General features: G+C 72.4%; 54 protein-coding genes and 5 pseudogenes (2 of these 59 cut by a window edge). 25 read left to right on the top strand and 34 right to left on the bottom strand.

The features are described 5' to 3' along the window. Together P2424_RS01835 and P2424_RS01840 are read left to right on the top strand one after the other, a co-directional pair. A protein-coding gene (locus P2424_RS01835) for an alpha/beta fold hydrolase (protein ID WP_276474054.1) crosses the window boundary here: on the top strand, positions 1-8 show its 3' end. The gene continues 823 nt to the left of window position 1, outside the view; only the last 8 of its 831 coding nucleotides appear in the window; the start codon falls outside the window, past its left edge; the stop codon is at positions 6-8. Positions 9-118: 110 nt separating this feature from the next. Continuing rightward, positions 119-583: a DUF4442 domain-containing protein gene (locus tag P2424_RS01840; protein ID WP_276474055.1), complete on the top strand. Its 465-nt coding sequence runs from the start codon at positions 119-121 to the stop codon at positions 581-583. A gap of 84 nt (positions 584-667) precedes the next feature. Here P2424_RS01840 and P2424_RS01845 read toward each other — a convergent pair whose 3' ends face one another. The 5 genes from P2424_RS01845 to P2424_RS01865 form a co-directional block, all read right to left on the bottom strand. Continuing rightward, positions 668-1,333, bottom strand: coding sequence for a response regulator transcription factor (locus P2424_RS01845; RefSeq protein WP_276474056.1), 666 nt, complete (start codon positions 1,331-1,333; stop codon positions 668-670). Between the two features lie 28 nt (positions 1,334-1,361). Continuing rightward, positions 1,362-2,666 carry a sensor histidine kinase gene (locus tag P2424_RS01850; protein WP_276474057.1) on the bottom strand — a complete coding sequence of 435 codons (1,305 nt, stop codon included), beginning with the start codon at positions 2,664-2,666 and terminating at the stop codon, positions 1,362-1,364. A 115-nt stretch (positions 2,667-2,781) separates the two neighbouring features. Further along, complete coding sequence (locus tag P2424_RS01855; RefSeq protein ID WP_276474058.1) at positions 2,782-3,489, bottom strand: TetR/AcrR family transcriptional regulator; 708 nt, start codon at positions 3,487-3,489, stop codon at positions 2,782-2,784. Between the two features lie 117 nt (positions 3,490-3,606). After that, positions 3,607-4,659 (bottom strand): endonuclease/exonuclease/phosphatase family protein, encoded by a 1,053-nt coding sequence (locus P2424_RS01860; RefSeq protein WP_276474059.1) that lies wholly within the window; start codon positions 4,657-4,659, stop codon positions 3,607-3,609. A gap of 49 nt (positions 4,660-4,708) precedes the next feature. Beyond that, the gene (locus P2424_RS01865) at positions 4,709-5,422 is read right to left on the bottom strand and encodes a M15 family metallopeptidase (RefSeq protein ID WP_276474060.1); all 714 of its coding nucleotides are present in this window, start codon (positions 5,420-5,422) and stop codon (positions 4,709-4,711) included. 86 nt (positions 5,423-5,508) lie between these two features. Here P2424_RS01865 and P2424_RS01870 point away from each other — a divergent pair. The 3 genes and pseudogenes from P2424_RS01870 to P2424_RS01880 all read left to right on the top strand — a co-directional run. Next, positions 5,509-6,165, top strand: a pseudogene (locus P2424_RS01870) (response regulator transcription factor); the annotation flags it as partial. Positions 6,166-6,196: 31 nt separating this feature from the next. Continuing rightward, a pseudogene (locus tag P2424_RS01875) lies at positions 6,197-7,281 on the top strand (HAMP domain-containing sensor histidine kinase). A 336-nt stretch (positions 7,282-7,617) separates the two neighbouring features. Further along, positions 7,618-8,070 (top strand): nitroreductase family deazaflavin-dependent oxidoreductase, encoded by a 453-nt coding sequence (locus tag P2424_RS01880; protein ID WP_276474061.1) that lies wholly within the window; start codon positions 7,618-7,620, stop codon positions 8,068-8,070. Positions 8,071-8,337: 267 nt separating this feature from the next. On the opposite strand, the gene P2424_RS01885 is transcribed toward P2424_RS01880, so the two are convergent. Beyond that, positions 8,338-9,660, bottom strand: a complete 1,323-nt coding sequence (locus tag P2424_RS01885) for a geranylgeranyl reductase family protein (RefSeq protein WP_276478782.1) — start codon at positions 9,658-9,660, stop codon at positions 8,338-8,340. Between the two features lie 282 nt (positions 9,661-9,942). Here P2424_RS01885 and P2424_RS01890 point away from each other — a divergent pair, with 282 nt between their 5' ends. Beyond that, on the top strand, positions 9,943-11,388 hold the full coding sequence (locus P2424_RS01890) for a dipeptidase (protein ID WP_276474062.1): 1,446 nt from the start codon (positions 9,943-9,945) through the stop codon (positions 11,386-11,388). A 172-nt stretch (positions 11,389-11,560) separates the two neighbouring features. Here the strand turns inward: P2424_RS01890 and P2424_RS01895 are convergent, their stop codons facing one another. After that, on the bottom strand, positions 11,561-12,610 hold the full coding sequence (locus P2424_RS01895) for an NUDIX domain-containing protein (protein WP_276474063.1): 1,050 nt from the start codon (positions 12,608-12,610) through the stop codon (positions 11,561-11,563). 227 nt (positions 12,611-12,837) lie between these two features. Continuing rightward, positions 12,838-13,407 carry a TIGR03086 family metal-binding protein gene (locus tag P2424_RS01900; protein ID WP_276474064.1) on the bottom strand — a complete coding sequence of 190 codons (570 nt, stop codon included), beginning with the start codon at positions 13,405-13,407 and terminating at the stop codon, positions 12,838-12,840. Between the two features lie 62 nt (positions 13,408-13,469). Here P2424_RS01900 and P2424_RS01905 point away from each other — a divergent pair, with 62 nt between their 5' ends. Further along, positions 13,470-14,441 (top strand): AraC family transcriptional regulator, encoded by a 972-nt coding sequence (locus P2424_RS01905; RefSeq protein WP_276474065.1) that lies wholly within the window; start codon positions 13,470-13,472, stop codon positions 14,439-14,441. 54 nt (positions 14,442-14,495) lie between these two features. On the opposite strand, the gene P2424_RS01910 is transcribed toward P2424_RS01905, so the two are convergent. Continuing rightward, positions 14,496-15,440: an ROK family protein gene (locus tag P2424_RS01910; RefSeq protein WP_276474066.1), complete on the bottom strand. Its 945-nt coding sequence runs from the start codon at positions 15,438-15,440 to the stop codon at positions 14,496-14,498. A 357-nt stretch (positions 15,441-15,797) separates the two neighbouring features. On the opposite strand from P2424_RS01910, the gene P2424_RS01915 reads away from it, so the two are divergent. Beyond that, positions 15,798-16,802: a LacI family DNA-binding transcriptional regulator gene (locus P2424_RS01915; protein ID WP_276478783.1), complete on the top strand. Its 1,005-nt coding sequence runs from the start codon at positions 15,798-15,800 to the stop codon at positions 16,800-16,802. Between the two features lie 136 nt (positions 16,803-16,938). After that, complete coding sequence (locus P2424_RS01920; RefSeq protein WP_276474067.1) at positions 16,939-17,445, top strand: MarR family winged helix-turn-helix transcriptional regulator; 507 nt, start codon at positions 16,939-16,941, stop codon at positions 17,443-17,445. Between the two features lie 190 nt (positions 17,446-17,635). Here the strand turns inward: P2424_RS01920 and P2424_RS01925 are convergent, their stop codons facing one another. Then, complete coding sequence (locus P2424_RS01925; RefSeq protein ID WP_276474068.1) at positions 17,636-18,913, bottom strand: aldolase/citrate lyase family protein; 1,278 nt, start codon at positions 18,911-18,913, stop codon at positions 17,636-17,638. Positions 18,914-19,295: 382 nt separating this feature from the next. Between P2424_RS01925 and P2424_RS01930 the strand changes: the two genes are divergently transcribed. After that, positions 19,296-19,745 carry a subtilase-type protease inhibitor gene (locus P2424_RS01930; RefSeq protein WP_276474069.1) on the top strand — a complete coding sequence of 150 codons (450 nt, stop codon included), beginning with the start codon at positions 19,296-19,298 and terminating at the stop codon, positions 19,743-19,745. A gap of 126 nt (positions 19,746-19,871) precedes the next feature. On the opposite strand, the gene P2424_RS01935 is transcribed toward P2424_RS01930, so the two are convergent. From P2424_RS01935 to P2424_RS01945, 3 genes are all read right to left on the bottom strand, one after another. Further along, positions 19,872-20,834: an electron transfer flavoprotein subunit alpha/FixB family protein gene (locus P2424_RS01935; RefSeq protein ID WP_276474070.1), complete on the bottom strand. Its 963-nt coding sequence runs from the start codon at positions 20,832-20,834 to the stop codon at positions 19,872-19,874. 90 nt (positions 20,835-20,924) lie between these two features. Beyond that, positions 20,925-21,716, bottom strand: coding sequence for an electron transfer flavoprotein subunit beta/FixA family protein (locus P2424_RS01940; protein WP_074999672.1), 792 nt, complete (start codon positions 21,714-21,716; stop codon positions 20,925-20,927). Between the two features lie 210 nt (positions 21,717-21,926). Further along, positions 21,927-22,295 carry a thioredoxin family protein gene (locus tag P2424_RS01945; protein WP_276478784.1) on the bottom strand — a complete coding sequence of 123 codons (369 nt, stop codon included), beginning with the start codon at positions 22,293-22,295 and terminating at the stop codon, positions 21,927-21,929. Between the two features lie 154 nt (positions 22,296-22,449). Between P2424_RS01945 and P2424_RS01950 the strand changes: the two genes are divergently transcribed. Beyond that, positions 22,450-23,169, top strand: coding sequence for a lysophospholipid acyltransferase family protein (locus P2424_RS01950; RefSeq protein ID WP_276474071.1), 720 nt, complete (start codon positions 22,450-22,452; stop codon positions 23,167-23,169). Between the two features lie 159 nt (positions 23,170-23,328). Here the strand turns inward: P2424_RS01950 and P2424_RS01955 are convergent, their stop codons facing one another. Continuing rightward, entirely contained in the window at positions 23,329-24,645 is a 1,317-nt protein-coding gene (locus P2424_RS01955; RefSeq protein WP_276474072.1) for an MFS transporter, read from the bottom strand. Further along, positions 24,645-25,628, bottom strand: a complete 984-nt coding sequence (locus tag P2424_RS01960) for an NAD(P)/FAD-dependent oxidoreductase (protein WP_276474073.1) — start codon at positions 25,626-25,628, stop codon at positions 24,645-24,647. The genes P2424_RS01955 and P2424_RS01960 overlap by 1 nt, the downstream gene beginning before the upstream one ends. Before the next feature lie 92 nt (positions 25,629-25,720). On the opposite strand from P2424_RS01960, the gene P2424_RS01965 reads away from it, so the two are divergent. Both P2424_RS01965 and P2424_RS01970 read left to right on the top strand, forming a co-directional pair. Beyond that, positions 25,721-26,299: an XRE family transcriptional regulator gene (locus P2424_RS01965; RefSeq protein WP_276474074.1), complete on the top strand. Its 579-nt coding sequence runs from the start codon at positions 25,721-25,723 to the stop codon at positions 26,297-26,299. 280 nt (positions 26,300-26,579) lie between these two features. After that, on the top strand, positions 26,580-27,533 hold the full coding sequence (locus tag P2424_RS01970; protein WP_276474075.1) for an IS481 family transposase: 954 nt from the start codon (positions 26,580-26,582) through the stop codon (positions 27,531-27,533). Here the strand turns inward: P2424_RS01970 and P2424_RS01975 are convergent. The 4 genes from P2424_RS01975 to P2424_RS01990 form a co-directional block, all read right to left on the bottom strand. Continuing rightward, complete coding sequence (locus P2424_RS01975) at positions 27,530-28,111, bottom strand: transglutaminase family protein (RefSeq protein WP_276474076.1); 582 nt, start codon at positions 28,109-28,111, stop codon at positions 27,530-27,532. The two genes, P2424_RS01970 and P2424_RS01975, sit on opposite strands and share 4 nt — an antisense overlap. Positions 28,112-28,200: 89 nt before the next feature. Further along, positions 28,201-29,310: a low specificity L-threonine aldolase gene (locus P2424_RS01980; protein WP_276474077.1), complete on the bottom strand. Its 1,110-nt coding sequence runs from the start codon at positions 29,308-29,310 to the stop codon at positions 28,201-28,203. Then, on the bottom strand, positions 29,289-30,071 hold the full coding sequence (locus P2424_RS01985) for an SDR family NAD(P)-dependent oxidoreductase (RefSeq protein ID WP_276474078.1): 783 nt from the start codon (positions 30,069-30,071) through the stop codon (positions 29,289-29,291). Before P2424_RS01985 ends, P2424_RS01980 begins: the two co-directional genes overlap by 22 nt. Positions 30,072-30,124: 53 nt before the next feature. Further along, positions 30,125-31,537 carry a DUF6421 family protein gene (locus tag P2424_RS01990; RefSeq protein WP_276474079.1) on the bottom strand — a complete coding sequence of 471 codons (1,413 nt, stop codon included), beginning with the start codon at positions 31,535-31,537 and terminating at the stop codon, positions 30,125-30,127. 314 nt (positions 31,538-31,851) lie between these two features. Here P2424_RS01990 and P2424_RS01995 point away from each other — a divergent pair, with 314 nt between their 5' ends. After that, positions 31,852-32,580, top strand: a complete 729-nt coding sequence (locus P2424_RS01995; protein ID WP_276478785.1) for a glycerophosphodiester phosphodiesterase family protein — start codon at positions 31,852-31,854, stop codon at positions 32,578-32,580. Positions 32,581-32,641: 61 nt separating this feature from the next. On the opposite strand, the gene P2424_RS02000 is transcribed toward P2424_RS01995, so the two are convergent. After that, positions 32,642-33,193 carry an N-acetyltransferase gene (locus P2424_RS02000; RefSeq protein WP_276474080.1) on the bottom strand — a complete coding sequence of 184 codons (552 nt, stop codon included), beginning with the start codon at positions 33,191-33,193 and terminating at the stop codon, positions 32,642-32,644. 44 nt (positions 33,194-33,237) lie between these two features. On the opposite strand from P2424_RS02000, the gene P2424_RS02005 reads away from it, so the two are divergent. After that, complete coding sequence (locus P2424_RS02005; protein ID WP_276474081.1) at positions 33,238-33,630, top strand: VOC family protein; 393 nt, start codon at positions 33,238-33,240, stop codon at positions 33,628-33,630. A 4-nt stretch (positions 33,631-33,634) separates the two neighbouring features. On the opposite strand, the gene P2424_RS02010 is transcribed toward P2424_RS02005, so the two are convergent. Next, positions 33,635-35,173 carry a PLP-dependent aminotransferase family protein gene (locus P2424_RS02010; protein WP_276474082.1) on the bottom strand — a complete coding sequence of 513 codons (1,539 nt, stop codon included), beginning with the start codon at positions 35,171-35,173 and terminating at the stop codon, positions 33,635-33,637. A gap of 28 nt (positions 35,174-35,201) precedes the next feature. Between P2424_RS02010 and P2424_RS02015 the strand changes: the two genes are divergently transcribed. Further along, a complete protein-coding gene (locus P2424_RS02015) occupies positions 35,202-35,807 on the top strand; it encodes a LysE family translocator (RefSeq protein ID WP_276474083.1) in 606 nt (201 codons plus the stop codon). Between the two features lie 87 nt (positions 35,808-35,894). Here P2424_RS02015 and P2424_RS02020 read toward each other — a convergent pair whose 3' ends face one another. Then, on the bottom strand, positions 35,895-37,130 hold the full coding sequence (locus tag P2424_RS02020) for an acyl-CoA dehydrogenase family protein (protein ID WP_276474084.1): 1,236 nt from the start codon (positions 37,128-37,130) through the stop codon (positions 35,895-35,897). A gap of 162 nt (positions 37,131-37,292) precedes the next feature. On the opposite strand from P2424_RS02020, the gene P2424_RS02025 reads away from it, so the two are divergent. Continuing rightward, positions 37,293-37,964 (top strand): TetR family transcriptional regulator, encoded by a 672-nt coding sequence (locus P2424_RS02025; RefSeq protein ID WP_276474085.1) that lies wholly within the window; start codon positions 37,293-37,295, stop codon positions 37,962-37,964. 45 nt (positions 37,965-38,009) lie between these two features. Here P2424_RS02025 and def read toward each other — a convergent pair whose 3' ends face one another. Continuing rightward, complete coding sequence (def, locus tag P2424_RS02030; protein ID WP_276474086.1) at positions 38,010-38,588, bottom strand: peptide deformylase; 579 nt, start codon at positions 38,586-38,588, stop codon at positions 38,010-38,012. A gap of 117 nt (positions 38,589-38,705) precedes the next feature. Here def and P2424_RS02035 point away from each other — a divergent pair, with 117 nt between their 5' ends. The 4 genes from P2424_RS02035 (at position 38,706) to P2424_RS02050 (ending at position 42,191) form a co-directional block, all read left to right on the top strand. Next, positions 38,706-39,944 (top strand): MurT ligase domain-containing protein, encoded by a 1,239-nt coding sequence (locus P2424_RS02035; protein WP_276474087.1) that lies wholly within the window; start codon positions 38,706-38,708, stop codon positions 39,942-39,944. A 69-nt stretch (positions 39,945-40,013) separates the two neighbouring features. Next, a complete protein-coding gene (locus tag P2424_RS02040) occupies positions 40,014-40,742 on the top strand; it encodes a glutamine amidotransferase (protein WP_276474088.1) in 729 nt (242 codons plus the stop codon). A gap of 127 nt (positions 40,743-40,869) precedes the next feature. After that, a complete protein-coding gene (locus P2424_RS02045; RefSeq protein ID WP_276474089.1) occupies positions 40,870-41,826 on the top strand; it encodes a cytochrome c oxidase assembly protein in 957 nt (318 codons plus the stop codon). A gap of 191 nt (positions 41,827-42,017) precedes the next feature. Next, positions 42,018-42,191, top strand: a complete 174-nt coding sequence (locus P2424_RS02050) for a hypothetical protein (protein ID WP_158687595.1) — start codon at positions 42,018-42,020, stop codon at positions 42,189-42,191. A gap of 139 nt (positions 42,192-42,330) precedes the next feature. On the opposite strand, the gene P2424_RS02055 is transcribed toward P2424_RS02050, so the two are convergent. Together P2424_RS02055 and P2424_RS02060 are read right to left on the bottom strand one after the other, a co-directional pair. Further along, positions 42,331-42,870: a type 1 glutamine amidotransferase domain-containing protein gene (locus P2424_RS02055; RefSeq protein ID WP_276478786.1), complete on the bottom strand. Its 540-nt coding sequence runs from the start codon at positions 42,868-42,870 to the stop codon at positions 42,331-42,333. A 202-nt stretch (positions 42,871-43,072) separates the two neighbouring features. Then, positions 43,073-43,987, bottom strand: a complete 915-nt coding sequence (locus P2424_RS02060; RefSeq protein WP_276474090.1) for a DMT family transporter — start codon at positions 43,985-43,987, stop codon at positions 43,073-43,075. Between the two features lie 458 nt (positions 43,988-44,445). Here P2424_RS02060 and P2424_RS02065 point away from each other — a divergent pair, with 458 nt between their 5' ends. The 3 genes from P2424_RS02065 to P2424_RS02075 all read left to right on the top strand — a co-directional run bounded on the left by P2424_RS02065 (position 44,446) and on the right by P2424_RS02075 (position 47,201). After that, positions 44,446-45,180, top strand: coding sequence for a 2-oxo acid dehydrogenase subunit E2 (locus tag P2424_RS02065; protein WP_276474091.1), 735 nt, complete (start codon positions 44,446-44,448; stop codon positions 45,178-45,180). Between the two features lie 167 nt (positions 45,181-45,347). Next, positions 45,348-46,169 (top strand): alpha/beta fold hydrolase, encoded by an 822-nt coding sequence (locus P2424_RS02070; RefSeq protein ID WP_276474092.1) that lies wholly within the window; start codon positions 45,348-45,350, stop codon positions 46,167-46,169. Positions 46,170-46,472: 303 nt separating this feature from the next. Then, entirely contained in the window at positions 46,473-47,201 is a 729-nt protein-coding gene (locus P2424_RS02075) for a lysophospholipid acyltransferase family protein (protein ID WP_276474093.1), read from the top strand. Between the two features lie 151 nt (positions 47,202-47,352). On the opposite strand, the gene P2424_RS02080 is transcribed toward P2424_RS02075, so the two are convergent. From P2424_RS02080 to P2424_RS02115, 8 genes and pseudogenes are all read right to left on the bottom strand, one after another. Continuing rightward, the gene (locus P2424_RS02080; protein ID WP_276474094.1) at positions 47,353-49,017 is read right to left on the bottom strand and encodes an alpha/beta hydrolase; all 1,665 of its coding nucleotides are present in this window, start codon (positions 49,015-49,017) and stop codon (positions 47,353-47,355) included. A gap of 136 nt (positions 49,018-49,153) precedes the next feature. Beyond that, a pseudogene (locus tag P2424_RS02085) lies at positions 49,154-49,486 on the bottom strand (urease accessory protein UreD); the annotation flags it as partial. A gap of 38 nt (positions 49,487-49,524) precedes the next feature. Continuing rightward, positions 49,525-50,163 (bottom strand): annotated as a pseudogene (locus P2424_RS02090) (amidohydrolase family protein); the annotation flags it as partial. Positions 50,164-50,213: 50 nt separating this feature from the next. Next, positions 50,214-51,422 carry a transposase gene (locus P2424_RS02095; RefSeq protein WP_276474095.1) on the bottom strand — a complete coding sequence of 403 codons (1,209 nt, stop codon included), beginning with the start codon at positions 51,420-51,422 and terminating at the stop codon, positions 50,214-50,216. Beyond that, positions 51,419-51,850: an IS200/IS605 family transposase gene (gene tnpA, locus P2424_RS02100; RefSeq protein ID WP_276478787.1), complete on the bottom strand. Its 432-nt coding sequence runs from the start codon at positions 51,848-51,850 to the stop codon at positions 51,419-51,421. The genes P2424_RS02095 and tnpA overlap by 4 nt, the downstream gene beginning before the upstream one ends. Positions 51,851-51,989: 139 nt before the next feature. Continuing rightward, a pseudogene (locus tag P2424_RS02105) lies at positions 51,990-53,072 on the bottom strand (urease subunit alpha); the annotation flags it as partial. Then, on the bottom strand, positions 53,065-53,376 hold the full coding sequence (locus P2424_RS02110; RefSeq protein WP_276474096.1) for an urease subunit beta: 312 nt from the start codon (positions 53,374-53,376) through the stop codon (positions 53,065-53,067). The pseudogene P2424_RS02105 and the gene P2424_RS02110, both read right to left, overlap by 8 nt. Before the next feature lie 32 nt (positions 53,377-53,408). After that, complete coding sequence (locus P2424_RS02115) at positions 53,409-53,711, bottom strand: urease subunit gamma (RefSeq protein ID WP_276478788.1); 303 nt, start codon at positions 53,709-53,711, stop codon at positions 53,409-53,411. Positions 53,712-54,220: 509 nt separating this feature from the next. Between P2424_RS02115 and P2424_RS02120 the strand changes: the two genes are divergently transcribed. Further along, on the top strand, positions 54,221-55,195 hold the full coding sequence (locus tag P2424_RS02120) for a M28 family metallopeptidase (protein ID WP_276474097.1): 975 nt from the start codon (positions 54,221-54,223) through the stop codon (positions 55,193-55,195). A gap of 47 nt (positions 55,196-55,242) precedes the next feature. Here P2424_RS02120 and P2424_RS02125 read toward each other — a convergent pair whose 3' ends face one another. After that, a protein-coding gene (locus P2424_RS02125) for a type II toxin-antitoxin system Phd/YefM family antitoxin (RefSeq protein ID WP_276474098.1) crosses the window boundary here: on the bottom strand, positions 55,243-55,318 show its end. Its footprint extends 236 nt past the window's final position; only the last 76 of its 312 coding nucleotides appear in the window; its start codon lies off the right edge, out of view — the gene reads right to left on this strand; it ends in the stop codon at positions 55,243-55,245.

Consider the following 55,318-nt stretch of genomic DNA (forward strand, 5'->3'; position numbering starts at 1 on the left):
AGGAGTGAGCGGGTCGCCGGCCGGACGGCCTGCGGGCCTCCGACCCGGTGGCCGCCCGGCACGTGAGTGAGCACCGCCACCTATTACTCGGCAGTAGGGTCGTGGTAACTTCGCGGCCATGGCTCAAGTGCTGCGCACCCCGAAGGGGCTGCTGCGCGTCCTGAACTGGTACCCGCCGTACCGGTTCGCGGGCATCCGCGTCCTGGTGATCGCCGACGACTGGAGCAGCGCCCGGGTCCGGCTCAAACTCGGGCGGCTGAACCGCAACTACTTCGGCACCCAGTTCGGCGGTTCGCTCTACTCCATGAGCGATCCCTTCTGGGCGCTGCTCGTGGTCAACCGGCTCGGCCCGGACTACGTGGTGTGGGACAAGAGCGCAGAAGTCGAGTTCGTCTCCCCCGGCCGCGGTGACGTCTTCGCCGACTTCAAGCTCACCGAGGACCGGCTGGAGGAGATCCGCGCCGCCACGGCGGACGGATCCAAAGCGCTGCCCTGGTTCGAGTCGACGGTCACCGCGGCCGACGGCACCGTGGTCGCCCGCGTCCGCAAACAGCTCTACGTGCGCCGCAAGCGGGACAGGTGACGGAGGCGGTCCGCTCTCCCGGCTCCGGCGTGCGGGGTCCCGGCTCCCCGGGCCCCCCGAGGAGCTACCGGCCGGCCCCGGCACTCAGCCCAGCCAGCCCGGGCGCACCAGGCCGGACTCGTAGGCCAGGACGACGAGTTGGGCACGGTCGCGGACGCCCAGCTTGACCATCGTCCGGCTCACATGGGTCTTGGCGGTCAGCGGCGAGACGACGAGCCGGCGGGCGATCTCCTCGTTGGAGAGCCCGATCCCCACCAGCGCCATCACCTCCCGCTCGCGCTCGGTGAGTTCGGCCAGCCCCTCCGCAGCGGCCGGCTCCTTGGAGCGGGCCGCGAACTCCTCGATCAGCCGCCGCGTGACACCGGGCGACAGCAGCGCGTCCCCGTCCACCACGGCACGGACGGCCCGCAGCAGTTCGTCCGGCTCGGTGTCCTTGACGAGGAATCCCGAGGCTCCCGAACGCAGCGCCTCGAAAACGTACTCGTCCAGCTCGAAGGTGGTCAGCATGACCACCTTGACCGCGCTCAGCTCCGGATCGGAGGTGATCCGCCGGGTGGCCGCCAGGCCGTCGACCAGGGGCATCCGGATGTCCATCAGGACCAGATCGGGGGCGTGTTCGCGTACCAGCGCGACCGCCTCCGCGCCGTCGGCCGCCTCACCCGCCACCGCGATGTCGGGCTGTGCGTCCAGCAGCGCACGGAATCCGGCCCGCACCAGAACCTGGTCGTCGGCGAGCAGCACACGGATCACGGTCTCTCTCCTCGGTTCGCCGGAGCGCTCACTGTAGCGGCGCCTGCTGCTCGCCGGAGCGCAGCGGAAGCGTCGCACGCACCCGGAAACCCCCGTCCGCGCGCGGTCCCGCCTCGACGGTGCCTCCGAAAGCGGCGATCCGCTCGCGCATCCCCACCAGCCCGTTGCCGCCGCCGGTGGGCCCCGAGCCGTCCGAGCCGGTGGCCGGGCCGTCGTCGTCGACACACAGTTCCAGCGCGTCGCCGCCGTAGCGCACCCGCACGCGGGCGGTGCGAGAGCCCGAGTGGCGCACGACGTTGGTGAGCGCCTCCTGGACGACGCGGAACGCCGCCAGGTCCATCCCCGGCGCCAACGGCACCGGCCTGCCCTCGGTCCCGGTGGTCACCTGCAGCCCGGCGCTCGCCGCCTGCTCGGTCAGTTCACCGAGCCGGTCCAGGCCCGGTGCCGGGGCACGGGGCGCCTCCCCCGGCGTCCGGAGCTTCGCGAGTACCTGACGCACCTCACCGAGCGCCTCCTTGCTGGCGGACTTGATGGTGCCGAGCGCGGTACGCGCCTGCTCCGGATCGGAGTCCAGGAGCGCGAGCCCGACCCCCGCCTGGACGTTGATCACGGAGATGCTGTGCGCCAGCACGTCGTGCAGCTCCCGGGCGATCCGCAGCCGCTCCTCGTCCGCCCGGCGCTGCGCGGCCTCCGCCTCCTCCCGCTCCCGCCGCGCCCGCTCGGCGCGGCGCACCCGGGCCAGTTCGCCCGCCGTGCACAGCGCCACCATCCAGACGGCCATGAACAGGTCGGTGCCCCAGGCTCCCGGCCCGTCCTCCCCCGGCGGCAGCCAGCGGTAGAAGGCGTGGGCCGCCAGCAGCCGGCCCACCAGCAGCATCCCCAGCGCGCCCCAGGTCGCGTACCGGTACCCGGCGACGAGTGCGCCGAACCCGGCCACCACGACGCTGAGCAGCACCGGCCCGTAGGGGTAGCCGACCGCCAGGTATCCCAGCGTCACCGCCGAGGTCCCGAACACCGCGGTACGCGGGAAGCGCCGGCGCAGCAGCAGAAGAAGCGGCCCGAGCGCCAGCAGCAGCCGGGCGGTGGGGTCCAGCTCCACGGCCGTGTCCCGCTGGTTGTGCGCCGCGAATCCCGAACCGACCTGCTGGATCACGAGAACGGCGAGCGAGGACGGCCAGGGCAGGCGCCACCGCCCCGGGCCGGGGCCGAACCGGGGCCACCGCGGGGAAGGCGTTCCCGGTGTCTCCGCGACGGGTGCCGCTCCGGCGCCGGCGGCCCGGGGCGGCCGGGTGACGCCGCCGGCCGGGCTGGAGGAGGACGGTGTGCTGGTCACGCCCCTCACGCTAGCCGCGGTGCGGGCAGCGCGGCGTCAGCCGTGCGCGGTGGTCCCGGCTACTCCCCGCGGAGTAGGCGGGCGGTCCCGGGCGAGGGGCTCGACGGGGCGCGGCTCAGCGGCGGAGGCCCACCTGGTCGGCGAGACGCTCGGCGGCATGGTCGAAGAACGCGTCCCCCGCGTCGATCACGTTGGCGAACTGCCCGAACAGCTCGAAGCCGACCAGCCCGAACAGCTGCGCCCACACCGCCACCGCCTCCGCGGCGACCGCCGGGGGCAGCGGCACCGCCAACTCCGCGACCAGCCGTTCGGTGTCCCGCAGTACCGGCTCGGGCGCGGCAGCGGCACGGGCGGGCGCGCGCAGCGCTCCGACCGCGTAGGCGTCGCTCAGCACCCTCAGCAGCGCCAGGCCGGCGCGGGAGGCCGGCCTGATGGTGGCGGACGGTGCCGCGTACCCGGGCACGGGCGAGCCGTAGAGCAGCGCGTACTCGTGCGGATGCGCCAGGCTCCAGCCGCGGACGGCGCGGCAGACGGCACGCCAGCGGACGAGGTGCGTGTCTCCCGCCGACTCGGCTTCGGCCAGCGCCTCCTCGGCCGCTGCCCCCAGCGCGTCGTAGGCGTCCGTGATCAGCGCGGTCAACAGGTCGTCGCGGCTGGGGAAGTAGCGGTAGAGGGCGGAGGAGGCCACCCCGAGCTCGCGGGCGACGGCGCGGAGGGAGAGCCGGGAGGCGCCCTGCTCCGCGAGCTGGCGGCGCGCCTCTTCCTTGATCGCTTCGGTGATCTCACCCCGCGCCCGCTGCCGGGCGCCCTGCATCCTGCTCATACGGAGCAGTGTGCCAGCTGCGAGAGCAGCGCTCAACAGTGAGAGCACCGCTCCCACGCCGGACGCTCGCGACACCCCGGTGCGCCGACCCCCGGCACCCGCCGGGTCACCCGGGATTCACCAGCTGATCCCCGCCGCCACCGGCCGGTGGTCACTGCCCGTCGCCGGCAGCAGCCACGCGCTCTCCGGTTCGACACCGCGGACCAGGATCCGGTCGATCCGCGCCACCGGGAACCTCGCGGGCCAGCTGAAGCCGAACCCGTCCCCGGCGACCTCCTGGGCGGAGCGCAGCCGGGCGGTGAGGCCGTCGAAAGCGCGGTCGTCCATGGTGCCGTTGAAGTCGCCGAGCACCAGCATCCGCTCGCTGCGCTCGGCGGCGACGGCCGCGGCGAGCTTCGTCGCACCGGCGTCCCGCGAGTCCGTCCAGAAGCCGTCTTTGGGCATCACCCGCACGGATCCCAGGTGCGCCACGTACACCGCCAGCGGCCCCTTCCCGGTGGCCACCGTGGCGCGCAGCGCACGGGGTGGTTCCGCCGGCCCCTCGACCCGCGCGCGCTCGGCCGGCGGCCCGACATCGTCCCGCAGGACATCGACCGGCCGGGTCTCCGACAGCGGCAGCCTGCTCCACAACCCGACCGTGCCCCGCACGGTGTGGTACGGGTACTCCTTCGCCAGCTCCTTCGCGTAGCGGCCCGCGGCCCGGTCGGTCAGCTCCTCGAGCGCCAGCAGATCCGCGCCGGACGCGGCCAGTTCACGGGCGGTGCCGACCGGATCGGGGTTCCCGGCGGCGACGTTGTGACTGACCACGGTGAGGTCACCGTCGCCATGGGACCGGTCGCCGAGCAGCCCGCCGAACAGGTTCAGCCACACCGTGACCGGCAACAGCAACGCGACGGCCGCCGAAGCGGAGCGGCGCCGCAGCGCCCCGGCGAGCAGCACCGGGACGAACAGGCCGAACCACGGCAGGAACGTCTCCACCAGACTGCCCAGCCCGGCCCGGTCGGTGAGCTGCCCGTGCAGCAGCAGAAGCAGACCGAGCAGCAGCCCGCCCGCTGTGAGCAGCGGGCCGCGCCGCCACAGGCCCGGCGGGGAGCCGCCCTCGGGCCGGATTCCTTCGTCGTCGGCCGCCGGGCTGTCCACTCCCGTCGGCGCTGTGTCCACCTGTGTCATCGTCTGCTCTCGCTCACTCGTGCTCCGGCTGTTCCCCGGCGCTCCCTGATCACTGCCGCATGCGCGGGTCGTGGGTGGGGTCGGCATACCTCCGCGGGCAGCCACCGGTGGCCGCCCGGATGCGCAGTTCGTAGTGCCAGGGTTCGTTCTCGTAGATCCGGCACAGCCCGTAGGCGGCTCCGTGCCGGGACAGCCACTCCGTCGCGGCGGAGCCTCCGATGTCGACCGCCTTCCCCGAGACATGCGGAGACGTCGTCGCGGTGGCCACCCATCGGGCGGCCTCCTCCGCGGACCCGTACCGGGCGACCGCCTTGCGAAGGAGATCTCTCTGGTAACCAGGGGAGCGCCGGCCGCTGTTGACGTAGAAGGTGACGCCCCCGTTCGCGGCAACCTTCGCCGCCCGGCGCAGTGCCTTGAGCAGTTGCGGATCGAGTTCGGCCACGGCCGGATACGTGTCGTCGAAGACCGTCACTCCGTCGGGGAGGACGCCATCGGCCACCCCCGCGGCAGCACCGGGCCCGCCGTGCGACGGACCCGAGTCCGGGGGCACCGCGGCCGAGGAGCCGGCGGCCGACCCGGAGGGCGCGGCGGAGCGAGATGAGGAGTCAGGCACAAGCGGTGCGGACTTCGACGTCCGGGGGTTGAGTACGGCGGCGCCTCCCGCCGTGACACCTGCGACGGCCAGGACGGCTGTCAGGCCGACGACGGTCAGCCGACGGACGCCAGGAGGCGGTTTCCCCGCCGGGGGCTGGAATCGGAACATACCGCGAGTGAAGACAACGGGATGTTGCCGGCGCGTATGGGATTCTCGATACACGGACGATATGTGCCGACTCGTATCCTCGAGGCATGCGTGTCTTGATCGTCGAGGATGAGCCCTATCTGGCCGAAGCGATCCGCGACGGCCTGCGCCTGGAAGCGATCGCGGCCGACATCGCAGGCGACGGCGACAGCGCCATGGAACTGCTCGGCATCAACACCTATGACATCGCCGTGCTCGATCGCGACGTTCCCGGCCCTTCCGGCGACGAGATCACCGAACGCATCGTCGCCTCCGGCAGCGGGATGCCCGTCCTCATGCTCACCGCCGCCGACCGCCTCGACGACAAGGCATCAGGGGTCGAACTCGGCGCCGACGACTACCTCACCAAGCCCTTCGAACTCCTGGAACTCGTACTCAGGCTCCGCGCCCTCGACCGCCGGCGCGGCCACAGCCGGCCTCCCGTACGGGAGATCGCCGGCTTGCGCCTCGACCCGTTCCGCCGCGAAGTCTACCGCGACGACCGCTACATCGCCCTCACCCGCAAGCAGTTCGCGGTCCTCGACATCCTCGTCGCCGCCGAGGGCGGGGTCGTCAGCGCCGAGGAGTTGCTGGAGCGCGCGTGGGACGAGAACGCCGACCCGTTCACCAACGCGGTCCGCATCACAGTCTCCGCGCTGCGCAAACGCCTCGGCGAACCGTGGCTGATCGCCACCGTGCCGGGCGTCGGCTACCGCATCGACACCGTACCCGCCACCGGGCAGGACAGTGCCGGCCGTGGCCAGGCAGCCCGGCTTGAGCGTCCGCCTCAAACTCACCCTCAGCTATGCCGGGTTCCTGATGCTCGCGGGTGCCCTGCTGCTCGTCGCCGTGGGAGTGTTCCAGCTGCGGCAGGGGTGGCTGCAGACCAATGAATCGGGAGCCGTACGGCTCACACAGGGCACCCTCTTCGTCCGCGACTTCACCCCGACGGCAGCCGCCGCCATGGTGTCCTCCTGGTGTTCGGCCTCCTGGGAGGATGGGTCCTCGCCGGACGGATGCTCGCCCCGCTGGACCGCATCACCCATGCCACCCGGACGGCAGCGGCCGGGTCACTGTCCCACCGGATCCGGCTGCCGGGCCGCAGGGACGAGTTCCGCGAGCTGGCCGACGCCTTCGACACGATGCTCGCACAGCTCGAGGCACACGTCGCGGAACAGCAGCGGTTATCCGCCAACGCCTCACACGAGCTGCGTACCCCGCTGGCGATCTCGAAGACGCTCATCGACGTCGCCCGCGCCGATCCGCACCACGACCCCGGCGAACTCGTCGACCGCCTCCACACCGTCAACACCCGGGCCATCGACCTCACCGAGGCACTGCTCCTGCTCAGCCGGGCCGGCCGGCGATCCTTCGCCCGAGAACACGTCGACCTGTCCCTCGTCGCGGAGGAAGCGGCCGAAACGCTGGATCCGCTCGCGGAGAAGCACGGCGTCACCCTGGAGACCAGCGGCGACATCGCCCCCACCAGCGGTTCGCCCGCACTCCTGCTGCAGCTCACCACGAACCTCGTGCACAACGCGATCGTCCACAACCTGCCGGAACAAGGCACCGTCCGGGTGCACACCGGTGTTTGGTCCGAGTCCGTGGTACTCACCGTCGAGAACACCGGCGAGCAGCTCACCCCGCAACTCGTCGCGACCCTCACCGAACCCTTCCGGCGCGGCACCGAGCGCCTCCGCACCGACCAGGCGGGCGTCGGGCTGGGTCTGGCCATCGTCAAGACCGTCGCCGAAGCACACCGGGGAACCCTCACCCTCGCCCCGCGTCCGGCAGGCGGGCTCCGGATCACCGTGGAGTTGCCCGCGGCGTCAGGAGGGTGAGCCCCCGGGGCCCGGCGACCCCCGGCCCCAGAGCCCCCACGAGGTGGGGACCGTTCCCCACCGCTCGGATGCGCACCTCGGCGTCGGCCCCCCCCCGGCCCCCCGGGCGCGCCGGCGCCCGCCGGTCCGGGTGCCGGTGCTGAGCCGGTGCTCGGAGCGGGAGGACGACGGCCGGGATCAGGATCCCGGCGAGAGCAGTGCTCTTGTTTTGGAGCACGGGAAGTGTCACACTGCTTCACGACGAGAGCGGTGCTCTCGCTTTGGATCGCCGATTCCACAGCAGAGCATCACCCCGAGCCCGCTTCCCACTCGACCACTCCTCGACGGAGGACACCGATGTCACCCGAGCCGTACGTCAAACGCCCAGGCTGGTTCACCAACAACGTGCTGAACCGCACCGTTTCCTGGCTCTCCAGGAGGGGAGTCAGCCTGGTCGGTTCGCGTGTACTGGCGGTCAAGGGCCGCAAGAGCGGTGAGTGGCGCCGCACCCCGGTCAACCCGCTCCACCACGGGGGAGGGCTCTACCTGGTCGCGGCCCGCGGGCACGTCCAGTGGACGTGCAACATGCGGGCGGCGGGCGGCGGTGAGCTGTTCCACGGGCGACGGGGCCGGCACTTCACCGCCACCGAGGTACCCGACGCGGAGAAGCCCGAGATCCTGCGGGCCTACCTGCGCAAGTGGAAGTGGGAGGTCGGAGCGTTCTTCGAGGTGGGCCCGGACTCCTCCGACGAGGAGATCCGGGCGGTGGCGGACCGCCATCCCGTCTTCCGGCTCACCCTGACCGACTGAGCAGCGCACCGGCCGGGCGCGCCCGGGACCGTACGAGACGGCCCCTCATACGCCACGCTGCGCGCCCCCTTTCACGGACCGGGCAGCCGACCGAGGCCCCGCAGACCGTGGGGCCCATGGCGGACCCCGGAGACGGCGTGGACCCGTGCGTGCCGTGGGGCCGGTGCGATGTGCCCCTCCGGCCCCCGCACAGTGCCGGCGGGCGCCGCACGAGCGGCGCCCGGAGCGCCGGCAGCGGACCGCCCGCCCGGGACGGCGGTCGCGCGGCTACGCCGGGCGGCCTCCCGCGGCCGGCTCGTCGCCCCCGCCGTCGTCAGAACCGTCCCGCCCGTCGCGGCCGCCCGGTGTGTCACCGCCACCGGTTCCGGTCGTGGCGTCCCCGGCCTCGGACGCGGACGCGGCGTCCGCCGCCCTGGCCTCCGCGGCCTCGCGACGGTCGAAGGTGTCCAGCGCCCGCCGGGCGAGCGGATGCACCCGGACGACCTCGGCCAGGGAGGTGGCGCCGCGGGCGAAGCGGGCGAAGACGTTCCACGCGGGGCGGAACCCGGTGAGCGCGGCGTGGAAGACCCCGGGCCGGCGGGAGAAGATCCGCAGCAGCCGCCGCCCCACCGCCATCTCGACGCCGAGACCGGCCTTGATGGCGAAGGCGTAGTTGAGGGCCTGCCGGCGGGCATCCACCGCGTCGTGCGCCTCGGCGATCCGGACGGCCCACTCCCCCGCCAGGCGCCCCGAGCGCAGCGCGAAGGAAATGCCCTCGCGGGTCCAGGGCTCCAGCAGACCGGCCGCATCCCCGCAGACCAGCACCCGGCCGCGGGAGAGCGGGGAGTCCTCGGCCCGGCAACGGGTCAGGTGCCCGGAGGAGACGCGGGGTTCGAAACCGGCCAGCCCGAGGCGGCCGATGAAGTCGTCGAGGTACCGCTTGGTGGCAGCGCCCTCGCCGCGTGCCGAGATGACCCCCACGGTGAGGGTGTCGCCCTTGGGGAAGACCCAGCCGTAACTGCCCGGGAGCGGACCCCAGTCCACCAGCACCCGCCCCGCCCAGTCCTCGGCGACGCTCTCCGGGACCGGGATCTCGGCCTCCAGGCCGAGGTCGACCTGGTCCATCCGGACCCCGACGTGGGCGCCTATCCGGCTGGTGCTGCCGTCGGCGCCGACCACGGCACGGGCGAGGACGGGCTGCTCCTCACCCGCCAGGACGACGGCGACCGTGCGGCGGTCGGGCACGGCCGGGCCGTGCTGTTCGACCCGGGAGACCGAGGCACCGGTGCGGATCTCCGCACCGGCCTTGACCGCGGACTCGACCAGGCCGTTGTCGAACTCGTCCCGGTTGACCAGCCCGAAGAGCATGTGGCGCGAGCGCCGGGTACGGGACAGCTTGCCGTTGAGCGCGAAGGTCACGGCGTGCACGCGCTCCCGCAGCGGCAGGTCGAAGCCGGGGGGCAGCGCGTCGCGGGACGGGCCGATGATGCCGCCGCCGCAGGTCTTGTAGCGGGGCGGTTCGGCCTTCTCCAGCAGCAGCACGCTGCGGCCCGCGACCGCGGCCGCGTAGGCGGCCGAGGCTCCGGCGGGCCCGGCGCCGACCACGACCACGTCCCAGACGGGGCGCTCTTCGCCGCCGCCCGCCGCGCTCCTTTCGACGGGCTGGTCCGCCTGATCCGCCCCGGAGTCCTCCGCAGGCTCGACGTCCTCGTTCCCGGCTGCGTGCTCGCTGCTCACGATGTGTTGTGCTCCCGCTTGACCTCGGCTTACGGATGGCCCACCGCATCCTACGGGCCCGCCCATGTGCGATACACATGTCTCCGTACACGTGTGCCAACGTCGCGCCCACAAGGAGCGTTCCCCATGCAGCACCCCCCGTCCGACCCGACGGCTATGCCTCACTCATCCGCTTCGTCTACTTCCTCCGCGTACTCCGGACCGGCTGCACCGGGCTCCGGCTCCGGCTCCGACTCCGGGCAGGGAGTCGCCGCGACGGTCGCCTCGCTGATGCCGCGGGCGCGGACGGAACTCGCCGAACTGGTGGCCTTCCGCTCGGTGGCGGATCCGGAGCAGTTCCCCAGGAGCGAGTGCGAGGGCGCGGCCGACTGGGTCGCGGAGGCGCTGCGCGCCGAGTGCTTCCAGGACGTGGCCGCCCTGGAGACGCCGGACGGCACCCGGTCCGTGTACGGATTCCTGCCCGGCCCGGCGGGAGCTCCCACGGTGCTGCTGTACGCGCACTACGACGTGCAGCCGCCGCTGGACGAAGCGGCCTGGCACACGCCGCCGTTCGAGCTCACCGACGGTGCCGACGGCCGCTGGTACGGACGGGGCGCGGCGGACTGCAAGGGCGGGTTCATCATGCACCTGCTGGCCCTGCGGGCCGTGCGGGAGAACGGCGGGCTGCCCGTCTCGGTGAAGATGATCGTGGAGGGCTCCGAGGAGCAGGGCACCGGTGGTCTGGAACAGTACGCGCGGCAGCATCCCGAGCTGCTGGCGGCCGACACCATCGTCATCGGGGACGCGGGTAATTTCCGGTGCGGGCTGCCGACCGTGACGGCTTCCCTGCGCGGTATGACCCTGCTGCGGGTCCAGGTGGACACTCTCGAAGGCAATCTGCACTCGGGGCTGTTCGGCGGAGCGGCGCCCGACGCGCTGGCGGCGCTGCTCCGTACGCTCGACTCGCTGCGGGACGCCGAGGGCAACACCGTCGTCGACGGTCTGACGGTGGACGCCCGGTGGGAGGGGATGGCGTATCCGGAGGAGGACTTCCGGCGGGACGCCAAGGTGCTGGACGGGGTCGGTCTGAGCGGCGGCGGGGCCGTCGCCGACCGGCTGTGGGCACGGCCGGCGGTGACGGTCCTGGGCATCGACTGCCCGCCCGTGGTCGGTGCGACCCCGTCGGTGCACGCATCGGCACGCGCGCTGGTCTCACTGCGGATCCCGCCGGGCACGGATGTGGAGAAGGCCATCGAACTGCTGGTGGCGCACGTGGAGTCGCACGTGCCGTGGCAGGCACGGGTGGCGACGGAGGTCGTGGGCAAGGGCCAGCCCTTCACCGCGGACACCTCCAGCCCGGCGTACGCCGCGATGGCCGCGGCACTGAGCACGGCCTACGACGGGCAGGAGATGCAGGTCGCGGGTATGGGCGGCTCGATTCCGCTGTGCAACGCGCTGGACGCGCTCTACCCGGACGCCGAGATCCTGCTCATCGGACTGAGCGAGCCCGAGGCCCAGATCCACGCCGTCAACGAGAGCGTGGACCCGCGCGAACTGGAGCGGATGGCCGTGGCCGAGGCGCTGTTCCTGCGCGGCTACGCGGAGCAGGCAGCGGGGGCCTGAGCCCGGTCCCGAGCCCGGTGGTGTCCGCGGCGGACCCGGACGCCCGGTGGCGCCGGAGGCCGCCGCGGATCCGCCGTCGGCCCCCGGGCCGGCCCCCGCGCGGCACCGGGGCCGGCCCGGACGACCGGGAGGCGTCCGCGGTGGCGCGGGGTGGGCGAGAAGCCGGCCCGGTTCAGCGCAGCAGCTTGCCAGGATCGGCCACGCCGCCGGTCGGAACGCCGCCCTCCAGGTACAGCGGCTGTCCCGCGCGGCGGGCCCGCAGGGCGCAGCGGAGCCGCTCCAGCCGCACCGGAGGCAGCAGTTCCGCGGCCTCGTCCTCGGTGACGAACCGCCAGCCGCGGAGTTCGGCGCTGGGCAGCAGAAGGGCCGCGGCCTCCCCCGGGGCGAGCTGTCCGCCGTCGAAGAGCAGCCGCATCCCGCCGAACCCCGGTGGCTGCGGCGGCTCCCAGTCGGCGACGAGCAGCCCGAGCCCGCCTGTCAGCCGCAGCCCGAGTTCCTCGAACACCTCGCGCACTCCGGCGGCGCTGGGGGCCTCCCCGCGCTCCACGACGCCGCCGGGGAACTCCCAGCCGGGCTTGTAGGTAGGGTCGACGAGCAGCACCCGGTCGCGGTCGTCGAACAGCAGGATGCCGGCGGCCACCGTCTCGGCCGTCGGCTCAGGGGTCTGCACGATGTCCACGGCGCCCTCCCCCGCGCCGATCGCCTCGGCGAGGCGCTCGGCGGTGTGCCGCGGACCCAGGTGGGTGGTGTCGATGGTGTGGGCTTCCGACTCGATCCAGGGCAGCGCCTCCTGGTAGGGACGCAGGTGGCTCAGGCACCAGGCCCTGGTGGTACCGCCGTCAGCGGCGGCGCGGGTGTCGATCCGCTCGCGCAGCACGGCCTCCTCGGCGTGCAGCAGCAGGTGCCGTACGGGGATGCGGCGCGCGGCGAAGGCGCCGAACATCTCGTCCCGGTACTCGCGGCGCAGCAGCGTCATGGGTGTGATCAGCGGCCCGGGGACCTCGCTCAGCAGAGCGGCGGCCGTGTCCGCCACGAGCCGCCGCCACGAGCGCAGGTCCTGGAAGTCGGCTATCTGTGCCAGGTGTTCCTTCGGCAGCATCCAGCGCAGTTCCGCGCCGATGACTTCGGGATCGTAGAGCGTGCTGCCTGGGAGCAGGTCCAGGAGTTCGTACGCCGCAGTGGTCTTGCCCGCGCCGAAAGCGCCGTTCAGCCAGACGATCACGGTGTTTCCCCCTCATCCGTTGTCCCCGTTCAGTTGCCCGCATCACCCGGTGCGGGAAACGCGCCGGGGCGGCTCTCCCGGCGCTGAACGAGGCACGGCGCCCGCGCCCCGGCGCGTACGGCAGGCGCGTGCGACCCCTGGGAGGGAGATCGGTGTCCACGGACGAAGGTATCCGGCCCTGATCCGGGCGGCGGTCCGGCGGACCGCCGGGGACGGCGCGACCGGCGTCAGCGGGGGGACCAGCCGGGGTCGCGGCCGGTGAGCATCAGCAGCCGCTCGAAGGGGCCGGCACCGGGAGGCGGCGGGATCTCCTCGCCGAAGACCCCCGCCTTGCGGGCCATGGGCGCCATCTCCGCGAAGGCGGGCCCGGCCTCGTCGAGCGCGGCCGGATCGGGCTGGTAGTCCTGGTCCGTCGCGCGGGCGAGATCCCAGCCGTGCACCAGCAGATCGCCCATCACCATGTGCGCGACGGTGCGCTGCGGCAGCCCCATGCCCTGGGAGACGCCCTCCAGCGCGCCGGGAGCCGACCACGCCTCTGCCAGCGTGACCGTCTCCTCCCGGAAGCGGGCGCGCCAGTCCTCCGCGAGCCGGTCAGGGGTGCTGCTGAAGTCCGCGGTACCCCGGCCGGCCAGCGCCTGGAAGCCGATGACGACGTGGAAGAGGTGGTTGAGCAGGGCCCGCACATCGTAGTCGGCACACGGCGTGGGCAGGCTCAGCTGTTCGTCCCGTACCCCGCGGACCACGGGGTCGGTGGCGCGGGCCGCGCTGTCGATGAGAGGGGAGATCGTGTTTGCCATACCGCCACGCTAGGCCGGACCCTCGGCGGCGACTTGAAGAAACACGACATAGGATCCACGTCATGGCAGGTCGCAGCACTCCCCGGGGGATCGGCAGCCCCGGCCCCGGCGACGGCGAAGGCGGCGACGCCCCCCGCCGGGACACCCGGGGCATCGTGCAGGCCCCCGGTCTGCTGGCGCGGGTCGACTTCCGGCGCAGGCTCCCGGCCGAACCGCTGCGCCGCTGGATCGAGCACTACTGGCTGATCGACTGGAATCTGGAGCAGCCCCACGTCGCCCGGGTCGTACCGCACCCGTGCGTCAACCTCGTCCTCGAACGGCGCGGCCCGGCGGATGCGGCGCCGGCCACGGGGCTGGTGTCCGGGGCGGACACCGGCGTGTTCAGCACCGAACTGGACTCCGTCGGACGGGTTGTCGGGGTGCAGTTCCGGCCCGGCGGGTTCCGGCCCTTCCTGACCGCGCCATGCTCTCTCGCGCGGTTCACCGGTGGAGGGCTCGCGCTCGACGAGGCATTCGGCCCGGAGGGGGCCGCGCTGCCGGCCCGGGTGTTGGATCCGGACCGGGAGGGAGAGCGGGTGGCCGCGCTCGACGCCTTCCTGCTGTCCCTGCGCCCCGCCGCCGACCCGGCGGCCGAACAGGCCATGGCCTTGGCGCACCGGGTGCGCACGGACCGCTCGGTGCTGCGGGTCGAGCACCTCGCCGCAGCCGGGGGCTGCTCGGTGCGGAGCCTCCAGCGGCTGTTCGCGACGTACATCGGAGTCACTCCGAAGTGGACGATCCTGCGGTACCGGGTCCACGAGGCGATGGAGCGCGCCACCGATCCCGGGACGGACTGGGCCCGGCTCGCCGCCGAGCTCGGCTACAGCGACCAGTCCCATCTCATCCGGGATTTCACCGCGGCGGTGGGCGTCTCTCCCGCGGCGTACGCCCGCGCGGCGGCGGAGCCGCGCCCTCCGGACGCCCCTGCCCCGGAGGACCGGGGCCGAGAGGACGGCGGACGAGAGGACGGCGGCTCGGGGCCCGGGCACGCGTGACCCGGTGCCGGAGGGCGGAACCGGCTTCGCTGACCGGAACTCGGCCGGGGCGGCTCAGACCGCGCCGGTCTCCAGCAGCTTCCAGCCCGCCGCCCCCGCACCGATCAGCCCGGCGTCGGTACCGGTGGCGGCGGGGGCGAGTGCGAGGTCCTGGACGTAGGGCAGGGTCGCGTACCGCTCGAGTTCCTTACGCAGCGGGGTGAAGAGCACCTCGCCCGCGCGGGCGACGCCGCCGCCGACGACCGCGATCTCGACCTCGACGAGGGTGGCGGTGGCGGCGATGGCGGCCGCCAGGGCGCGGGCGGCCCGTTCGAAGGCCGCTCTCGCGGTCGGGTCTCCCGCGCGAGCGGCGGCGGCCACGCCCGCAGCGGTGGCGTCCTGGTCGGGTCCGGGACGCCAGCCCTCCTCCAGGGCGCGGCGCGCGATGTTGGTGCCGCTGGCGACGGTCTCGACACAGCCGTAGGAGCCGCAGGGGCACAGGACGCCGTCCATCTCGACGCTGATGTGCCCGATATGGCCGGCGTTCCCGGTGGGCCCCGGGTGGAGGGCCCCTCCCAGGATCAGGCCCCCGCCGACGCCCGTGGAGACCACCATGCACAGAGCGTCGGAGTGGCCCTTGGCGGCGCCCTGCCAGTGTTCGGCCGCGGCGATCGCCGGGCCGTCGCCGATGAGCGCGACGGGGAGGCCACCCGCCCGGTCGCGGACGCCGGAGACGAGCGGGTGGGCACGCCAGGCGGGGATGTTGACCGGGCTGACGGTACCGGCCTTGGCGTCCACGGGGCCCGCGCTGCCGATGCCGACCGCGCCGACGCGGTACCAGTGCGGGGTTGCGATCAGTTCGCCGAGCACCTCGTCCACGGTCGCGGCCATCCGCTCGGCGCTCTCCTGCGCGGGGGTGGGCCGCTGGGTGCGGGCCAGGAGCCCGCCACCGCTGTCCACCAGAGCACCCGCGATCTTGGTGCCGCCGATGTCGAGCGCGGCGACGAGGTCGTTGGGCATGGGCGGTCGGCTCCTGCGCGTGCGGGGGCGGGCCCGCACGGTGCGCGGGGCGGACCGCACAAGTCTTGCAAGACTTCCGTGATCTGACAACGTTGTCCAGATCTGCCGCGCCCCGCCGTTATGCTGCTCCGTACCGCGATCGACGAGCGATCGACGAACGGTACCCGCAGCACGGCACACCCCTCGCCGGACCGCACCCACCGCTTCCCTTCCGCACCGCGCCGCCCTCCGCTCCCCAGGACAAGGACAGCACTCGTGGCCGCCGACGCCTCCGACCCCACCCACCCCCCGCTCCCCTCGAGCCCCCGCGCCGCAGGGGCACGCAGCGTCGGGCGCCGGCTCCCGGGCCGGCCGACGATGAAAGACGTCGCCGCCCAGGCGGGTGTCGGCCTCAAGACCGTCTCACGGGTCGTCAACGGCGAGGCGGGAGTCTCCCAGGACACCGAGCAGCGGGTGCAGGAGGCCATCACCTCGCTCGGGTTCCGCCGCAACGACAGTGCCCGCGTGCTGCGCAAGGGGACCACGGCCAGCATCGGCCTGGTGCTGGAGGACCTCGCCGACCCGTTCTACTCCCCGCTCAGCCGGGCGGTGGAGGAGGTCGCCCGCGCGCACGGCGCGCTGCTGATCAACGGGTCCAGCGCGGAGGACCCGGAACGGGAACAGGAACTCGCGCTGGCACTGTGCGCCCGCCGCGTCGACGGTCTGGTGATCATCCCGGCCAGTGGCGATCACCGCTATCTGGCCCCCGAGATCGCCGCGGGCGTCGCCACCGTCTTCGTCGACCGGCCCCCCGGGCGGATAGCCGCTGACCTGGTGCTCTCCGACAACTTCGAGGGCGCCCGCGAGGGCGTCGCCCATCTGATCGCCCACGGGCACCGGCGGATCGGGTACATCGGCGACCGGCCCGGAATCCACACCGCGGAGGAGCGGCTGCGCGGCTACCGGGCCGCGATGGCCGAGGCAGGATTGCCGGTGGCGCAGTCCTGGGTGGCACCCGGCGGCACGGACGCCGAGCGGGTACGTGCCGACGCGGTGCGGATGCTGGCGGGCGGCCGCGACAGCGAGCCGGTGACCGCGTTCTTCTCGGGCAACAACCGGGTGACGGTCACGCTCGTGCGGGTGCTGGCCGCGCCCGAGCGACGGGAGCGACCGGTGGCGCTGGTGGGATTCGACGACTTCGAGCTGGCCGATCTGCTCTCGCCGCCGGTCACGGTCGTCGCGCAGGACCCGGCCGATCTCGGCCGCAGCGCGGCCGAGCTGCTCTTCAGGCGGCTGGACGGCGCCGACGACGAACCGCGTACGGTCTCGCGCCCGACGACGCTGATCGCCCGGGGCTCGGGCGAGATCCCGCCGAGCGGCTGACGGCGCCGCCGGGCGGGAACGGCGGCGCGTCGGCCCCCGGGAGCTCGCGGCGCGGCTCCGGCACTCGCCGGCGCCGCTCCTTCCGCGGTACGGACAGGGCCGCCGGGGCGCCCAACTCCCGTGCTTAAGTGGGTACATGGCTGATACGACCCCGGAAGGGGCACCCTCGGCGGACTCCGCGACGGCGTCCGCCATCCCGTCGGCTCCCGCGGTGCTCACCACGGCGCCCGGCTACCAGGTGCGGCGCCTGTATCAGGCGCATCTCGCGGGGTGGTTGCGGACGGTCGGCCCGACACTGACCGGACCGCAGTTCGCCGTCCTGACGACGGTGGGGGCCAGCCCCGGGTGCGATCAGAGTTCGCTGGCCGCCGCCGTCGCCCTGGACACCTCCACCATGGCGGACCTGGCCCGGCGTCTGGAGGACCGCGGGCTGCTGGAGCGGCGGACCGCGGCGGCGGACGGCCGTCGCAAACTGCTCTTCCTCACGGCGGAGGGTGAAAAGGCGCTCCGCGAGGCCGACGAACGGGCGCGGGAGCTCAACGAGCGGCTCCTGGCCCCCTACGAGCCCGCGGACCGCGAGCGGCTGCTGCGCGAGCTGACGGCGCTGGCCGACGACTGGGAACGGCTGAGCACCGAGAGCTGATCGAGCGCAGGCTCCGCAGGGCCGGCGACGGAGCGCCCTGCGCCGCCCGACGGCACCGCACAACCGCAGCCGGGCCATCCGGGCCGGGCCGCGGAGGCCGCCCGAGAATCCTTCTCCGGCGGCGCGGCAGCGCCCACCGGGCCCGGGCGGCCGCGCGAGACCTGGGCGGCCGCCCGGAGAGCGGACGGGCTCAGCGGCCCGCGAGGCGGTCGAGCCCGGAGCGGTCGAGGCCGGAGACCGCGGTGACTTCGGCCGCGTCGAGCGCGCCGCAGTCGAGGCCGCGCAGCAGGTAGCCGCTGAGCGCGCGGGCGGTCGCCGGCTCGTCCATCACCTCGCCCCCGGTCTGCCCGACATAGGCGGCCAGCCGTTCGCCGGCCCGCCGCATGCCCTCGCGGTAGAAGGTGTAGACGGCGGCGTAGCGGGTGGGCAGGTGGCCGGGGTGCATGTCCCAACCCTGGTAGTAGGCCCGCGACAGCGAGCGCCTGACCAGGGAGTGGTGCAGGCGCCAGGCGTCGTGGACCTGCTCCCGGCCGCCGGTGGGGATGACGTTGGTGGAACCGTCGGAGAGTCGGACCCCGGTTCCCGCGGCGGCGACCTGCATGACGGCCTTGGCGTGGTCGGCCGCGGGGTGGTCCATGGCCTGGTAGGCGGCGGAGACTCCGCACGAGGCGCTGTAGTCGAAGGTGCCGTAGTGCAGCGAGGTGGCGCGGCCCTCTGCTGCGTCGATCAGCCGGGCGACGGTGGCCCGCCCGTCGGCCCCGAGGATCGACTGCGTGGTCTCGATCTGGATCTCGAATCCGATCCGGCCCGGCGCCAGCCCGCGGGCCTTCTCGAACTCCTCGCACAGCCGGACCATCGCGGTGACCTGCTCGGGGTAGGTCACCTTGGGCAGGGTCAGCACCAGCCCGCCGGGCAGTCCGCCCGCCTCCATGAGGCCGGTCAGGAAGAGGTCGAGGGTGCGGATGCCGCGGTCGCGGACGGCTGCCTCCATGCACTTCATCCGGATGCCCGCGAAGGCGGGAGCGGGCCCCGGGGCGTCTTCGGCGAAGGCATCGGCGATCAGTTCGGCGGCCCGGACGGCAGCGGCGTCCTCCTCGTCGTCGGGCCGGGCACCGTAGCCGTCCTCGAAGTCGATGCGCAGGTCCTCCACGGGCTCCCGGCGCAGCTTGTCCAGGATCCGCGTGTGGACCGGCCCGGCCAGCGCCTCGTCCATGCCGAGGACCCGGGCGAGGGATGCGGCGTCCGGCGCGTGTGCGTCGAGCAGCGCCCGGGCGGTTTCGCCCCATTCCCGTACGGTGCCGGGCGTAACGGTGTCGGCGGGGACATAGACGGTGTGCACCGGCTGCCGGGTGCTCGGCTCCCCCGGGTAGCGGCGGGCGAGTTCGGCGTCCACCGGCTCCAGCAGCCGGGACACCCCTTCCAGTACGCCGCTGCCCAAGCTGGTCCCGACGGTCCGGCCCTGCGCCATCTGTACTCCCTCTCCCGCACTCCGACCCGACATCAACAAAACGTTGAAGTTGGTGTGGTGACGCTAATGGCGGCCTGACCAGCCAGTCAAGGGCTTCCCGGGAGCGGGCGCAGCGGAGCCGCCGGGGAGGGCGGGGATCGGCTCGAACCATGGTTTCCGGTCGTCGTGAAACACGATGATCAGGCCATCCGGGCGGAACGAGCGCCCGGGGCGGGGTTGTCATCGCAGGCCGCAGCAGCCGGAAGGCGTCACTTTGCGCCACTGATTCAATGCGCAACGTTACCGAAACGGCAGGGGTCGATGTGCTTTGTTCACGCGGACTCGGCAAACTCACTTTCGCCGATAGATCCGGCACTTACCCCATAGCGGAAGGAAGCACACAATGCGGAAGACCGCACCCTGGCGCACCGCCCTCACCACGGCGGCTGCTGTCACGGGCGCCGTCAGCGCCCTCGCGCTCACGGCAGCACCCGCCGAGGCCGCGCCTGCCAAGGCCACCTCGCTGTACGCCCCCTCGGTCCTGGTGCTCACCATCGCGGACGGCGAGAGCGCCGCGACCACGGCGCCCCAGCGTGCCGTCACCCTGAACTGCATGCCGGCCCCGTCCGGCAGCCACCCCGCCGCGCAGGACGCCTGCGCCCGACTGCGGGCCTCCGGCGGCGACTTCGACGCCCTGACGGAGGGCGGCGAGCAGACCTTCTGCACCAAGGAATGGCGGCCCGTCGTGGTGACCGCCCAGGGCGTGTGGCAGGGCGAGCGCGTGAACTACGAGCGCACCTTCGCCAACGCCTGCCAGAAGCGGGTCGAGGGCAGCTCCGTCTTCGCCTTCTGACCGACGCCCCGGAAGCCGCCGACGGAGCCCACCCGGCCCCCGGAGGCGGCACGGGATGAACGCACTGAGCCCCGCACCGGACCGGTGCGGGGCTCAGCCGTCGAGCAGCCGGGGAGAACGTTAACGTCAGCCCTTGCGAGCCTTGATCTCCTCGGTGAGCTGGGGGACGACCTGGAAGAGGTCACCGACGACGCCGTAGTCGACCAGGTCGAAGATCGGGGCCTCGGAGTCCTTGTTGATGGCCACGATCGTCTTCGAGGTCTGCATACCGGCGCGGTGCTGGATCGCACCGGAGATGCCGGTGGCGATGTAGAGCTGCGGCGAGACGCTCTTGCCGGTCTGACCCACCTGATGGGAGTGCGGGTACCAGCCGGCGTCGACCGCGGCGCGGGAGGCGCCCACCGCGGCGCCCAGCGCGTCGGCCAGGCCCTCGATCAGCGGGAAGTTCTCGGCGCCGTTGAGGCCGCGGCCGCCGGAGACCACGATCGCGGCCTCGGTCAACTCGGGGCGGCCGGTGGACTCGCGCGGGGTGCGCGAGGTGACCTTGGTGCCGGTGGCGGAGTCGCCGAAGCCGACCGCCAGTTCCTCGACCGCGCCTGCGGCGGGCGCCGCCTCCGGGGTGGCCGAGTTGGGCTTCACGGTGATGACCGGAGTGCCCTTGGTGATCCGGGACTTGGTGGTGAAGGCGGCCGCGAAGACCGACTGGGTGGCCACCGGGCCCTCGCCACCTGCCTCCAGGTCGACCGCGTCGGTGACGATGCCGGAGCCGAGGCGGACCGCGAGTCGCGCCGCGATCTCCTTGCCCTCCGCGGAGGAGGGCACCAGCACGGCGGCGGGCGAGACGGCATCGTGGGCCGCCTGCAGCGCGTCCACCTTGGGGACGACGAGGTAGTCGGCGAACTCGGACGCGTCGGCGGCCAGTACCCGGGTGGCGCCGTACTCACCGAGCGTCTTGGCGGCTTCCGCGGCGTTCGGGCCGAGGTGCACGGCGACCGGCTCGCCCAGTCGGCGGGCGAGGGTCAGCAGTTCGAGGGTGGGCTTGCGGACGGCGCCGTCCACGTGGTCGACGTAGACAAGGACTTCAGCCATGGGGTGCTCTCCTGCGGAAGATCAGTGGGAGGTCGATGGGACGAGAGTGCGGCCGGTTCCGGGCGGAGCCGCCGCGGCGGCCGGGCCGTCTCAGACGAACTTGCGCTCCGCGAGGAACGCGGCGAGCTGCTTGCCGCCCTCGCCCTCGTCGTCGACGACGGTGCCCGCGGCACGCGGGGGGCGCTCGGCCACGTCCTCGACCTTGGTCCAGGCGCCTTCCAGACCGACCTCTTCGGCCTCGATGTCCAGGTCGTCGAGGTCCAGCGACTCGACGGGCTTCTTCTTGGCGGCCATGATCCCCTTGAAGGAGGGGTAGCGGGCCTCGCCGGACTGGTCGGTGACGGAGGCGACCGCCGGAAGCGGGGCCTCGAGCTGCTCGGTGGCGGTGTCGCCGTCGCGGCGCCCGGTCACCTTGCCGTCCGCCACGGAGACCTCGGACAGCAGCGTCACCTGCGGCACGCCCAGCCGCTCGGCCAGCATGGCCGGCAGCACGCCCATCGTGCCGTCGGTGGAGGCCATGCCGCAGACGACCAGGTCGTAGCCGGTCTTCTCGATGGCCTTGGCCAGGACGTAGGAGGTGCCCAGCGCGTCGGTGCCGTGCAGGTCGTCGTCCTCGACGTGCACGGCCTTGTCCGCGCCCATGGACAGCGCCTTGCGCAGGGCGTCCTTGGCGTCCTCCGGGCCCACGGTGAGCACCGTGATCTCCGCGTCGTCGACCCCGTCCGAGTCGGCGATCTGCAAGGCCTGCTCGACCGCGTACTCGTCCAGCTCGGAGAGCAGCCCGTCGACCGACTCGCGGTCGGTGGTCCGGTCCTCCGCGAAGTGCCGGTCACCGGTGGCGTCGGGCACGTACTTCACACAGACAACGATCCTCAAGCTCACGCCGGCTCTCCTACTGCTTCGACTCACGGGTTCCGGTCCGGTGGGACCGGGCGTCCGTCCACAATATTACTCGTCAGTACATCCAGCACGTTCCCCGTTCTCAAGACCGCCGAACTGTGACGTTGCCAACCGTCGCCGACGGGGAGCGGGAACAGCCCAACTCCATCACGCGGGACGGTGCGAAGCGAGTGCCCCGGGGCAGGATCTCGATCACTCCGGACCCGCGGCAGCCGGGGACGCGCCGACAGCGGCGCCCAGCGCCGCGATGACGTCCGCCTTGCGCGGCTGCCCCGTCGCCCGTCTGACGATCCGCCCCCCGGCGTCGAGGACGAACACCGTGGGCGTACCGGCCACCTCCAGCTCACGCACGAGCGCCAGGTGCTCCTCGGCGTCGACCTCGAGGTGGGCGACGCCCTCGACCATGGCGGCCACCTCGGCCAGCGTACGGCGGGTGGCACGGCAGGGCTGGCAGAAGGCGCTGGAGAACTGCACCAGAGTGGCCCGCTCCCCCAGCCGCGCACCGGCACCGAGCAGCTCGGGGCTCAACCGCTCCACCCGCTCCACCACGAAGACCTCCATTCCTGTGATTCCTTCGATTCCCGCGATTACCGCGTGCATACGGACAAGTCTGCCGCGAGGGTAGCCAGGAGCAATGCTTTGGGGAACGATCTGCCGGAGTCGGAAGTTACGCCCCCGTAAGTACCGGCCTCCCGAGACGAAGGGTTACCCCGACGTGGCAGATCTCCTCTACCCGCCGGTGATCGGTGCGGCACGAGCGTGGTTCAAAGCTCTCGACCTGCGCTTCGACATCCGCGGCACCGAACATGTGCCCTCCCGCGGCGGCGCCGTACTGGTGAGCAACCACATCAGCTATCTGGACTTCCTCTTCACCGGTCTCGCGGCACGCCCCGCCAAGCGGCTGGTGCGCTTCATGGCCAAGGAGTCGGTCTTCCGGCACAAGGTCTCCGGACCGCTGATGCGCGCGATGAAGCACATACCGGTGGACCGCTCGCGGGGCGAGCACGCGTACGAGCACGCGCTGCAGGCGCTGCGGTCCGGCGAGGTCGTGGGCGTCTTCCCGGAGGCGACCATCTCCCCTTCCTTCACCCTGAAGGACTTCAAGAGCGGTGCGGCCCGGCTGGCACAGGATGCCCGGGTACCGCTCGTCCCGATGGCACTGTGGGGCACCCAGCGGCTGTGGACCAAGGGACACAAGCGGGACTTCGGCCGCAACCACATCCCCGTCGGCATCCGCGTCGGCGAGCCCATCGAGGCGGACCCGCACGAGTCGGTGCGCGGCGTCACCGAGCGGCTGCGCGAGCGGATGCAGGAGCTGCTGGAGACGGCGCAGCGCGCCTACCCGGCCACGCCCCGGACGCCGGACGACACCTGGTGGCTGCCGGCCCACCTCGGCGGCAGCGCGCCCACCCCCGCGCAGGCCCGCGCGCAGTGACCGGGTGGTGACCGGCCCACCGGCGCTGCCCGATGCCGGCGACGGCGGGCCGGACGCCGGCTGAATCCGGACCCGGGGAACGGCTCCGGACAGGCGCGCAACACCACATGATCCGCGCCACCGGTGGCCGCCATGGGGGCGCCCGCATGCGGCGCCCGGCTACGGCGTCCGTGCGGACGGGCCGGACCGCGAGGCGGCCTCCCCCGCCCTGCCGGCCTCGCCGCTCGGCGCGGGGCCGGCGGACGCGGCCGCGGACGCGTCGGCCGGCGCGGGGCGCTTCGAGCGGATCTGCCGGGCCCGGTCGAGGAGGATGAGCGGCACGGCGGCCGCGGCGAGGGCGGCCCCGATCAGGCAGACCGACGTGAGAGCGGCACCCCGGGCGAGTGCGGCGGCCGCGAGGACGGGAGTGATGCTGATGCCCAGTTGGAAGGCCGAGACGGTGGCGGCCCCGGCGAGGGTCGGCGCCTCGGCCGCGATGGCGAAGACCCGTCCGTAGAGAGCCGGGTTCAGGACGAACGCGGCGATGCCGGCCAGGAAGACCGTGGGCACCACCGCCCACACCCGGTGGATCGCGGCGACCGTCACGACCGACAGGAGCACGGTCGCCGATGCGCCGGTGAGGAGCGCGAGGTGCGGGCGCCGGTCGGAGACGCGGCCACCGACGGACAGGCCGACGAAGGCTCCGAGCCCGAACAGGGCGAGGACCCCCGGGACGGCGGCCTCGGAGAGGGCGGTGATGCCCTCCAGCATCGCGGCCAGGTAGTTGAACGTGATCATGTAGGCCGCCGTGGTGAGGATCGTGATCCCGTAGATGCCCCACAGCGCCGGTCTCCGCATCGTGGCGAGCTCACGCGGCACGCTCGGCCCCGTGGACCGGCCGGTGCGCACAGCGGCGGCGGGGAGTCCGGACAGGCAGCCGAGGATTCCCGCAGCCGTCAGCACCACGACGGCCCAGAAGCCGCCGCGCCACTCGGTGAAGTGGCTCAGCAGCGTGCCCGCCGGACCGCCGGCGACCATGGCCACACTCAGCCCGCTGACCACGACTCCGGAGGCGCGGGCGTTGCGGTCCGGCGTCACCAGGCTGATCGCGGTGGCCGACGCGACGGCGAAGTACCCCGCGTAGGCGATGCCCGAGATCACCCTGGTGATCAGCAACACCCGGTAGTCGCCCAGCAGTCCGACGGCGACGCAGCCGGCGAAGACGCCCTGGGTCACCACCAGCACGGTACGGCGGGGCCAGTGCAGGCTGAGCACGGCGAACGGCGGCCCGCCGACCACCACACCGAGCGCGAACGCGGTGATCAGGAACCCGGCCGAGGAGAGCGTGATGTCCAGGTCCTCGGCCACCGCCGGCAGCACGCCGGCCATCAGGAACTCCGCGCTTCCCATCGCGAACAGGCTGAAGCCCAGCAGGTACACGCCGAAGGGCAGCCTGCCGGCGCCGCCGGTGCGGGAGGTCTCCACCGCGCCCGCCATCAGAGCGCACCTCCCGGGGCCGACTGCTCGCCCCGGACCGCGGCGGACAACTCCCGTTCGAGGAGCCAGGCGCTCATGCTGACGGCGGCGGTCGAGCCCGCCCCCGCGGCGGCGACGACCTGCGCGCGGGGGGTGACCACGTTCCCGGCCGCCCAGACCCCGGGGACGTCCGTGGCACCCTGCCCGTCGTCGACGACGAGTCCGCTCACCGGATCCCTGGCCGCGCCCAGCGTGACCAGGATCGCGTCGTGCGGCGCGGGGCGGGGTGCCACGAAGACGGCCTCGCACACGAGGGACTCGCCGCTCTCCAGCTCGATCGCGACCGCGTCCCCCTCGCCCGTACCGGCGGGTGCCCCGACCCGCGTGACGCGCCCGTCGACCAGGCGCACCCCGTACGCCGTGAGCCGCTGCCGCTCGGCGGCACCGACCTCGACACCGTTGACGCAGAACGTCACCGTCGGGCTGTAGCGGCGCAGCAGCGCGGCCAGATGTATCGACACCGCCCCCATGGGGCTGCCGAGCACGGCGAGGGAACGTCCCCGTACTTCGTAGCCGTGGCAGTGCGGGCAGTGGTGCACCTGGGATGCCCACCGCTCGGACAGTCCGGGGATGCCGGGCAGCTCGTCGGTCAGCCCGGTGGCGACCAGCACCGACCGGGTACGCACCGCGTGCCCGTCCCCGAGCCGCAGCCCGAACGTGCCGTCCGGGGCGCGCCGCGCCCCGGCCACCGAGGCCCGCAGGAGCGTCCCCCCGTACCGGCCGAACTCGCTCTGCCCGATCGCGACGAACTCCCTCGGTGCCATGCCGTCCCAGGTGGGATACCCATGCATATGGTCGGCGGGCCCGTTGCGGGGAGCACCGCCGTCGACGACCAGCGTCGCGAACCGCGCCCGTGCGAGCACTGTCCCGGCCGCCACACCGGCGGCCCCGCCTCCGATGACGACGGCATCCCATGTACGTCCTGCAGCGGTTGCTGCGTCCATTGCGGATCACCTCCACCGCCAGGGTCGGGAGGGCGTTCCACTTTCGACAAAGTCTCTTGCCGATTCCGGGACACATTGGTTTGACTGCGGCCATGGACCAGCAACCGAGCGTCGGTGCCGTGCTCGAGCAGATCGCTCCCCGGCTGCGACGCGCCCGCCAGAAGAAGGGCGTCAGCCTGGCCGACCTGGCGCGCGCCACCGGCATCTCGACGAGCACGCTCTCGCGGCTGGAGTCCGCGCAGCGCAAGCCGAGCCTCGAACTGCTCCTGCCGATCACCGGTGCGCTCGGTATCCCGCTCGACGAGGTCGTGGCAGCGCCCCGGATACTCGACCCGCGGGTGCCGCAGCAGCCCACCAAGAAGGACGGCCGGGTGCTGATCCCGCTGTCACGGCAGCAGGGAGAACCCCGCGCCTACAAGATGACCATCCCCGCGCACGACGCTCAGCCCCATCTGCGGACCCACGCGGGCCACGAGTGGCTCTACGTGCTCCGCGGGCAGCTCCGCGTCCGGCTGGGCGACCAGGATTTCGTCGCGGGAGCGGGCGAAGCGGCCGAGTTCGACTGCCGGATTCCGCACTGGTTCGGCGCCGCCGGACGCGGGGACGTCGAAGTGCTCAGCCTCTTCGGAAAGCAGGGGGAACGCATCCACCTCCGTACCCCGCGCCGCTGACGGGAGTCCCGTCGTGCGTCCGCCCGGACGGCGCTCGCAGGGCTCGTAGGGGCCTTGTAGGGCTCTCGTAGGGGTAAGTCGCCGGCAGGAGACCGCGGGCGGACCGGCGGCGGACGCCCGCGGCTTCCTCCCGGCGGGGGCCCGCCCCGCCGGGGCTAGATGTTCTGTCTCGGGAGGTTGTGGACGGGTGATGCAGGTCTCGGCTGAGGGATCTTGAACGGGTGAGGGCCTTCCGGGTTCGGTGTGGATTGCGACGTCTACACCGACCAGAAAGGCCCTCGTGCCCCACCGTAATGCACCCCTGACCGAGACCGGACGTCTGCGTCTGGCCCGTTGCGTGGTCGAGGACGGCTGGCCGCTCCGGCGGGCTGCCGAACGCTTCCAGGTCTCGCCGACCACGGCTCAGCGGTGGGCTGAGCGCTACCGGCTGCTGGGCGAGGCCGGGATGACCGACCGCTCCTCGCGTCCCCGTCACAGCCCGCGGCGGACGCCGACACGGACCGAGCGAAGGATCATCAAGGTCCGCCTCCTGCGCCGGTGGGGCCCGGCCCGCATCGCGCACCTGCTGGACCTCGTGCCCCAGACCGTGCACCGCGTGCTGACGCGGTTCGGGCTGGCCCGGCTGACCCATCTGGACCGTGCGACCGGCCGCGTCATACGCCGCTACGAACGCGAACATCCCGGCGAGCTCGTCCACGTCGACATCAAGAAACTGGGCAACATCCCCGACGGCGGCGGCCACAAGGTCCTCGGCCGCCAGGCCGGCCGCAAGACCCGCAAGAACGCCGGCTACAGCTACATCCACACCGCCGTCGACGACCACTCCCGCCTCGCCTACAGCGAGATCCACACCGACGAGAAGAAGGACACGGCCACCGGCTTCTGGGCCCGGGCACACGCCTACTTCACCAGCGTCGGCATCACCGTCGAACGCGTCCTGACCGACAACGGCGCCTGCTACAAGTCCCACACCTGGCGCGACACACTGGCAGCGGCCGGGATCACCCACAAGCGAACCCGGCCCTACCGGCCCCAGACCAACGGCAAGGTCGAACGCCTCAACCGCACCCTGCTCGACGAATGGGCCTACGCCCGCCCCTACCGGTCAGAACAGGAACGACGCGACGCGTTCCCGCAGTGGCTGCACACCTACAATCACCACCGCGGACACACCGCACTCGCAGGCAAACCACCCGCCAGCCGCGTCCCCAACCTCACAGAGCAATACAGCTAGAGCGCCGTGTCCAGCAACTGCCACAGCCGCGCCGGACCCGTGGCCTGCCGCAACGCCCGCACCACCACCGGGTGCGGTGCGGCGTAGAGCACGGGATAGTCGCACTCCCCCTTCTCCGGCCACGCCTGGAAGGCGAGCTGTTCGCGGTCCAGCCTGAACTGGGCGTTCACTCCCGGCTTGTTGCCCCGCGCGTCCTGCCGCACCCAGTGCCGCGAGCCCGGGAGCCGCACCGCGATCAGCCCGTGGAGAACGTTCAGCTTCTGGTAGCAGAACCCTGCGGGGACGCCCTCGGCACGCAGCAGGGCGACCAGGGCGTGGGACTTGGCGTGGCAGACGCCGATCCGCTGGGCGAGCACGTCCGAGGCCCGCCAGGTGATCCGCCAGTCCTCGACGTCGGCGGAGTGCGGGATGATGTCGCGGACGAATTCGTAGGCGGCTCTGGCGTACGCGGCCGCATCGCCGCCGGTGCCGGAACTCAGTCGCGCCGCCGTCTCCCGCACGAGGGGATGGGTGTGGTCGACGACGTCGTCGGCAGCGAGGTAGGCGGACTCGTCAGCAGTGACGGGGGTGAGCTTCATGCCGCGCCAGCGTACGGCGCGGCCCGCCGCAACTCAATACAATTACGGCAGGCCGCATAAGTATTCAAGCAGGCGGAGAATCCGGTGTTCTAGCGCCCCAGCTCCTCGCGGAGCGCGGCGAGGAAGCCGTCCACATCCTGCTGGGTGGTGTCGAACGAGCACATCCAGCGCACCTCGCCCACCGCCTCGTCCCAGAAGTAGAAGCGGTACCGCTTCTGCAGACGTTCGCTCACCTCGTGCGGCAGCCGGGCGAAGACGGCGTTCGCCTGCACCGGGTAGCGGATCTCCACCCCCGCCACCTCGCGCACACCCGCCGCCAGGCGCTGGGCCATCGCGTTGGAGTGCCGTGCGTTGCGCAGCCACAGGTCGCCCGAGAGCAGGGCTTCCAACTGCACCGATATGAAGCGCATCTTGGAGGCGAGCTGCATCGACAGCTTGCGCAGATGCTTCATATGGCGGACCGCGTCCGGATTCAGCACCACGACGGCCTCGCCGAAGAGCATGCCGTTCTTGGTGCCGCCGAAGGAGAGGATGTCCACGCCCGCCGCGTTCGTGAACGCGCGCATCGGGACGTCCAGCGCGGCCGCCGCGTTGGCGATCCGTGCCCCGTCGAGGTGGACGAGCATGCCCCGCTCGTGTGCGTGGTCGCACAGGGCACGGATCTCCTCCACGGTGTAGAGCGTGCCCAGTTCGGTGTTCTGGGCGAAGGAGACCACCTGCGGCATGGCCCGGTGCTCGTCGTCCCAGCCGAATGCCTCCCGGTCGATCAGCTCGGGCGTCAGCTTGCCGTCCTGCGTCGGTACGGTGAGCAGCTTGAGGCCGCCGACCCGCTCCGGCGCCCCGCACTCGTCGACGTGGATGTGCGCGGTGTCGGCGCAGATCACCGCACCCCACCGGTCGGTCACCGCCTGCAGCGCGACGACGTTGGCGCCGGTCCCGTTGAAGACCGGGAACGCCTCGGCCCGCTGCCCGAAGTGACTGCGTACCACGCTCTGGAGGTGCTCGGTGTAGTCGTCGGCGCCGTAGGCCGACTGGTGTCCGCCGTTGGCCAGCGCCAGTGCCGCGAGGATCTCGGGGTGCGCGCCCGCGTAGTTGTCGCTGGCGAAACCCCGGATCTTGGGGTCGTGACGGCGCTTGGCGTCGGTGCCCGGCGACTCCCCGGGGCGGCCGGATCGGTTCAGGGGTTGGGCGTCAGCCACAGGCGGGTTCCGTTCAGCTCTTCGGCGGGCTCGTTCCAGGTGTCGGCGACGGCCTTCGCAAGGTCTTCGACATCCGTGAAGCCCGCGAACTTCGCGTTCGGCCGGTCGGCCCGCATCTGGTCGTGCACCAGCGCCTTGACCACCAGGATGACAGCGGCCGCCGACGGCCCGCTCTCGCCCCCGGCCTTGCGGAAGGAGTCGCCGAGCGCCAGCGTCCACGCCTCGGCCGCGGCCTTGGAGGCGGCGTAGGCGGCGTTGCCGGCGGTCGGCTTGCTGGCACCCAGCGCGCTGATCAGCAGGAACCGGCCGTCACCCGCGCGCTTGAGCGCACCTTCGAAGGCCAGGGAGGTGTGCTGGAGGGTGCGCACGAGCAGGTTGTGCAGGGTGTCCCAGTCGGACAGGTCGGTCTCGGCGAACGAGGCCGAGCCGCGCCAACCCCCGACCAGGTGCACCAAACCGTCGATCCGGCCGAACTCCTTCTCCGTCTTGTCCGCCCAGGCCCGGGTCTCCTCCAGGCTGAGCAGGTTGACGGTGTCGCCCGTGACGGTGGCTCCCCCGTGCGCGAAGCGCGCGGCGTCCACGGCCTGGGCGAGGCGCTCCGCGTCCGCGTCGCAGGCGACGACGGTGGCGCCCTCTTCCGCGAGCCGCAGCAGCGTCGCCTGCCCGGCGGGACCGGCCGCCCCGGCGACCGCGACCACCCGGCCCCGGAGGCTGCCCTCGCCGTTCCCCTCGTACCCGCGCCGTGTCGTGCTGTCCGTCATCTCCGTCGCCTCCTCGTGCTCCTGCCCACCGCTGCGCCGCTGGGGCGACCCGCTCACGCGGCGGCCCGGACCGGGCCGTGCGCGGTGATGCCCTCGGTCGATGCGATCACACTGCGGAGCTTCTTCGCGAGGGCTTCGTAGAACATGCTGAGCGGAAACTCGTCGGGCAGCACCTCGTCGACCAGCTTGCGCGGCGGAAGGGTCAGATCCAGCGCGTCGGGACCCTTGGCCCAGGTGGAGCCGGGGTGCGGAGCCAGGTAGCGGGAGACCAGCTCGTACGCCTTGAACCAGTGGACGATCTTGGGCCGGTCGATACCGGCGCGGTAGAGCTCCTCGATCTCCTCGCGCAGCGCGACGGTGGTCCGGCGGGCGAGGTCCCAGTCGATGGACAGCTTGTTGTCCCGCCAGCGCAGCGCGTCGTGCTGGTGGAGGTAGGCGAACAGGAGCTGCCCGCCGAGGCCGTCGTAGTTGCGCTTGCGCGCTCCGGTGACCGGGAAGCGGAAGAGCCGCTCCAGGATGACCGCGTACTGCACGTCCCGGCCCTGCGGCAGCCCGTCGCCCTCGAGCTTGACCGCCTCGTGGAAGGCGGTCAGGTCGCAGCGCAGCTCCTCCAGGCCGTACATCCAGAACGGCTGCCGCTGCTTGATCATGAACGGGTCGAACGGCAGGTCCCCGTGGCTGTGGGTGCGGTCGTGCACCATGTCCCACAGGACGAAGGTCTGCTGGCAGCGCTCCTGGTCGGCCAGCAGGCCGCGGGCGTCCTCGGGCAGCTCCAGGCTGGTGACCTCACAGGCCGCCTCGACGACACGGCGGAAGCGGGCCGCCTCGCGGTCGCAGAAGATGCCGCCCCAGGTGAAGCGCTCGGGCGCCTCGCGGACGGCGATGGTCTCCGGGAAGAGGACGGCGGAGTGCGTGTCGTAACCCGCGGTGAAGTCCTCGAAGGTGATGCCGCAGAAGAGCGGGTTGTCGTAGCGGGTGCGCTCCAGTTCGGCCAGCCAGTCGGGCCAGACCATGCGCAGGACGACCGCCTCCAGGTTCCGGTCCGGGTTGCCGTTCTGCGTGTACATGGGAAAGACGACCAGGTGCTGGAGGCCGTCGGCGCGGTCGGCCGCGGGCTGGAAGGCGAGCAGCGAGTCGAGGAAGTCGGGCACGCCGAAGCCGTCGTCGGCCCAGCGGCGCAGGTCGGCCACGAGGGCGCGGTGGTAGTCGGCGTCGTGCGGCAGGAGCGGGGAGAGCTCCTGCACGGCGGCCACCACCCGGTCCAGCTCGGCCCGGACGTCCGCACGGTCGGGAGCGCCCTCGGCATCGAAGTCGATCGAGCCGTCCTTGGACTGGGCGGGCCGGACAGCCTCCACGGCGGCCTTGAGAACCGACCAGGCGGGGTGCGCGGCCACACTTTCGGCAGCTCCGCCCGAGGACGGCGAAACACCGCCTGGTGCGGGCGCGGGCGAAAGAATTTCCGTCATGTTGACCCCTCCACAGGAGAAACTCGCGTAAGAGAACCGTATCCGGGTGGGCGTCCGCACTCAAGGGGAGGATCCAGGAGAATATCCTGTACGAACCCAGGGTAGGCCGTTATTTTTCCGGCGTAGCGCCGGTGACGCCGCCGCCTTTCCCAGTTCCCCCCCCCCCCCGCCCTGCGCAGTATGCGGACCGCAGCCAACCCCCTGCCCGCGCCGGTGGCCGCGGCGGGCGAGCTGCGCCGGGCACCCGACGCGCGGACCTGCGGACATGACCTAGGGTGGCGGCCACCGCCGTCCCCGCCGAAAGCGAGAGCGCCGTGCCACTGCTGACCGTCGGACACCGCGGGGTGATGGGCGTCGAGCCCGAGAACACGCTGCGCTCCTTCGTACGCGCCGAACGCGAGGGGCTCGACGTCCTCGAACTCGATCTGCATCTGAGCAGCGACGGCGCGCTGGTGGTGATGCACGACGCGGACGTGGACCGCACCACCGACGGCAGCGGGCCGATCGGCGGCTTCACCCTGGCCGAGCTGCGCCGGCTGAACGCGGGGCGGGGCGAGCGGGTGCCGGTCTTCGACGAGGTCGTGGACGCGGTGTCCAGCCCGCTGCAGGCCGAGATCAAGGACCGGGCCGCGGCACGGGTGCTCGCCGAGACGATCAGCAAGCGGGATCTGCACGACCGGGTGACCGTCATCTCCTTCCACGCCGAGGCGTTGCGCGAGACCCGCGCGCACCTGCCGCAGATCCCGCTGGTGCTGGTGGCCGGGCGCTCCTCGCCGACGGCCCCGGAGCGCGCCCGGGAGCTGGGCGCGGGGATGGTCTCGCTGGAGCTGCGGCACCTGGAGCCGGACATCGTCGAGCGGGCGCATGCCGCCGGGATCCAGGTCATCAGCTGGACGGTCAACACCGAGGCGGAACTGGCCCGCGCCCGGGAGCTGAGGCTGGACGGCGTCGTCACCGACCTGCCCGCGATCGGACAGGCGGCCCGGCGCCCGCCCGGCCCCGGACCGCACGGGGATCCGGCGTCCGAGGGCGCCGTCTCCTGACCTCGCGTCCTGCCGGGTGCGCGCCGGTCCCGGCCCGCCGGGGCCGCGGCCGCGCGCGGATTCACCCCAGCGGCTTGACCAGCAGCTCGAAGGCCAGGTCGGGCCGTTGCGGCAGCCCGAAGCGCTCGTCTCCGTAGGGGAAGGGGCTCAGCTCGCCGGTGCGCCGGTAGCCGCGCCGCTCGTACCAGGCGATCAGTTCCTCGCGCTGCCGGATCACCTGCATCCGCATCCGCTCGGCGCCCCACTCGGCGCGGACCGTCCGCTCCGCCTCGGCCAGGACCGCGCGGCCGACGCCACCCCCCTGCAGCAGCGGGCTGACGGCGAACATGCCGAAGTACGCCTCCGCACCACGGTGTTCGAGCTGGCAGCAGGCGACGAGAGCACCCTCCCGCTCGACGGCCAGCAGGATGCTCTTCGCGTCGCGGACGACCGCGGCGACACCCTCCGGGTCGGTGCGCTGCCCCTCGAGCAGGTCGGCCTCGGTGGTCCAGCCCGCCCGGCTCGCCTCACCCCGGTAGGCGGACTCCACGAGCGCGGTCAGAGCCGGGATGTCCGCCTCGGCGGCGCGCCGGAAGTTCAGGGGCAGCTCGCCCTGCTGTGCGGTGTCGCTCATGTCTGCCGACTCTATCCGGAGCACCGGGGAACTAGAGTGCGGGCATGGTGCATGCACTGAGCAGCCGGGTCCTGCTGCGGCCCACCGACCCGGACAGGTCGCGGGCCTTCTACGGGCGGACGCTCGGCCTGGAGATCGCCCGTGAGTTCGGCACCGGACCGGAGCGGGGCACCGTCTACTTCCTGGGCGGCGGCTTTCTGGAGGTCTCCGGGCGCAGCGCTGAGCCGCCCTCCCCCGCCCTCCGGCTCTGGCTCCAGGTCGCCGACGCGGCCGCGACGCACGAGGAGCTGCGCGCGGCGGGCGCGGAGATCCTGCGCCCGCCCGTCCAGGAGCCCTGGGGCCTGATCGAGATGTGGATCGCCGACCCGGACGGCCACCGGCTGGTCCTGGTGCAGATCCCGGCCGACCACCCGCTGCGCTACCGGCCCGGCATCTGAGCCCTCAGGAGCGGCGGGTCGGTCCGGTGGACGGCAGCAGCCCGGCGAGCACCGCGACGCCCTCGGCGACGGCCGAGGGGGTGGCCGCGGCGTAGCCCAGGACGAGGCCGGGGCGGCCGGGGCGCTGGGTGTGCCAGGACAGCGGCTGGGTCTTGACACCGTGCGCGAGGGCACGGGAGGCGAGCGCGGTGTCGTCGACACCGGCCGGGAAGGTGACGGTCAGATGCAGCCCCGCCGCGGCACCGTGCACGCGGGCCTGGGGCAGGTGGGTCCGGAAAGCCGCGATCATCGCGTCGCGACGGGCCCGGTGGCGGCGCCGGACGAGCCGCAGATGGCGTTCGAGTGCTCCCGACTCCATCAGCCTGGCGAGTGCGAGCTGCGGCAGGACGGCGTTGCCGAGGTCGGCGAAGCGTTTGGCGTCGGTCAGCGCCGCGCGGTGGTGGGCGGGCGCCAGCAGCCAGCCGACCCGGAGCGCGGGTGCCAGGAGTTTGGAGACGCTGCCCAGGTAGCAGACCCGCTCCGGCGCCAGCGCACCGAGCGCGGCCACCGGAGCCCGGTCGTAGCGGTGTTCGGCGTCGTAGTCGTCCTCGACGACCAGGCCGCCTTCGCCCGCCCAGCGGACCAGTTCACGCCGCCGCTCGCCGCCGAGCACCACGCCGGTGGGGAACTGGTGCGCAGGCGTCAGCAGGACGGCGGACACCCCGGAGGCGCGGAGCGCGTCGACGCGTACGCCGTCGCCGTCCACGGGAACGGGCGGGGTCTCCAGCCCCCAGCTGTGCAGATGCTGACGCGCCCCGAGGGAGGAGGGATCCTCGACGGCGAGCCGGCCGACGCCTTCGGCCCGCAGCACCTGCGCCACCAGACCGAGGGCCTGCGCGGTACCGGCGACGATGATGATCTCCTCGGGCGCGGCCGCGATACCGCGGTTGACGCGCAGCCACCCGGCGACCGCGCGGCGCAGTTCCGGGGCGCCGCGCGGGTCCCCGTACCCGAGGGTGCCGGCGGCCGCCTCGGCCAGCGCCGCTCGCTCGGCGCGCAGCCAGGCGGTACGGGGGAACGCCGCGAGGTCGGGGAGCCCCGGCGACAGATCGATCCGCGCCGGCGCGGCGCGGAAGGTGTCGAAGACGTCGGCCCGCGGCGAGGTGTCGAACATCCCGGCAACCGGGCGGGGCCCGGTGGTCCCGGCGGGGCCGCGCGCGCCGTTCAGCGGAGTGGCGGCCACCACCGTGCCCGAGCGGCCGCGGCCCACCACATGTCCGTCCTCGACCAACCGGCGGTAGGACTCGGTCACCACGCCGCGCGAGACCTTCAGGTCGGCGGCCAGCACTCGGGTTGCCGGCAGCCGGCTGCCGGTGGGCAGTCGGCCGTCGGCGATGGCACGTCTGATCTGTCCGACCAGCCAGTCGGACAGGCCGCCGCGCGGGGCCTCGTCGACGCTGAGCTGGAGGAAATCGGAGGCCGCCGGTGTGCCGCCGGCGTTTCCGGCCGCGGACTCCCCGGCCTCATCGGTCCTGTCGACCGGAGATCCTTTGGCTCTGTTCACCGGCCCATTGTGCCGGAAGGGTCGAGGCATGGAGTTTCTGCTGACCGCACTCGTCGTCGTACTGACCCCGGGCACAGGGGTGCTGTTCACCGTCGCCGCCGGGCTCACGCACGGCAGACAGACCAGCCTGGTGGCGGCCCTGGGCTGCACACTCGGCATCCTGCCGCAGGCGCTGGCGACGCTCTGCGGCCTGGCCGCACTGCTGCACACCAGTGCGGCGGCCTTCCAGGTCCTCAAGTACGCGGGCGCGGCCTATCTGCTGTGGATGGCGTGGGGCGCACTGCGGGACACCAGCACGCTGAGCGCACCGGACGAGCCGGGGAGCGCTCCGCACTCGGCGTCCCGGGTGATCGGGTCGGCCGTTCTGCTCAACTGCCTCAACCCGAAGCTGACGCTGTTCTTCCTGGCCTTCCTGCCGCAGTTCGTCCGGCAGGACGACCCGCACCCGGCGTGGCGCATGGCGGAACTCAGCGGCGTGTTCATGCTGCTGACGCTGCTGGTCTTCGCCGGCTACGGGCTGGCGGCCGCGGCCATGCGCGACCACGTCATCTCCCGGCCCCGGGTGGTCCGGTGGCTGCGCCGGTCGTTCGCCGGGGCGTTCGCCGCGCTCGGCGCCCGCCTCGCCTTCTTCTGACCGTCTCCCGCGGTCGGTCTCCGTACCACGGCCGGGGCCCGGGCCCACCTCTCCCACCGCTCCTCCGCGGGCCGGAACGGCGGCGGGTCAGCGGATCGGCATACCCGCGAGGGTGCGGGCGATGACCAGGCGCTGGATCTCGCTGGTGCCCTCGAAGATGGAATAGATGGCCGCGTCCCGGTGCATCCGCTCGACCGGGTACTCGCGGGTGTAGCCGTTGCCCCCGAGGAGCTGGACGGCCTGCGCCGTCACCTTCTTGGCCGTCTCGCTGGCGAACAGTTTGGACATGGAGCCCTCGGCGGACTCGAACCTGCGGCCCGTCACCCCCATCCAGGACGCGCGCCACACCAGAAGCCGGGCGGCGTCGATGCCGGTGCGCATGTCGGCGAGCTGGAAGGCGACGCCCTGGTTGTCGATGATCGGGCGGCCGAACTGCTCGCGTGTCCTGGCGTAGTCGAGCGCGACCTCGTAGGCGGCGCGCGCGGTGCCGACCGCCATGGCGCCGACGGCGGGTCGGGACGCCTCGAAGGTGGCCATGGCCGCGTTCTTGACCCGCTCGCCGCCGCCCTTCCCGGCCCGCTCGCGGGCGCGGGCGAGGCGCTCGTCGAGCTTCTCCTTGCCGCCGAGGAGGCAATGGCCGGGCACCCGGACGCCGTCGAGGACGACTTCGGCGGTGTGCGAGGCGCGGATGCCGTGCTTCTTGAACTTCTGGCCCTGCGAGAGTCCCGGGGTGCCGGGCGGGACGATGAAGGAGGCGTGCCCCTTGGATCCGAGGTCGGGGTCGACGCTGGCGACCACCACGTGGACGTTGGCGATGCCGCCGTTGGTCGCCCAGGTCTTGGTGCCGTCGAGCACCCACTCGTCGGTGGCCTCGTCGTACTTCGCGCGGGTGCGCATGGCGGCCACGTCCGACCCCGCGTCCGGCTCGGACGAGCAGAAGGCGGCGACCTTCACGTCCGCGGCGTCGCCGTACATCTGCGGCACCCAGGTTCCGATCTGCTCCTCGGTGCCGTTGGCGAGCACGCCGACCGCGGCGAGACCGGTGCCCACGATGGAGAGCGCGATGCCCGCGTCGCCCCAGAACAGCTCCTCCATCGCCATCGGGATGCCGAGGCCGGTGGGGTCGAAGTACTGCTGGGCGTAGAAGTCGAGCGAGTAGAGGCCGATCTTGGCCGCCTCCTGGATGATCGGCCAGGGGGTCTCCTCGCGCTCGTCCCACTCGGCGGCCGCGGGACGCATCACGTCGGCGGCGAATCCGTGGAGCCAGTCGCGGACTTCCTTCTGGTCGTCGTTGAGATCCAGGGCGAACTCGGTCTCGGCCATCGTCGGGGTCCTCCGCCTGTAGAGGTTAGTTACCATCGGTAATCCGCAGTCTGTTACCCGCGAGTAGGACCTGTCAACTCCGGCTCACCACCGCGTCCGTGCACGTGAGGGTGTTACGTTTCGGCGCGGCAGGAGCAGCGAACAGGGGCGGGGATGAGCACCATGGGGACTACACCGACAGACCGGACCGACCGGTCCGACCGGGCCCCCCGGACAGAGCACACCGGGCAGCGCCGCCGGGAGCTGCTGGAGGCCGCCGAGCGGGTCGTGCTCCGCGAAGGCCCCGGAGCTTCCATGAACGCGATCGCCGCCGAGGCGGGCATCACCAAGCCCATCCTCTACCGGCACTTCGGCGACAAGGGCGGCCTCTACCGCGCGCTCGCCTCCCGGCACACCGAAGCACTGCTGACCTCGCTGCGGGCCGCGCTCGACGCGCCCCGGGAGCGGCGCGAGCGCGTCGAGGCGACCCTGGACACCTATCTGGCCGCCATCGAGGCACACCCCCAGGTCTACCGGTTCCTGATGCATCCGGCCGAGGGGAGCTCATCCGGCGGCGAGCGAGGGTTCGACGTGGGCCAGCACTCGGCCCCGCTGCTACGGCAACTGGGCGAGGAACTGGGCGAGGTGATCGCCGAGCGGCTCGACCTGGGCCCGGAGAGCGAGCAAGTGGCCCGGGTATGGGGGCACGGCATCGTCGGCATGATGCACGCAGCCGGGGACTGGTGGCTGCGCGAGAAGCCCTGCGATCGGGCCCTGCTGGTGCGGCACCTGGCCGATCTGCTGTGGGGGAGGCTGGCCGCGGCGGGCGACCGGGTGGGAAGCGCCCGGTTCTGACGGCACCCACACGGCCCCGCTCCGGGACCGCCTGTGCGACGGCCGTCAGCCGCGGGCCGGTTCCTCCCGGTCCTGCGGAGCCGGAAGCGACCAGGGCGCCCTGCGCACCGCCCGCAGCGCCCGGCGCCGGGCCGGCCCGGTGAGCCGCTCGGTGTAGACGCGGCCCTCCAGGTGGTCGCACTCGTGCTGGAGGCAGCGCGCGAAGTAGCCGGTCCCCTCGATCCGCACCGGAGCCCCGGTCAGGTCCTCGCCCTCGACGACCGCCAGGTCGGCGCGCGGCGTGCGGGCCTCGAGGCCGGGCAGCGAGAGGCAGCCCTCGGGGCCGCGCACGGTCACTCCCCCGACGCGCACCAGCCGCGGATTGACCACATGGCCCCGGTGGCGCCGGTCCTCGTCGTCGGGGCAGTCGTAGACGAACACCCGCAGCGGCACCCCGATCTGGCAGGCGGCCAGCCCGACTCCGCGGGCCGCGTACATCGACGCGTACAGGTCCTCGACCAGCGCGGGCAGCGACCGGCGGGCGTCCCCGTCCACCGGACGGCCGGGGGTGTGCAGCACCGGGTCGCCGTAGGTGCGCAGCGGACGCACCGCACCCGTACTGCCGGGAATGAGGCCGCGTCGCATGCCCGCCAGCCTACGCCGGAGCCCGCGGTGCCGATCTTCCCAGGGTGGCGCGGTCAGGGGTGCGGCCGGATCTCGGTAGGCTTTCCTTCTACGCGAGGGGCAAGGAGGTTCACACACATGGCAGGCAACACGGAGCCGCTGTCGCCGCGGTCCCGGCTGGCCGTGACGGCGGGCAAGGCGGCCGCGGCGGTGTCGCGGGCTGCGGGCCGCGGCAGCGGGTCGGTGATCGGCGGCAAGGTAGCGCTCAGACTCGACCCCGACCTGTTGCAGCGGCTTGCCCAGCACCTGGATGTGATCCTGGTGTCCGCCACCAACGGCAAGACGACGACCACCCGGCTGATCGCCGAGGCGCTGCGCGCCAACGGCGAGGTGGTCTCCAACGCGCTGGGCGCCAACATGCCTGCCGGAATCACCTCGGCACTGGCCGGCGGCTCCAGCGCCCGCTACGGCGTCATCGAGGTGGACGAGAAGTACCTCTCCGGGGTGGCCAAGGATGTCACCCCCAAGGCCATGGCGCTGCTGAACCTCTCGCGTGACCAGCTCGACCGCGCCGGTGAGACCCGGATGCTCGCCGAGCGCTGGCGCGAGGGCCTCTCGGGGCAGCAGGCAGTGATCATCGCCAACGCGGACGACCCGCTGGTGGTCTGGGCCGCCTCCTCCTCACCCAACGTGGTGTGGGTCGCCGCGGGCCAGGAGTGGAAGGACGACGCCTGGTCCTGCCCGGCGTGCGGCGGGGTGATGCAGCGTCCCGGCGACGACTGGTTCTGCGCCGAGTGCGGCTTCCGCCGCCCGACGCCGGCCTGGGCGCTCTCCGGCGACCACGTCCTGGACCCGCACGGGGCGGCCTGGCCCATCCACCTCCAGCTCCCGGGCCGCGCCAACAAGGCGAACGCCGCCACCTCCGCGGCCGTGGCCGCCGCCTTCGGGGTGCCCCCGCAGGTGGCGCTGGAGCGGATGTACTCCGTCAAGGCCGTCGCGGGACGGTACGACGTGGTGCAGTACCAGGGCCGGGACATGCGGTTGCTGCTGGCCAAGAACCCCGCGGGCTGGCTGGAGACCTTCTCGCTGATCGACCCGCCGCCCACCCCGGTGATCCTCTCGGTGAACGCGCGCAGCGCCGACGGCACCGACACCTCGTGGCTGTGGGACGTCGACTACGGACGGCTGGCCGGGCACCCGATCTGCGTCATCGGCGACCGCAGGCTCGACCTCGCGGTCCGACTGGAGGTCGCGGGTGTGGACTTCCAGGTGTGCGAGAGCCCCGAGGACGCGGTACGCCGCTGCCCGCCCGGGCGGATCGAGACGATCGCGAACTACACCGCGTTCCAGGACCTGCGGCGCGCCGTCGGCAACTGATCACCCCTATCCTGGGGGTTCGGGCCTCGCACGCCCGACCCATTCGACCCGCTCAAGGAGACTGGCGGCATGAGTGACACGAGTCTGCGTCTGGTATGGGTCTACCCGGACCTGCTGAGCACGTACGGCGACCAGGGCAACGCGCTCGTGGTGGAGCGGCGGGCGCGGCAGCGCGGGCTGGACGTCCAGCGACTGGACGTCCGGTCCGACCAGCCGATCCCGACGTCCGGCGACATCTATCTGATCGGCGGTGGTGAGGACCGTCCGCAGCGGCTGGCGTCCGAGCGGCTGCTGCGGGACGGCGGTCTGAACCGGGCCGTGGACAACGGCGCCATCGTCTTCGCGGTGTGCGCCGGGTACCAGATCATGGGCCACGAGTTCGTCAACGACCTCGGCGAGCGCTCCGCGGGGCTCGGGCTGCTGGACGTGGTCAGCGGCCGCGGCGAGGCCGAGCGGTGCGTGGGCGACGTGCTCGGCGACGCCGACGAGCAACTGCGCCTCCCCCAGCTCACCGGTTTCGAGAACCACCAGGGCATCACGCACCTCGGCCCCGGGGCGCGCCCGCTCGCCCGGGTGCGGCTCGGCCACGGCAACGGGACCGGCGACGGGACGGAGGGCGCCTGGCGGGACACCGTCTTCGGGACGTACCTGCACGGACCGGTGCTGGCCCGCAACCCGCAGATCGCCGATCTGCTGATCAAGCTGTCGCTCGACGTGAACGCGCTGCCACCGACCGACGACACCTGGTACGAGGCACTGCGCCAGGAGCGGATCACCGCCGCGACACAGCCTGCCTGACCCGCCCGGCCGCTGTCCGGCCGGAATGCGGCACCGAACCGCCCGGGTCGGCCGCCCCCGTGCGGGCGGCCGACCCGGGCGGTTCTAGTCTGGTGCGGGCTTATCGGTCGGTTGCGGGAGAGTTCGGATGGATCACGGCGAGCACGGCATGACGATGGACCTGCCACCGTTCACGGTGGCGCGGGGTCTGGAGTTCACGGGTGAGCCCTTCTTCCTGGTCGGCTGCCTGCTCGCGCTCGCGCTCTACGGCTGGGGTGTGCTGCGGCTGCGGCGACGCGGCGACGCCTGGCCGGTGAGCCGCACGGTGGGCTTCGTGACGGGTGTGGCGACCGTGGCGCTGGTGATGTGCACGGGGCTCAACGACTACGGCATGGTGCTCTTCAGCGTGCACATGGTGCAGCACATGGTGATCAGCATGCTCTCGCCGATCCTGCTGCTGCTGGGCGCGCCCGTCACGCTCGCGCTGCGCGCCCTGCCCTCGGCGGCACGCAGCCAGGGGATGCGCCGGGGCCCCCGGGAGGCGCTGGTGGCCCTGCTGCACAGCCGCTACATGCGGGTGATCTCCCATCCCGCGTTCACCATTCCGCTGTTCATCGCCAGCCTGTACGGGCTCTACTTCACTCCGCTGTTCGACCTGCTGATGGGCTCCATGGTCGGGCACATCGCGATGATGGTGCACTTCCTCGCCGTGGGGCTGGTCTTCTTCTGGCCGATCATGGGTGTCGACCCGGGCCCGCACCGGCCCGGGTACGTGATGCGGATGCTGGAGCTGTTCGCGGGGATGCCGTTCCACGCCTTCTTCGGGATCGCGCTGATGATGGCCTCCGAACCGATGACGGAGACCTACGCGGACCCGCCCGCCTCGCTGGGGGTCAGCGCTCTCGCGGACCAGAACGCGGCGGGCGGGATCGCGTGGGCGTTCAGCGAGATCCCCTCGGTGCTGGTGCTGATCGCGCTGGTCTTCCAGTGGTACGTCACCGAGCAGCGGCAGGCCCGCCGCCGTGACCGCCGGGCCGACCGGGACGGCGACAAGGAGCTGGCGGCCTACAACGCCTATCTCGCCGCGCTGCAGACCAAGGGCTGACACGCGGGCTCCGGGGCAGGCCTTCCGGGGAGCGAAGGTGAGTTCCCGGGCCCGGGAGCCGGAGGGGTGCGGTCGACCGCCCCACGGCGCGCGGTGGCGCACAGGGCCCCGAACGGGTGACGATGGAAGTCGGCCGCGGCCCTGTGCGTGCGCGCCGTGCATCCCGGGGCCGCCGGGAGGAGGACGTTGTCATGGCTGGGTTGACGCGGATGCCGGTGTCCACGAAGGCGATGACCGTGTGCACGGTGGTGGGCCTGGTGGTGGTGACGGCCTACACCGCGGCGCTGGGGAGCAGCGGATGGCTGTGGTTCTGCTGGGTGGTGCTGGGGCTGGTCACCCTGGGTGTGTTCGCGACCCGGGACTGAGTGGGGCCCGGCCGGTCCCGGCCACGGGACGCGAGGGGCCGGGCCCGCACCCTTTCGGCAGGGTGCGGCCCCGGCCCCTCGCATGTCGAGGGCGACCGATGATCCGTCCGTCGGCGCCCGCCGCCGAGTTCGCCGCCGGTCAGCCCCCGGCGGCGAACTCGGCGAGCAGCGCGTTGTCGAACGCCTTGAGATCGTCCGGCTTGCGGCTGGTGATCAGCTTGTTGGTGCCGGCGTCGCAGACCTTGACCTGCTCGTCGACCCAGGTGCCGCCCGCGTTGCGGATGTCGGTGCGCAGGCTGGGGTACGAGGTCAGGGTGCGACCGCGCACCACGTCGGCCTCGATCAGGGTCCAGGGGGCGTGACAGATCGCGGCCACGGGCAGCCCCGCGTCGAAGAAACCCCTCACGAACCCGACGGCGTTCTTGTCGGTGCGCAGCAGGTCCGGGTTGGCGACGCCGCCGGGCAGCACGAGCCCGTCGAAGCGGGTCGGATCGGCCTGCGAGACAAGCTGGTCGACGGGGAAGGTGTCGGCCCGGTCCAGGTGGTTGAACGCCTGGACGGCCTCTCCGCGTGTGGAGAGCAGGACCGGTGTCCCGCCCGCCTGCTCGACGGCCTCCCACGGGTCGGTCAGCTCGATCTGCTCAGCGCCCTCGGGCGCGACGAGAAAGGCCACTCGCACGTGCCTCACGTCCCTTCCGTCGTCTCCGTCGTCTCTCGCGTGCGCACCTGCGGGTCCCCCGCCGAGCGGACACCTATGCCTCACCGCCCGGAATCCACGCCGCCCGGAATCCACGCCGGCCCCCGCCGGGGACATCCATGCCGGGCCCCGGTGGCGCCGGGCCGGCGCCGGACGAACAGCGGGAGGGCAGCGGGTGGAGGCCTCAGCCGGCCTCCCGCTGCCCGCTTCCGGGGGCTCCCGCCGCGTCGCCCGCCTCGGGGTCGTACTGCTTCCCGGACGGCAGCACCGGGTGGCGCCCCAGGATGAAGACTCCGACGACCACCGCCAGCAGTCCGATCACCTCGCCGGCCAGCGCGCCCGGCGTGAGCCGGATGGAGTCCCCCAGGAAGCCGATCCCGCAGGCGATCCCGGCCAGCGGCTCGGCCGCCGTGAGGGACGGCAGCGACATCCGCAGCGGGCCGCCCTCGAAGGCGCTCTGCACGAGCACCAGCCCGACCACGGCCAACCCGACGATGGTGTAGCCCTGCCAGCTCAGCAGCACACCGACCACCCCCGACGCGCTGTAGATGTCGCCGACGACCCGGGTCAGTGCATCCTGCAGACCGTAGAGTGCCCCGGCTGCGGCGGCCAGCAGCGGCGGCTCCTTGAAGAGTTCGAGGTGCCGCGCGATGAGCACGAGGACGAGCGCGATCCCGGCGAGGCCGCCGAACACCAGCCAGTGGCGCAGGGCACTGGCCTGGTACTCCGTGCCCTCCGGCCGGCCCGCCACGATGAAGGCGGTCACTCCCCCGCTGAGCAGCACCACCCCGGCCCAGCCCGACCAGCCCAACCGCTGGCTGCTCAGCCGCCGGGCGAACAGCATCGCGAAGAGCAGGTTCGTGGCCAGCAGCGGCTCGACCGTGGACAGGTGCCCCTTCATCAGGGCGAAGGCGCTGGTGAGCTGGCCGACCACCATGCTGGCGATGCCCAGCAGCCAGCGTGGAACCCGCACCAGGTCCAGGAGCAGCCGGAAGGAGAGCACATCGGCGGTGGGTGCGCGGGCGGCGGCGTCCTGTTGCAGCACGAAGCCCAGGCCGAGGAAGCAGGCGGCGACCAGCCCGTAGACGTAGACAGCCACGGGACGCCCCTTTCCACCGGCCGGACGGTACGCGTGCCGGTCGACCGCGCTCGCACGCGCGTCCGCCCCTGCGCCCGGGAACAGCGACCCCGAGACTAGACGGCCGCACCCGGCGGCACCACGCCACCCGCCCCGGTGGCGGGCGGTACGCCCCCTAAGCATGAAAGTCCCAGGTCCGAATGGCGCTTCAGCACCGTCGGCGCACGCCGGGAGGGCCGCCGTGCGCCGTGCACGTCCCGGCCCGGCGGAGCCGCCTATGCCTGCCGAGCCCGGGCCGAGGGCGGCTGTAGTCCCGGCGAGGATGCTGGCGCCCGGATGCCCGGGCCGAAGGGGCCACCGACCATGACGGGAGCCGGCGCGTGAGAGCGGAACCCTTTCCTCGGGAGCGGCGGCACACCGCGTACTTCCTACGGGGGATCCGTGGCTGCGCCCCGGTATTCCTGGGAGCGGAGGTCGACATGACCGCCGTGCGGCAGCACCGGCAAAAGGCCGGCGAGCAGGGCGGCAGCCCCTCGACCGTCGCCTACGTGCTGTACGCGGCCGCGCGTGTGCTGGCCGCGCATCCCGAGGCGAACGCCGCGTTCCGCGGCGGCATTCGGCCCCGTGTCGGCCACTTCGGCACCGTGGCTGCGAAGCTGACGCTGGACAAGAGGATGGGCGGGCGCCGTGTCGTCCTCTCGGCGGTGCTGCCGGACGTGCATCTGAGGAGCCTTCGGGACGTCGCCCGGAGCACGGCTCGCTTCCGCGACGGTGATCCGGAGTCGATGCCGGAGTTCGCCGGGGTACGGGCTCTGCAGCGGCTGCCGGGACCGCTGGGGCGGCTCGTCCACCGGGCGGGAACGCGGCCGCTGCGCCGCCGCCTCGCCACCACCGGCACGTTCACCGTCACCTCTTTGGGACACCGGCCCCTCACCTGGTTCCACTCCGTCGGCGGCACCACGGTCACCCTCGGCCTGGGCGCGGTCGCGGACCGCCCGGTGGTGCGCGGTGACGCCGTCATCACGGCGCCCGTGCTGCCGCTCTCCCTCACGTTCGACCATCGGGTGATCGACGGGGCCGAGGCGGCGGATGTGCTCGGCGACATCAAGCACGCGTTGGAGAACTTCGGCCGGCTCGGCCCGGAGGGCGGCGACGCCGCGGACGGAGAGGCACTCGGGTCCGGCCCGGCGGGCCCCGGCCGACAGGGTCCGTGAGGCTCACGTCCGGCAGGACACCCCGGGCGAACCCACCCGGAACGGAGGGGTGCGGTCTTTCGGCGGCCACAACTCCCCTCTCGTACCCTCCGGTTGGCCGCGCCCTCTAGGCTGGGAGACAAGGGCTTCCGATGCCCATGACATCCACACCTTCCGACGGAGTGCGTATGACCACGGCGTCCGGCAACGCGACCGGCCACCCCTCCTCCCCCGGTGCGCGCGCCGGCGGCACCGATCGCTGGCTGCGCCGCATGGCTGCCGCGCCGAACGCCCGTACCCGGCTGATCTGTTTCCCGCACGCCGGAGGTTCGGCCGGCTTCTTCTTCCCTCTCCTGAAGTCCCTGCCGGGCACCGTCGAGGCGTACGCCGTGCAGTATCCGGGGCGCCAGGACCGGCTGGCCGAGCCGTGCCTCACCTCGGTGGACGAGCTGGTCGACGCCGTCTGCGGGGTTCTGCGGCAGGAGCCGGCGATGCCCCTGGTGCTGTTCGGACACAGCATGGGGGCGACGCTCGCCTTCGAGGTGGCGCGGCGCCGGGAGCGGTCAGGTGCCGGGTCCCCGCTGGGGGTGGTCGTCTCCGGCCGTCGGGCGCCTTCGCTGCAGCGCACGGAGACCGTCCACCAGCGCGACGACGAAGGTCTCGTCGCCGAGATCCGCCGGCTGAGCGGCACGGACGACTCGCTGCTGGACGATCCGGAGATCCGCCGGATGTTCCTGCCGGCCCTCCGTGCCGACTACCGGGCGATCGAGACCTACCGCATGGCGCCCGGCCCTCCGCTCCGCTGCCCGCTGAGTGTCTTCGTCGGGGACGCCGACCCCCGCGTCTCCGTCGCCGAGGCGGAGGCGTGGCGCGACCACACGGACGGTGAGCTCTCTCTCCAGGTCTTCCCCGGCGGTCACTTCTACCTCAGCGACCGGCCCGAGGAGTTCTCCCACCGCCTCACCGCTGAGCTGAGCCGACTCTGCGGGTCCCTTCCCGGGCGGCGCTGAGCCTCCGGAGAGGGGACCCGGAGCCGACGTGCATCCCGGGTGTGCACCGGGTCGGCTCCGGTGCGGGGAGGCTGATTCCGCGGGATCGGCGTCCACCGGACGTCGCTCTCCGCAGGCGCTACGATCGTCCCCGATCAGATCACCTGATCAACGGTCAGAAGAGTCGGTGAGGAGTAAGCATGAGTCCGATCGGATCCGGTCGCGGACGGACGGTCGGCCGGCTGGGGCTCCACTCCCCCGTGGACCGGTCCGGCCTGGGGAAGACCCCCGCCGCGCCGAGCCGGCAGAGTCAGAGGTGACCCCTTGTTCTATTACGTACTGAAGTACGTGCTGCTGGGGCCGCTGCTGCGGCTCGTGTTCCGGCCCCGGATCGAGGGCCTGGAGAACGTGCCCGATGAAGGGCCCGCGATCGTGGCGGGCAACCATCTGTCCGTCTCGGACCACTTCGTGATGCCGGCGATCCTCCGGCGCCGGATCACCTTCCTGGCCAAGGCCGAGTACTTCACCGGGCCGGGGCTCAAGGGCCGGCTGACCGCGGCGTTCTTCCACAGCGTGGGCCAGATCCCGGTCGACCGCTCCGGAAAGGGCGCCGGGCAGGCGGCCATCGAGGAGGGGCTGGGAGTGCTGGGCAAGGGCGAGTTGCTCGGTATCTACCCGGAGGGCACCCGCTCCCACGACGGACGGCTCTACAAGGGCCGGGTCGGGGTGGCGGCGATGGCGCTCGGCGCCGGGGTGAAGGTGATCCCGTGCGCCATGGTGGGCACTTTCGAACTCCAGCCGCCGGGTCGCAAACTGCCCCGCATGGGTCGGGTGACCATCAGGTTCGGCGAGCCGCTGGACTTCTCGCGGTTCGCCGGAATGGAGCAGGAGCGCGCAGTGCTGCGGGCGGTGACCGATGAGATCATCCACGAGATCCTGCAGCTGTCCGGCCAGGAGTACGTGGACATGTACGCCCCCGACGCGAAGGCCGCGCAGGCCGCGGAAGGGGCCCGCGGCACGCAGCACGGGAGCAGCGGCGGCCGACAGCGCTGAGGTCCGGGCCCGGCGCGGCGGCACGGGCACCTGGGCGAGGTCGCAGCCACGCCGGGTGCGGGCCGGGCCCGAGGCCCGGCCCGCACCCGGGATCTGACTGTCGAGCACGCCGTTCAGCGGCGGACCGCCTCGGCGCCGGCGCCGAGATCCGTCAGGGCACCATCGTGGGCACTGCCGCGGCCTCGGCCTTCGCCGCCGCCTTGGCAGGCGACTTGACCGGCTCCGGGGTCGCGTGCGGAGCGCAGGTCACATCCTTGCGGTCGACGGTTCCCTTCAGGAGGTAGGCGTCGACGCGCTCGTTGATGCACGGGTTCTTCAGGTTGGTGATGCCGTGCGAACCCGCTCTCTTCTCCGTGATCAGGCGGGAGCCCTTGAGCCGCTTGTGCAGCTCGACACCGCCCGGGTAAGGCGTGGCGGCGTCCCGGGTGGCCTGGACCATCAGCACCGGATAGGAGGTCTTGGCGCGGATCTCCAGCGGCCGGTGCTGCTTGACCGGCCAGACGGCGCACGGGTAGTTCATCCACGCGTTGGCCCAGGTGAGGAAGGGGTACTTCGCATGCAGCCGGGTGTTGTCCCGGTCCCAGGTCCGCCACCTGCTGGGCCACTTGGCGTCGTTGCACTCGACGGCGTTGTAGACGGCGTTGCCGTTCTCGCTCGCCTTGTTGCCCGCGACATCCGACATGTCCGGTACCCCGGCATCGATCAGCGGCTGCTCGTCGCCGTTGAGATAGGCCGACCACACCGAGGCCACCCGGGCCCATGCCGAGTCGTAGTACGGCGCGCTCTGGAAGACGCCGAGCAGTTCGGCCGGGCCGACCTTCCCGCCGATGGGGTGCTTCTCGGCGGTGGCGCGCAGCTCCCGCCACGCCGCCTCGACCTTCTCGGGTGTCGAACCGATGCCGTAGACGTCGTCGTGCTCGGCCACCCACTTCTTCCAGTCGTTCCAGCGGGTCTGGAAGGCCACGTCCTGGTCGAGGTTGACGTCGTACCAGATCTTGCGCCGGGAGGGGTTGACGATGCTGTCGGTGATCATCCGGCGGATGTGGCGGGGGAAGAGCTCGGCGTAGACGGCGCCCATGTAGGTACCGTAGGAGACGCCGAGGTAGTTGAGCTTCTTGTCGCCCAGTGCGGCCCGGATCACATCCAGGTCGCGGGCGGCGTTGGGCGTCGTGAGCTGCGGCAGCAGCTGGCCGCTGCGCTCCTGGCAGCCGTCGGCGTACTCCTTGGCGAGCTTGCGCTGGGCCCGCTTGTCGGCCTCGCTGCCCGGGACCGGGTCCGCCTTGGGGGCCTTGACCCACTCCTGCGGGTCGGCGCAGGAGATGGGAGCCGAGTGCCCGACACCGCGCGGGTCGAAGCCCACGAAGTCGTAGGCGGTGGCGGCCTTCGCCCACAGCGGGTTCTTGTCCGGGATCCGGGCCGGGAAGTAGAGCCCGGAGCCGCCGGGGCCGCCGGGGTTGTAGACGAGGGAGCCCTGCCGCTTCGCCTTGCCGCCGGTACTGCGCGCCCGGTCGACGGCGAGCCGGATCTTCTTGCCGTTCGGCTTGGCGTAGTCGAGGGGAACGGTGACCCAGCCGCACTGGACGCCGTCCCTGATGCCCCAGTCCGCGGGGCAGTCCTTCCAGTCGATGCCGGCGCGTGCGGCCCGGGCCGCGGCCTTCTTGACCCCGCGCGCCTCGGCGGCGCCCGAGTGCCCGGCCGAGCGGGCCTGCGGGCCGCTGCCTTCCGCGACGGCGGACGGCACGGATATGAGCCCGGCCGTGAGGGCTCCGGCGGCGATGGTGCCGGCGGCGGCTATGGCCGCCTTCCGTCTGTTCACGTGTTCCCCTCCGGGTACTGCCGACAGTGACGGCGGTGGTCGTGGACCACGACAGTGATGGGCGACCACGGTGGTGGTCTTCAGAGGGGATCCTTCATCCTCGTCGGCGGTAGGGGACAGGGCGCCGGATCGTTCTTTACCAAGAAGTGAACGTCAGTGCGGAATCGAGGACACGACGCAGCCGGAGCGCGTCCGGCGCCACCGCGGTGACCAGCAGGGCGGGCCCCGCCAGCGGGGTGACGACGGCCGACTCCCCCGGGATGCAGGCCAGAAGCGGCTGCTCGTCCGTCTTCTCCGTGCCCACCAGCAGGAGTTGGCCCACGGCCCGGTGGCCACCCAGGACGGCGCCACCGTCCCAGCCAGGAGCTCCCGGCCCCAGGTCGAGCTCCTGGTCGAACAGCGGGCGTCCGCCGTACCGCACGGTGAGTCGGCTGCGCAGCCGTCCGGGCTCCTCCCCGGCGCGGCCCAGCCCACCGCGCGGGCGGTGGACGGCGAGCGGCCCGCGGGTCAGAACAGGAAATAGCGCTGAGCCATGGGCAGGGATGCGGCAGGTGCCGGGTCGACCGGGGTGCCGTCGATGGTGACGGTGAAGGTGTCGGGGTCGACGCGTACGTCCGGTCGGGCGTCGTTCTGCCGCATGTCGGCCTTGGTGACGGGACGGGTGTCGCGGACGGCGACGAACCGCTTGGAGAGGGGAAGCCGGTCCGGCAGCCCGTCGTCCAGAGCGGTCTGCGTCACGAAGTTCACGGAGTTCGCACCGGGAGCGCGTCCCGTCCCGCCGAACATCCGGCGGGGCAGCACCGGCTGCGGAGTGGGGATGGAGGCGTTGGCATCCCCCATCTGCGCGGAGGCGATCTGCCCGCTCTTGAGGACGAGTTGCGGCCTGACCCCGAAGAAAGCCGGGTCCCACAGCACCAGGTCGGCGAGCTTGCCCGGCTCGACGGAACCGATCTCCGCATCCATGCCCTGCGCGACGGCGGGGTTGATCGTGTACTTGGCCACGTAGCGGCGGGCGCGCAGGTTGTCGGCGCGGGTGTCGCCCGCGAGGGCGCCGTACCGCTCCTTCATCACATGCGCCGTCTGCCAGGTGCGCAGCACCACTTCACCGATACGGCCCATCGCCTGCGCGTCGGAGGAGATGATCGAGGTGACTCCTCCCCCCGGATAAATCCGGGGGGGCTTCTCCTGTCGGTGGCTTAGGCCACGTCGGGAAGGACCAGCCCGGCCCTGAGTGCGACGTTCCAGGCGCCTACACGGTCCGCGTGGTCGCGGTGCCCGCATGAGGTGCACTGGAACTTTTCGCCGTCGCGGTTCTCGCCGTTCACGTGCCCGCATTCGGGGCAGGTGCGGGAGGTGTTGCGGGGGTCCACCGGGATCAGTACACGAGCGGCGCTTTCAGCCTTCTGCGCGAGGATGCCCAGGAACACCCCCCAACCCGCGTCAAGGATGCTGCGGTTGAGTCCGGCTTTCGAGGCGGCACCGTTCGGCAGGAACGCGCCGGGCGTCTCGGGGTCGGGCTTCGGCTTGGGGGCGCGAACCATGTTCGCGATGTTCAGCCGCTCGTGCGCGATCTGGTCGTAGTCGCGGACCAGGGCGAGCGCGGCTTTGTGTGCGTGGTCGGTGCGTTGACGGCGCACCTTGCGGTGCAGCCCCGCGACCTTTTCCACTGCCCGGCGGTGCTTTGCGGTGCGGTTGGCCCGCTTGCGTCGGGGGAACGCCTTGAGCGCCCGTTGGGCGTCGGCGAGGGCTTCGGCGTTGCGCTTGCCGTGCCGGGGGTTGGCGACGTGAGCTCCCTCGGAGGTGGTGAGGAAGTGCGTGACGCCCATGTCGATGCCGGTCACCGCGCCCGTGGCGGGCAGCGGCTCGGCGGGCACGTTGTCGCAGGCGAGGACGACGTACCACTGTCGTCCCTCACGCTTGATGCTGACTGTTTTGACGCGGCCTTTCACGGGGCGGTGCTGGTGGACGCGGACATGTCCGACGCCCTGGAGACGTACGCGGGTTACGGGATCGTGCGGGGTGGAATCCCACCGGCAGCCGTCGCCGTCCTTGGGGAAGTCCACGGTGTCGAACCAGTTGACGCCCCGGAACCGGGGATAGCCGGGCTTCCCTCCGGCCTTCACGCGCCGGAAGAACGCGGCGAACGCCTTGTCCAGGCGCCGCAAGGTGGCCTGCTGGGACGAGAAGGACCAGCGGCCCTGGCGTTCCGGGTCGAACGCCCGGATCTCCTTGAGCTGACCGGACTGCTGCCCGTACTTGATGCTCGTCTTCGAGGTGTGCCGGTAGGCGTCGCGGCGTTCCTGCAAGGCGCCGTTGTAGAGGGAGCAGTGATCACGCAGCATCTCGCCTAGCGCCTGCGTCTGGCAGACGGTGGGGCGTAGGAGGAACTTGTAGGCGCGTATCACGCCTGCCCCTCCTTCTGCTTCTTCGTCCAGGGCCGTTCCCACTGGGTGTTGATGTACTTCTCCACCGTGTCCGCGCTGACCGCGCCGACCGAGGCGACGAAGAACGACGACGACCACAGGGTGGGCATCCGGCTCTTGAGGTGCGGGAACTCTTCGCGCAGCACGCGGGAGGTGAAGCCCTTGAACTGGTTCGCCACGTAGGAGGCGGAAGCCTTCGGCTCGTGCTTGACGAACAGGTGTACGTGATCGGGCATCACCTCAAGGGCGATGATCTCCCAGCCCTTCTCGGCCGCCTTCTGTTCGATCAGCTCACGCAACCGGACCGCGACCCGGCCGCCAAGAACCCGGCGGCGGTACTTCGGGCACCACACCACGTGCAAGCCCAAGTTGTACACGCCGCCGGAGTACCGGCGAACCTTCCTGGCCACAGTCACGCGATCACTATACACGCGCCACGCATCTAGCTGAGGTCAACAGTGCAGACCCGTGGGCACAGTTGAGGTCAGAGCAGCCCTGAGAAGCGATTCCCCCCATGCCTAAAGGCACGGGTCCCCTCGCTAGCTATCCGATGGCACCGAGGTCGTGGAGCGTGTCCTCGGCGGCGATGGTGCTGGGCCGGATGCGGGACTCGGCGAACGCGAGATCCTCGTGCACGGCCGGGTTGAGGTGGTGGCAGACCATCAGCATGTCGAGGTGTTCCTCGACGGTGTTGACGGTGTGCGGCCGGGTGGGGTTGGTGGAGGAGGGCAGCACGTTGGGCTCGGCGACCACGGTGATGATGTCCGGCGCGTGCCCTCCGCCCGCGCCCTCGGTGTGGTAGGCGTGGATGCCGCGTCCGCCGATCGCGGCCAGGGTGTCGCCGACGAAACCGGCCTCGTTGAGGGTGTCGGTGTGGATGGCGACCTGGGCGCCGGTCTCGTCGCAGACCGACAGACAGGCGTCGATGGCGGCCGGGGTGGCACCCCAGTCCTCGTGGATCTTGAACCCGACGGCTCCGCCGCGGAGTTGGGCGAGCATGGCGGCGCGCGAGACGGTGTTGCCCTTGCCGAGCAGTCCGACGTTGACCGGCAGCCCGTCCATACCCTCCAGGGTGCGGGCGGTGTGCCAGGCGCCCGGGGTGACGGTGGTGGCCTTGGAGCCCTCGGCCGGTCCGGTGCCGCCGCCGACGAGCGTGGTGATTCCGGCGGCGAGCGCCTCGTCGGCGAGTTGCGGGCAGATGAAGTGGACATGCGCGTCGACGGCACCGGCGGTGAGGATCCTCCCGTTGCCCGCGATGATCTCCGTTTCGGGGCCGATGATCAGATCGGGATGGACGCCGTCCATCGTGTCGGGGTTTCCGGCCTTGCCCAGGGCGGCGATCCGTCCGTCGCGGATGCCGACATCGGCCTTCACGACACCCCAGTGGTCGAGGACGAGCGCACCGGTGATCACGGTGTCGGGAGCACCCTCGGCCCGGGTGGTGCGGGCCTGCCCCATGGACTCGCGGATCACCTTGCCGCCGCCGAAGACCGCCTCGTCACCCGCGCGTCCGGGCCCGCCGCACAGGTCGTCCTCGATCTCGACGAGGAGAGCGGTGTCGGCAAGCCGTACGCGGTCGCCGGTGGTGGGGCCGAACAGGTCGGCGTAGGCGGCGCGGGAGAGTTCACGCATCGAGGGGGCCTCCCGCGGTCGAGCGCAGTCCGGCGACGATCCGCCGACCGCCGATGGGCACGAGATCGACCTCGACCGGGATGCCGGGTTCGAAGCGGACGGCGGTGCCCGCGGCGATGCCGAGGCGTCTGCCCCAGGCGGCCTCCCGGTCGAAGTCCAGCCCGGGGTTGGCCTCGGCGAAGTGGTAGTGGGAGCCGACCTGGACGGGCCGGTCGGCTGCGTTGAGCACGGTCAGCCGGGTGGTCTCGGCGTCCGCGTTGAGGGGCACCGGTTCCTCGGCGAACCGGATCTCTCCGGGGATCATGGTGTGGCGCCTCCTCGCGCGGTCGGGAGCGGTCAGGAAACCGGGTCGTGCACGGTGACGAGCTTGGTGCCGTCCGGGAAGGTCGCCTCGACCTGGACGTCGTGCAGCATCTCCGGGATGCCGTCCATGACGTCCTCGCGGGCCAGGACCGTGCGACCGGATTCCATGAGTTCGGCGACGCTCCGGCCGTCGCGGGCGCCCTCGAGCACGTGCGCCGTGATGAGGGCGACGGACTCGGGGTGGTTCAGCCGCAGTCCGCGCTCCCGGCGTCGCCGGGCGACGTCGGCCGCGACGTGGATGAGCAGCCGCTCCTGTTCGTGCGGGGTCAATTGCATTGTCTCCACCTCACCGTCGTCACCGGGCCCGGAAACACCCTGGTCACTCGCGGCGACGACCACGCCCGGTAGGTGTATCACACATCGGATTGTGTGCCGCCGACGGATCCGGAGAGTACGGCAGGGCCGTTTCAACGGCGTTAACCCACTTCGCCTCCGTCAACTCCCCGATCACGGCACGCCCCGGCGGTGCACGCACCCCGGATCCTGGCCGCCGCGTCGACCTGCGGAGAGCAGGGCCGAGCCGATGCCGCCCGGACCGAGCGGGAGCCTCAGGGTCGGCACTTGCACCTGCCACGACCGGAGCAGCACGAGGCCGGATCCGCGGACGGGAGCGGACCCACGCCCCCGGTTTCCGCAACCCTCTGTCCGATATGCGCTCTTGACGGGGACGACTCCTCCCCCTGAATCTCATGTCCACGTCACATCGCACCACTTCGTGTCGCCGCTCCGGGCGACACCCCGCCGACTCGGCGGTCCCCCACACCCCCCACACATCGGAGCTCACAGTGATACGCGGACACCGCAGACCGCAGCACCGTGCCGCCCTCGCCGCCGCGGCGAGCGCCGCACTGACACTCGCTCTCCTCGGCGCGGCCGACGGGACGGCACTGGCCGCTCCCGACGGCGCCGGAGCACGGGCGGCCCAGGCGCCCGACATCGACGTCGCGGCCGTCCAGCAGGACCTCCAGGAGCTGCAGTCGGTCGCCGAGGCCAACGGCGGCAACCGGGCTCACGGCAGCCCCGGCTACCGGGCCTCGCTGGACCACATACGCGCGAAGCTGGACGCCGCCGGATTCGAGACCAGCGTCCAGGAGTTCACCAGCGGCGGCGAGACCGGCTACAACCTGATCGCCGACTGGCCCGGAGGTGACACCGGGTCGACCCTGATGACCGGTGCCCATCTGGACTCGGTCCGCTCCGGACCCGGCATCAACGACAACGGTTCGGGTTCCGCCGGGATACTGGAGACGGCGCTGGCCGTCTCCGCCGCGGACCTGGAGCCCGCCAAGCACCTCCGGTTCGCCTGGTGGGGAGCGGAGGAGCGGGGACTGGTCGGATCCGGCCACTATGTCGACAGTCTCTCGGAGGGCGAACTCGGCGAGATCGACACCTATCTGAACTTCGACATGATCGGCTCACCCAACGCGGGCCACTTCGTCTACGAGGACGACGCCGCCGTCGAGTCGGTCTTCGCCGACTGGTTCAGCTCCAAGGGCATCGAGACGGAGGCGTCCGAGGAGACCAACGGGCGCAGCGACCACGCCTCGTTCAAGAGCGCGGGCGTCACCGTCGGCGGAACCTTCACCGGCGCGGGCGAGCGCAAGACCCAGGCGCAGGCGGACAAGTGGGGCGGCACGGCGGGTCAGCCGTACGACCCGTGCTACCACTCGGCGTGCGACGACACCTCGAACGTCGACGAGAAGGCACTCGACCTGCACAGCGACGCGATCGCCCACGCCGTCTGGAAGCTCAGCTCCTGACCGAATCGGTCCGGGGGCTCAGCTCCTGACACACGGCCCCCACGGGCTCACCCTCCCTGGCCCGGCCGCCGGTCTCCGGCGGCCGGGCCGCGGTGCTCCGCGGCGATGCCGAACCGCCGCGCC

The organism is Streptomyces sp. WMMB303 (assembly GCF_029351045.1).
Classification (GTDB): domain Bacteria; phylum Actinomycetota; class Actinomycetes; order Streptomycetales; family Streptomycetaceae; genus Streptomyces.

What these genes read in the sequence shown, in the direction of transcription:
- P2424_RS02035 (WP_276474087.1), top strand. Translation starts at nt 38,706, where the DNA reads ATGGCAGGCAACACGGAGCCGCTGTCGCCGCGGTCCCGGCTGGCCGTG.
- P2424_RS02065 (WP_276474091.1), top strand. Translation starts at nt 44,446, where the DNA reads ATGACCGCCGTGCGGCAGCACCGGCAAAAGGCCGGCGAGCAGGGCGGC.
- P2424_RS02050 (WP_158687595.1), top strand. Translation starts at nt 42,018, where the DNA reads ATGGCTGGGTTGACGCGGATGCCGGTGTCCACGAAGGCGATGACCGTG.
- P2424_RS01920 (WP_276474067.1), top strand. Translation starts at nt 16,939, where the DNA reads ATGGCTGATACGACCCCGGAAGGGGCACCCTCGGCGGACTCCGCGACG.
- P2424_RS01915 (WP_276478783.1), top strand. Translation starts at nt 15,798, where the DNA reads ATGAAAGACGTCGCCGCCCAGGCGGGTGTCGGCCTCAAGACCGTCTCA.
- P2424_RS01945 (WP_276478784.1), bottom strand. Translation starts at nt 22,295, where the DNA reads ATGGAGGTCTTCGTGGTGGAGCGGGTGGAGCGGTTGAGCCCCGAGCTG.
- P2424_RS02040 (WP_276474088.1), top strand. Translation starts at nt 40,014, where the DNA reads ATGAGTGACACGAGTCTGCGTCTGGTATGGGTCTACCCGGACCTGCTG.
- P2424_RS02025 (WP_276474085.1), top strand. Translation starts at nt 37,293, where the DNA reads ATGGGGACTACACCGACAGACCGGACCGACCGGTCCGACCGGGCCCCC.
- P2424_RS01855 (WP_276474058.1), bottom strand. Translation starts at nt 3,489, where the DNA reads ATGAGCAGGATGCAGGGCGCCCGGCAGCGGGCGCGGGGTGAGATCACC.
- P2424_RS02015 (WP_276474083.1), top strand. Translation starts at nt 35,202, where the DNA reads ATGGAGTTTCTGCTGACCGCACTCGTCGTCGTACTGACCCCGGGCACA.
- P2424_RS01900 (WP_276474064.1), bottom strand. Translation starts at nt 13,407, where the DNA reads ATGGCAAACACGATCTCCCCTCTCATCGACAGCGCGGCCCGCGCCACC.
- P2424_RS01930 (WP_276474069.1), top strand. Translation starts at nt 19,296, where the DNA reads ATGCGGAAGACCGCACCCTGGCGCACCGCCCTCACCACGGCGGCTGCT.
- P2424_RS02020 (WP_276474084.1), bottom strand. Translation starts at nt 37,130, where the DNA reads ATGGCCGAGACCGAGTTCGCCCTGGATCTCAACGACGACCAGAAGGAA.
- P2424_RS02000 (WP_276474080.1), bottom strand. Translation starts at nt 33,193, where the DNA reads ATGAGCGACACCGCACAGCAGGGCGAGCTGCCCCTGAACTTCCGGCGC.
- P2424_RS01905 (WP_276474065.1), top strand. Translation starts at nt 13,470, where the DNA reads ATGGCAGGTCGCAGCACTCCCCGGGGGATCGGCAGCCCCGGCCCCGGC.
- P2424_RS01955 (WP_276474072.1), bottom strand. Translation starts at nt 24,645, where the DNA reads ATGGCGGGCGCGGTGGAGACCTCCCGCACCGGCGGCGCCGGCAGGCTG.
- P2424_RS01990 (WP_276474079.1), bottom strand. Translation starts at nt 31,537, where the DNA reads ATGACGGAAATTCTTTCGCCCGCGCCCGCACCAGGCGGTGTTTCGCCG.
- P2424_RS01865 (WP_276474060.1), bottom strand. Translation starts at nt 5,422, where the DNA reads ATGTTCCGATTCCAGCCCCCGGCGGGGAAACCGCCTCCTGGCGTCCGT.
- P2424_RS01880 (WP_276474061.1), top strand. Translation starts at nt 7,618, where the DNA reads ATGTCACCCGAGCCGTACGTCAAACGCCCAGGCTGGTTCACCAACAAC.
- P2424_RS01910 (WP_276474066.1), bottom strand. Translation starts at nt 15,440, where the DNA reads ATGCCCAACGACCTCGTCGCCGCGCTCGACATCGGCGGCACCAAGATC.
- P2424_RS01890 (WP_276474062.1), top strand. Translation starts at nt 9,943, where the DNA reads ATGCCTCACTCATCCGCTTCGTCTACTTCCTCCGCGTACTCCGGACCG.
- P2424_RS02045 (WP_276474089.1), top strand. Translation starts at nt 40,870, where the DNA reads ATGGATCACGGCGAGCACGGCATGACGATGGACCTGCCACCGTTCACG.
- P2424_RS02070 (WP_276474092.1), top strand. Translation starts at nt 45,348, where the DNA reads ATGACCACGGCGTCCGGCAACGCGACCGGCCACCCCTCCTCCCCCGGT.
- P2424_RS01860 (WP_276474059.1), bottom strand. Translation starts at nt 4,659, where the DNA reads ATGACACAGGTGGACACAGCGCCGACGGGAGTGGACAGCCCGGCGGCC.
- P2424_RS02005 (WP_276474081.1), top strand. Translation starts at nt 33,238, where the DNA reads ATGGTGCATGCACTGAGCAGCCGGGTCCTGCTGCGGCCCACCGACCCG.
- P2424_RS02110 (WP_276474096.1), bottom strand. Translation starts at nt 53,376, where the DNA reads ATGATCCCCGGAGAGATCCGGTTCGCCGAGGAACCGGTGCCCCTCAAC.
- P2424_RS01840 (WP_276474055.1), top strand. Translation starts at nt 119, where the DNA reads ATGGCTCAAGTGCTGCGCACCCCGAAGGGGCTGCTGCGCGTCCTGAAC.
- def (WP_276474086.1), bottom strand. Translation starts at nt 38,588, where the DNA reads ATGCGACGCGGCCTCATTCCCGGCAGTACGGGTGCGGTGCGTCCGCTG.
- P2424_RS01960 (WP_276474073.1), bottom strand. Translation starts at nt 25,628, where the DNA reads ATGGACGCAGCAACCGCTGCAGGACGTACATGGGATGCCGTCGTCATC.
- P2424_RS01965 (WP_276474074.1), top strand. Translation starts at nt 25,721, where the DNA reads ATGGACCAGCAACCGAGCGTCGGTGCCGTGCTCGAGCAGATCGCTCCC.
- P2424_RS02115 (WP_276478788.1), bottom strand. Translation starts at nt 53,711, where the DNA reads ATGCAATTGACCCCGCACGAACAGGAGCGGCTGCTCATCCACGTCGCG.
- P2424_RS01925 (WP_276474068.1), bottom strand. Translation starts at nt 18,913, where the DNA reads ATGGCGCAGGGCCGGACCGTCGGGACCAGCTTGGGCAGCGGCGTACTG.
- P2424_RS01935 (WP_276474070.1), bottom strand. Translation starts at nt 20,834, where the DNA reads ATGGCTGAAGTCCTTGTCTACGTCGACCACGTGGACGGCGCCGTCCGC.
- P2424_RS01985 (WP_276474078.1), bottom strand. Translation starts at nt 30,071, where the DNA reads ATGACGGACAGCACGACACGGCGCGGGTACGAGGGGAACGGCGAGGGC.
- P2424_RS01975 (WP_276474076.1), bottom strand. Translation starts at nt 28,111, where the DNA reads ATGAAGCTCACCCCCGTCACTGCTGACGAGTCCGCCTACCTCGCTGCC.